This is a genomic window from Olleya sediminilitoris (assembly GCF_016785945.1).
Taxonomy (GTDB): domain Bacteria; phylum Bacteroidota; class Bacteroidia; order Flavobacteriales; family Flavobacteriaceae; genus Olleya; species Olleya sediminilitoris.
The window spans coordinates 1-57,671 of sequence record NZ_JAEMEF010000010.1 but is presented as its reverse complement, the minus strand read 5'-3'; the positions used below and the strand labels follow the sequence as shown (position 1 = coordinate 57,671).

55 protein-coding genes (1 of these 55 running past the window's edge) are annotated in these 57,671 nt (G+C 30.7%); 37 read left to right on the top strand and 18 right to left on the bottom strand.

The features are described 5' to 3' along the window. The 4 genes in view from JAO71_RS11520 to JAO71_RS11505 are tightly spaced (at most 22 nt apart) and all read left to right on the top strand, a layout consistent with a single transcriptional unit that may run on beyond the window. Positions 1 to 1,171: the 3' portion of an MGH1-like glycoside hydrolase domain-containing protein gene (locus JAO71_RS11520; RefSeq protein ID WP_054851791.1), read on the top strand. 134 nt of this gene lie to the left of the window's left edge; 1,171 of the gene's 1,305 nt are visible here — the last part of the coding sequence; the start codon falls outside the window, past its left edge; the stop codon is at positions 1,169 to 1,171. A gap of 22 nt (positions 1,172 to 1,193) precedes the next feature. Continuing rightward, entirely contained in the window at positions 1,194 to 2,801 is a 1,608-nt protein-coding gene (locus JAO71_RS11515) for a sodium:solute symporter (RefSeq protein ID WP_203000927.1), read from the top strand. A gap of 8 nt (positions 2,802 to 2,809) precedes the next feature. Continuing rightward, entirely contained in the window at positions 2,810 to 3,943 is a 1,134-nt protein-coding gene (locus JAO71_RS11510) for a glycerate kinase (RefSeq protein WP_203000925.1), read from the top strand. Between the two features lies 1 nt (position 3,944). Then, positions 3,945 to 4,922 carry a type I phosphomannose isomerase catalytic subunit gene (locus JAO71_RS11505; protein ID WP_116824236.1) on the top strand — a complete coding sequence of 326 codons (978 nt, stop codon included), beginning with the start codon at positions 3,945 to 3,947 and terminating at the stop codon, positions 4,920 to 4,922. A gap of 44 nt (positions 4,923 to 4,966) precedes the next feature. Here the strand turns inward: JAO71_RS11505 and JAO71_RS11500 are convergent, their stop codons facing one another. The 4 genes from JAO71_RS11500 to JAO71_RS11485 all read right to left on the bottom strand — a co-directional run bounded on the left by JAO71_RS11500 (position 4,967) and on the right by JAO71_RS11485 (position 6,969). Next, positions 4,967 to 5,356, bottom strand: coding sequence for a rhodanese-like domain-containing protein (locus JAO71_RS11500; protein ID WP_054851792.1), 390 nt, complete (start codon positions 5,354 to 5,356; stop codon positions 4,967 to 4,969). Positions 5,357 to 5,367: 11 nt separating this feature from the next. After that, positions 5,368 to 5,676, bottom strand: a complete 309-nt coding sequence (locus JAO71_RS11495) for a rhodanese-like domain-containing protein (protein ID WP_028291462.1) — start codon at positions 5,674 to 5,676, stop codon at positions 5,368 to 5,370. Between the two features lie 111 nt (positions 5,677 to 5,787). Continuing rightward, positions 5,788 to 6,408 carry a thioredoxin family protein gene (locus JAO71_RS11490; RefSeq protein WP_203000923.1) on the bottom strand — a complete coding sequence of 207 codons (621 nt, stop codon included), beginning with the start codon at positions 6,406 to 6,408 and terminating at the stop codon, positions 5,788 to 5,790. Positions 6,409 to 6,417: 9 nt separating this feature from the next. Beyond that, positions 6,418 to 6,969 carry a TlpA disulfide reductase family protein gene (locus JAO71_RS11485; RefSeq protein WP_028291464.1) on the bottom strand — a complete coding sequence of 184 codons (552 nt, stop codon included), beginning with the start codon at positions 6,967 to 6,969 and terminating at the stop codon, positions 6,418 to 6,420. A 297-nt stretch (positions 6,970 to 7,266) separates the two neighbouring features. Here JAO71_RS11485 and JAO71_RS11480 point away from each other — a divergent pair, with 297 nt between their 5' ends. The 14 genes from JAO71_RS11480 to JAO71_RS11415 all read left to right on the top strand — a co-directional run bounded on the left by JAO71_RS11480 (position 7,267) and on the right by JAO71_RS11415 (position 18,585). Further along, the gene (locus tag JAO71_RS11480; RefSeq protein WP_028606765.1) at positions 7,267 to 8,661 is read left to right on the top strand and encodes an anthranilate synthase component I family protein; all 1,395 of its coding nucleotides are present in this window, start codon (positions 7,267 to 7,269) and stop codon (positions 8,659 to 8,661) included. 81 nt (positions 8,662 to 8,742) lie between these two features. After that, positions 8,743 to 9,306 (top strand): anthranilate synthase component II, encoded by a 564-nt coding sequence (locus JAO71_RS11475; RefSeq protein ID WP_203000921.1) that lies wholly within the window; start codon positions 8,743 to 8,745, stop codon positions 9,304 to 9,306. 1 nt (position 9,307) lies between these two features. After that, the gene (gene trpD, locus JAO71_RS11470; RefSeq protein WP_028606764.1) at positions 9,308 to 10,300 is read left to right on the top strand and encodes an anthranilate phosphoribosyltransferase; all 993 of its coding nucleotides are present in this window, start codon (positions 9,308 to 9,310) and stop codon (positions 10,298 to 10,300) included. Further along, positions 10,300 to 11,085: an indole-3-glycerol phosphate synthase TrpC gene (trpC, locus tag JAO71_RS11465; RefSeq protein ID WP_116824234.1), complete on the top strand. Its 786-nt coding sequence runs from the start codon at positions 10,300 to 10,302 to the stop codon at positions 11,083 to 11,085. Before trpD ends, trpC begins: the two co-directional genes overlap by 1 nt. 4 nt (positions 11,086 to 11,089) lie before the next feature. Next, positions 11,090 to 11,725, top strand: coding sequence for a phosphoribosylanthranilate isomerase (locus JAO71_RS11460; protein WP_028291469.1), 636 nt, complete (start codon positions 11,090 to 11,092; stop codon positions 11,723 to 11,725). Further along, the gene (gene trpB / locus JAO71_RS11455; RefSeq protein WP_116824233.1) at positions 11,715 to 12,896 is read left to right on the top strand and encodes a tryptophan synthase subunit beta; all 1,182 of its coding nucleotides are present in this window, start codon (positions 11,715 to 11,717) and stop codon (positions 12,894 to 12,896) included. Before JAO71_RS11460 ends, trpB begins: the two co-directional genes overlap by 11 nt. Before the next feature lie 380 nt (positions 12,897 to 13,276). Next, on the top strand, positions 13,277 to 13,555 hold the full coding sequence (locus JAO71_RS11450) for a GIY-YIG nuclease family protein (RefSeq protein ID WP_203000919.1): 279 nt from the start codon (positions 13,277 to 13,279) through the stop codon (positions 13,553 to 13,555). Between the two features lie 111 nt (positions 13,556 to 13,666). After that, positions 13,667 to 14,431 carry a tryptophan synthase subunit alpha gene (trpA, locus tag JAO71_RS11445; RefSeq protein ID WP_203000917.1) on the top strand — a complete coding sequence of 255 codons (765 nt, stop codon included), beginning with the start codon at positions 13,667 to 13,669 and terminating at the stop codon, positions 14,429 to 14,431. 9 nt (positions 14,432 to 14,440) lie between these two features. After that, the gene (locus JAO71_RS11440) at positions 14,441 to 14,902 is read left to right on the top strand and encodes a GNAT family N-acetyltransferase (RefSeq protein ID WP_203000915.1); all 462 of its coding nucleotides are present in this window, start codon (positions 14,441 to 14,443) and stop codon (positions 14,900 to 14,902) included. A gap of 104 nt (positions 14,903 to 15,006) precedes the next feature. Further along, complete coding sequence (locus tag JAO71_RS11435; protein WP_198017325.1) at positions 15,007 to 15,156, top strand: hypothetical protein; 150 nt, start codon at positions 15,007 to 15,009, stop codon at positions 15,154 to 15,156. A 58-nt stretch (positions 15,157 to 15,214) separates the two neighbouring features. After that, positions 15,215 to 15,430, top strand: a complete 216-nt coding sequence (locus tag JAO71_RS11430) for a hypothetical protein (protein WP_116824230.1) — start codon at positions 15,215 to 15,217, stop codon at positions 15,428 to 15,430. A gap of 2 nt (positions 15,431 to 15,432) precedes the next feature. After that, positions 15,433 to 15,882, top strand: coding sequence for a tRNA (cytidine(34)-2'-O)-methyltransferase (locus JAO71_RS11425; protein WP_116824229.1), 450 nt, complete (start codon positions 15,433 to 15,435; stop codon positions 15,880 to 15,882). 59 nt (positions 15,883 to 15,941) lie between these two features. Continuing rightward, entirely contained in the window at positions 15,942 to 16,895 is a 954-nt protein-coding gene (locus JAO71_RS11420) for a hypothetical protein (RefSeq protein WP_203000913.1), read from the top strand. 517 nt (positions 16,896 to 17,412) lie between these two features. Then, positions 17,413 to 18,585 (top strand): hypothetical protein, encoded by a 1,173-nt coding sequence (locus JAO71_RS11415; RefSeq protein ID WP_203000911.1) that lies wholly within the window; start codon positions 17,413 to 17,415, stop codon positions 18,583 to 18,585. Between the two features lie 120 nt (positions 18,586 to 18,705). Here the strand turns inward: JAO71_RS11415 and JAO71_RS11410 are convergent, their stop codons facing one another. The 3 genes from JAO71_RS11410 to JAO71_RS11400 are packed head-to-tail and all read right to left on the bottom strand — an operon-like array spanning position 18,706 to position 20,461. Further along, a complete protein-coding gene (locus JAO71_RS11410; RefSeq protein ID WP_203000909.1) occupies positions 18,706 to 18,933 on the bottom strand; it encodes a VF530 family protein in 228 nt (75 codons plus the stop codon). Continuing rightward, positions 18,934 to 19,149, bottom strand: a complete 216-nt coding sequence (locus tag JAO71_RS11405; RefSeq protein ID WP_028606760.1) for a DUF6500 family protein — start codon at positions 19,147 to 19,149, stop codon at positions 18,934 to 18,936. A gap of 7 nt (positions 19,150 to 19,156) precedes the next feature. Beyond that, positions 19,157 to 20,461, bottom strand: coding sequence for a DEAD/DEAH box helicase (locus JAO71_RS11400; RefSeq protein ID WP_203000907.1), 1,305 nt, complete (start codon positions 20,459 to 20,461; stop codon positions 19,157 to 19,159). A gap of 170 nt (positions 20,462 to 20,631) precedes the next feature. Between JAO71_RS11400 and tssD the strand changes: the two genes are divergently transcribed. The 4 genes from tssD to JAO71_RS11380 are packed head-to-tail and all read left to right on the top strand — an operon-like array spanning position 20,632 to position 24,108. Beyond that, positions 20,632 to 21,318: a type VI secretion system tube protein TssD gene (gene tssD, locus JAO71_RS11395; protein ID WP_051419308.1), complete on the top strand. Its 687-nt coding sequence runs from the start codon at positions 20,632 to 20,634 to the stop codon at positions 21,316 to 21,318. 1 nt (position 21,319) lies between these two features. After that, positions 21,320 to 23,185, top strand: coding sequence for a hypothetical protein (locus tag JAO71_RS11390; protein WP_203000905.1), 1,866 nt, complete (start codon positions 21,320 to 21,322; stop codon positions 23,183 to 23,185). A 2-nt stretch (positions 23,186 to 23,187) separates the two neighbouring features. Then, positions 23,188 to 23,487, top strand: coding sequence for a hypothetical protein (locus JAO71_RS11385; protein WP_116824224.1), 300 nt, complete (start codon positions 23,188 to 23,190; stop codon positions 23,485 to 23,487). Between the two features lie 33 nt (positions 23,488 to 23,520). Next, a complete protein-coding gene (locus JAO71_RS11380; RefSeq protein ID WP_116824223.1) occupies positions 23,521 to 24,108 on the top strand; it encodes a hypothetical protein in 588 nt (195 codons plus the stop codon). Between the two features lie 16 nt (positions 24,109 to 24,124). On the opposite strand, the gene JAO71_RS11375 is transcribed toward JAO71_RS11380, so the two are convergent. Further along, positions 24,125 to 25,480: a UDP-N-acetylmuramate--L-alanine ligase gene (locus tag JAO71_RS11375; protein WP_028606756.1), complete on the bottom strand. Its 1,356-nt coding sequence runs from the start codon at positions 25,478 to 25,480 to the stop codon at positions 24,125 to 24,127. Between the two features lie 68 nt (positions 25,481 to 25,548). Further along, the gene (locus JAO71_RS11370; protein WP_028291489.1) at positions 25,549 to 26,493 is read right to left on the bottom strand and encodes a tetratricopeptide repeat protein; all 945 of its coding nucleotides are present in this window, start codon (positions 26,491 to 26,493) and stop codon (positions 25,549 to 25,551) included. A gap of 174 nt (positions 26,494 to 26,667) precedes the next feature. On the opposite strand from JAO71_RS11370, the gene JAO71_RS11365 reads away from it, so the two are divergent. Both JAO71_RS11365 and JAO71_RS11360 read left to right on the top strand, forming a co-directional pair. Then, a complete protein-coding gene (locus JAO71_RS11365; RefSeq protein WP_203000903.1) occupies positions 26,668 to 33,237 on the top strand; it encodes an alpha-2-macroglobulin family protein in 6,570 nt (2,189 codons plus the stop codon). A gap of 23 nt (positions 33,238 to 33,260) precedes the next feature. Then, positions 33,261 to 34,367: an alpha/beta hydrolase family protein gene (locus JAO71_RS11360; RefSeq protein ID WP_116824220.1), complete on the top strand. Its 1,107-nt coding sequence runs from the start codon at positions 33,261 to 33,263 to the stop codon at positions 34,365 to 34,367. A 116-nt stretch (positions 34,368 to 34,483) separates the two neighbouring features. On the opposite strand, the gene obgE is transcribed toward JAO71_RS11360, so the two are convergent. Together obgE and JAO71_RS11350 are read right to left on the bottom strand one after the other, a co-directional pair. Continuing rightward, positions 34,484 to 35,479: a GTPase ObgE gene (gene obgE, locus JAO71_RS11355; RefSeq protein ID WP_116824219.1), complete on the bottom strand. Its 996-nt coding sequence runs from the start codon at positions 35,477 to 35,479 to the stop codon at positions 34,484 to 34,486. A gap of 78 nt (positions 35,480 to 35,557) precedes the next feature. Then, on the bottom strand, positions 35,558 to 36,673 hold the full coding sequence (locus tag JAO71_RS11350) for an adenylate kinase (protein WP_084561316.1): 1,116 nt from the start codon (positions 36,671 to 36,673) through the stop codon (positions 35,558 to 35,560). A gap of 120 nt (positions 36,674 to 36,793) precedes the next feature. On the opposite strand from JAO71_RS11350, the gene JAO71_RS11345 reads away from it, so the two are divergent. Beyond that, positions 36,794 to 37,948, top strand: a complete 1,155-nt coding sequence (locus JAO71_RS11345; RefSeq protein WP_203000901.1) for a 5-(carboxyamino)imidazole ribonucleotide synthase — start codon at positions 36,794 to 36,796, stop codon at positions 37,946 to 37,948. Here JAO71_RS11345 and JAO71_RS11340 read toward each other — a convergent pair. The 4 genes from JAO71_RS11340 to JAO71_RS11325 all read right to left on the bottom strand — a co-directional run bounded on the left by JAO71_RS11340 (position 37,945) and on the right by JAO71_RS11325 (position 43,316). Next, positions 37,945 to 39,369 (bottom strand): LytR/AlgR family response regulator transcription factor, encoded by a 1,425-nt coding sequence (locus JAO71_RS11340; protein WP_203000899.1) that lies wholly within the window; start codon positions 39,367 to 39,369, stop codon positions 37,945 to 37,947. The two genes, JAO71_RS11345 and JAO71_RS11340, sit on opposite strands and share 4 nt — an antisense overlap. Further along, the gene (locus JAO71_RS11335) at positions 39,370 to 39,717 is read right to left on the bottom strand and encodes a hypothetical protein (RefSeq protein WP_203000897.1); all 348 of its coding nucleotides are present in this window, start codon (positions 39,715 to 39,717) and stop codon (positions 39,370 to 39,372) included. 201 nt (positions 39,718 to 39,918) lie between these two features. Next, positions 39,919 to 41,442 carry a hypothetical protein gene (locus tag JAO71_RS11330; RefSeq protein WP_203000895.1) on the bottom strand — a complete coding sequence of 508 codons (1,524 nt, stop codon included), beginning with the start codon at positions 41,440 to 41,442 and terminating at the stop codon, positions 39,919 to 39,921. Positions 41,443 to 41,633: 191 nt separating this feature from the next. Continuing rightward, positions 41,634 to 43,316 carry a hypothetical protein gene (locus JAO71_RS11325; RefSeq protein ID WP_203000893.1) on the bottom strand — a complete coding sequence of 561 codons (1,683 nt, stop codon included), beginning with the start codon at positions 43,314 to 43,316 and terminating at the stop codon, positions 41,634 to 41,636. 242 nt (positions 43,317 to 43,558) lie between these two features. Between JAO71_RS11325 and purE the strand changes: the two genes are divergently transcribed. From purE to JAO71_RS11285, 8 genes are all read left to right on the top strand, one after another. Then, complete coding sequence (gene purE, locus JAO71_RS11320) at positions 43,559 to 44,041, top strand: 5-(carboxyamino)imidazole ribonucleotide mutase (protein WP_028291498.1); 483 nt, start codon at positions 43,559 to 43,561, stop codon at positions 44,039 to 44,041. A gap of 551 nt (positions 44,042 to 44,592) precedes the next feature. After that, on the top strand, positions 44,593 to 46,623 hold the full coding sequence (locus JAO71_RS11315; RefSeq protein ID WP_203000892.1) for a M3 family metallopeptidase: 2,031 nt from the start codon (positions 44,593 to 44,595) through the stop codon (positions 46,621 to 46,623). Positions 46,624 to 46,721: 98 nt separating this feature from the next. After that, positions 46,722 to 47,225, top strand: coding sequence for a GbsR/MarR family transcriptional regulator (locus JAO71_RS11310; RefSeq protein ID WP_028606746.1), 504 nt, complete (start codon positions 46,722 to 46,724; stop codon positions 47,223 to 47,225). A gap of 55 nt (positions 47,226 to 47,280) precedes the next feature. Next, entirely contained in the window at positions 47,281 to 47,613 is a 333-nt protein-coding gene (locus JAO71_RS11305) for a hypothetical protein (RefSeq protein ID WP_028291501.1), read from the top strand. After that, positions 47,610 to 48,428, top strand: a complete 819-nt coding sequence (locus JAO71_RS11300) for a thiol-disulfide oxidoreductase DCC family protein (protein WP_116824212.1) — start codon at positions 47,610 to 47,612, stop codon at positions 48,426 to 48,428. The genes JAO71_RS11305 and JAO71_RS11300 overlap by 4 nt, the downstream gene beginning before the upstream one ends. A gap of 4 nt (positions 48,429 to 48,432) precedes the next feature. Beyond that, on the top strand, positions 48,433 to 49,326 hold the full coding sequence (locus JAO71_RS11295; protein ID WP_116824211.1) for a TIGR01777 family oxidoreductase: 894 nt from the start codon (positions 48,433 to 48,435) through the stop codon (positions 49,324 to 49,326). Positions 49,327 to 49,473: 147 nt separating this feature from the next. Beyond that, entirely contained in the window at positions 49,474 to 50,028 is a 555-nt protein-coding gene (locus JAO71_RS11290; protein ID WP_028606743.1) for a sigma-70 family RNA polymerase sigma factor, read from the top strand. A gap of 3 nt (positions 50,029 to 50,031) precedes the next feature. Next, on the top strand, positions 50,032 to 50,286 hold the full coding sequence (locus JAO71_RS11285; protein WP_028291505.1) for a hypothetical protein: 255 nt from the start codon (positions 50,032 to 50,034) through the stop codon (positions 50,284 to 50,286). On the opposite strand, the gene JAO71_RS11280 is transcribed toward JAO71_RS11285, so the two are convergent. Then, positions 50,269 to 51,096: a UbiA prenyltransferase family protein gene (locus JAO71_RS11280; RefSeq protein ID WP_116824210.1), complete on the bottom strand. Its 828-nt coding sequence runs from the start codon at positions 51,094 to 51,096 to the stop codon at positions 50,269 to 50,271. The genes JAO71_RS11285 and JAO71_RS11280 overlap by 18 nt on opposite strands. Positions 51,097 to 51,261: 165 nt before the next feature. Here JAO71_RS11280 and gcvP point away from each other — a divergent pair, with 165 nt between their 5' ends. The 4 genes from gcvP (at position 51,262) to JAO71_RS11260 (ending at position 56,707) form a co-directional block, all read left to right on the top strand. Beyond that, positions 51,262 to 54,114, top strand: coding sequence for an aminomethyl-transferring glycine dehydrogenase (gene gcvP / locus JAO71_RS11275; protein WP_203000890.1), 2,853 nt, complete (start codon positions 51,262 to 51,264; stop codon positions 54,112 to 54,114). 93 nt (positions 54,115 to 54,207) lie between these two features. Beyond that, a complete protein-coding gene (locus JAO71_RS11270) occupies positions 54,208 to 55,266 on the top strand; it encodes a 3-oxoacyl-ACP synthase III family protein (RefSeq protein ID WP_028606740.1) in 1,059 nt (352 codons plus the stop codon). Positions 55,267 to 55,322: 56 nt separating this feature from the next. Further along, positions 55,323 to 55,850: a class I SAM-dependent methyltransferase gene (locus JAO71_RS11265; RefSeq protein ID WP_116824208.1), complete on the top strand. Its 528-nt coding sequence runs from the start codon at positions 55,323 to 55,325 to the stop codon at positions 55,848 to 55,850. 5 nt (positions 55,851 to 55,855) lie between these two features. Continuing rightward, positions 55,856 to 56,707 (top strand): glycosyltransferase family 2 protein, encoded by an 852-nt coding sequence (locus tag JAO71_RS11260; protein WP_203000888.1) that lies wholly within the window; start codon positions 55,856 to 55,858, stop codon positions 56,705 to 56,707. Positions 56,708 to 56,715: 8 nt separating this feature from the next. On the opposite strand, the gene JAO71_RS11255 is transcribed toward JAO71_RS11260, so the two are convergent. Next, positions 56,716 to 57,522, bottom strand: a complete 807-nt coding sequence (locus tag JAO71_RS11255) for a DNA/RNA non-specific endonuclease (protein WP_203000886.1) — start codon at positions 57,520 to 57,522, stop codon at positions 56,716 to 56,718. Next, complete coding sequence (locus JAO71_RS15980) at positions 57,523 to 57,663, bottom strand: T9SS type A sorting domain-containing protein (protein WP_394370865.1); 141 nt, start codon at positions 57,661 to 57,663, stop codon at positions 57,523 to 57,525. Positions 57,664 to 57,671 lie beyond the last annotated feature (8 nt).

Below are 57,671 nucleotides of genomic sequence, written 5' to 3'. Positions count from 1 at the left end.
TTTTGATATGCCTAAAGCAGAAAAAGAAATAGAGACATTATTAGACGCTCAATGGAGTAATGGGTTTATACCACATATTATTTTTCATACAGAAAGTGATTCTTATTTTCCTGGACCAGATTTTCATCGTTCAGATTTACATCCTCAATCCTCAGAAAAATATAAATCTACAGGTATGACTCAACCACCTGTAACAGGATTTGTGCTTCAGGATTTATACCGTATTAGTAAAAACAAAAAAGCAACGTTAAGTTTTATTGAAAGTACAATTGATAAAGTGTATAAAAACCACGAATACTTTTACAACCAACGTGATCCTCAAAATGAAGGTCTAGTTTATATCTACCATAATTGGGAATCAGGTACTGACAACTCCCCTATATGGGACGATATTTGGGACACCATGAATCCTCCTGAATATACTTTTGAAAGACGAGACACAACCCATGTAGATGCTACACAAAGACCCTCTAAAAGAGAATACGATCACTATTTACATATTATCGAAATAGCAAAACAAAATAATTATAACGATCAAAAAATAGCCCAACTTTCTCCGTTTTTAATTCAAGACCCATTGTTTAATGCAGTCTTACTTAAATCTAATCAAAGTCTTATTGATTTATACGGTATCATTGGTAACAATGAAGACAAAATTGAACAACTTCAAAAATGGCAGAAAAAAGGAACAGAATCTATTAATAGCAAACTTTACGATTCAGAATTGGGTGTATACGTGCATTATGATTTAAGAAACGAAAAATTATTAAGGCACATATCATCTTCATCTTTTACACCACTTTTTGCCAACTTACCTAGTAAAGAAAGAGCTAAAAAAATGGTTGACATTATGATGGCTAAATTTGGGGATTCAGACCAATACCTTTGTGCTTCTTTTGATCCTACAAGCGACAGATTTAATCCTAAAAAATACTGGAGAGGACCTGTATGGGTTAATCTAAACTGGATGTTATACTATGGTTTAAAACAAAATGGTTTTGATGATGTTGCAAAACGAATAAAAGAAGATACCATTGAAATTATTAAAAATAATGGCTTTTATGAATATTTTGACCCAAGAAAAGAAGCTCATAAAGATGGTAAAGCAGGTTATGGAGGACATAATTTTTCATGGAGTGCTGCATTATTTTTAGATTTAATAAACCAATAAACAATCAACTAATTAAAACCAGATGAATTATATAGACTACATCATAATTGTATTATACTTAATAGGATTTTTAGGGATTGGTTATTTTTTTAAAGAAAACAAAAACTCTAAAGATTACTTTTTAGGTGGTCAATCTATGGGTTGGTTTCCGTTAAGTTTATCAACTATGGCTACCCAATTGTCTGCCATAAGTTTTATTTCGGCTCCAGCCTTTGTAGGTCTAAAAGATGGTGGAGGATTACAATGGTTAACTTACGAGTTTGGCGTACCATTAGCAATGGCATTTTTATTAATTGCTATTATACCTACATTATATAAGTCAGGCATTGTAAGTGTTTACGAGTTTTTAGAACGTCGTTTTGATGCTTCATCTAGATTATTAATAAGTTTTGTTTTTCAAATAAGTCGCTCTGTAGCAACAGGTGTAATGGTTTACACTATGGCTCTAATATTACAGGCCACTATTGGAATAGAGTTTTGGATTTCAATATTAATTATTGGAGTTATAACCATGATTTATTCATTTCAAGGTGGTATGAAAGCTGTAATTTGGGGAGATGTTATACAAATGTGTATTCTATTTTTCGGAATAATAATTTGCCTTTTTTATGGTTTAAGCGAATTAGGTGGTTATGATAATTTTATAACTCTAGTTGATAAAGACCGATTAACAGCTGTTGATTTTTCTAAATGGGGATTTAATAATGCCGATAAAAATGATGAGTTTGGTTTTTGGCCTATGATAATTGGAGGTTTCTTTTTATATGCGTCCTATTACGGAACTGATCAAACACAATCGCAACGTTTATTATCTGCAAAAGGACTACCAACTATTAAAAGGTTATTATTAGCTAATGGTCTATTTAGGTTTCCTATAACTTTAACTTACTGTATAATGGGACTAGTCTTAGGTACTTTAATCCTTCAGGATGCTAGTTTTCAAGAACTTTTAAACTCTATTTATCAAAGTAACATTACAAGTTTAGAAGGTAAAAAAGCCGATTTAATGGTACCTGTTTTTATAATTAAATACTTACCTAATGGTGTAATAGGTATTTTAATTGTAGCAATAATGTCTGCAGCAATGTCGTCTTTAAGTTCTACAGTTAATTCTTTATCAGCAGTCACTTTAGAAGATTTTATTAAACGATTTAAACCTGACATGCCAGATAATAAATATGTCCAATATTCTAGATTTCTATCCGTTTTTTGGGGATTGGTTTGTTTGTTTTTTGCCTTTTTTGCTGGAAGTATTGAAGGTACAGTTATAGAGGTTATTAATAAAATTAGCTCTGTGTTTTATGGTCCTATTTTAGCAGCATTCATTTTAGCTATTTTAACTAAAAAAACACATGCATTAGGTGCTAATTTAGGAATTGTAGCTGGTGTATTATTTAATATTTATTTATGGTTATATGTACCAAGCATCTTTTGGTTTTGGTGGAATGCCATTGGGTGTATAATCACTATAATTATTGCATTAATTGTAAGTAAAATTATTAAAAAAGAAACCAAACCAGGTTTAGACATAACGGTTTATAAAGCAGGTAAAAAAGAAGTTATAATTTTACTATCTTACTTTATTTTTATTGTCTTTTTTGCCACGTATATTGGTAGACTTTTAAGCTAAAAAACAATATGAAAATAGTAATTGCTCCTGATAAATTTAAAAACTCTTTAACAAGTTTAGAATTTTGTGATATTGTAGAAAAACAGATCAAAAAAGAAATCCCAAATGCAAATATTATTAAACTTCCATTAGCAGATGGTGGTGATGGCACGATAGATATTGTTAAGTATTATCTAAACGGAAAAACCATTAAAACCACTGTTAGCAATCCTTTATTTTCTGCAATTGAAGCCAGTTATATTTACGCTTCAAAAAATGAAACTGCTTTTATAGAAATGGCAGAAGCTTCTGGATTAAAATTGTTAAAACCCGAACAATTAGATTGTAAAATCACGACAACAATTGGTACTGGAGAACTTATTTTGGATGCTTTAAATAAAGGTGCAAAAAAAATCATACTTGGTATTGGCGGAAGTGCTACCAACGACTGTGGCATTGGTATGGCAACTGCATTAGGTTACCGATTTTTAGATAAAAAATTTAAAACCGTTAACCCGATTGGCAAAAATTTATCCTCTATCAAATCCATAGATATCTCTCAAGTTAACCCCAAAATTTTTCAAACAGAATTTCAAATTGCATGTGATGTTACCAATCCTTTATACGGAAAAAAAGGAGCTTCATATGTTTACGCAGCTCAAAAAGGTGCTAACAAACAAGACATATTACTATTAGATAAAGGTCTTAAGGATTTTTCTAGATTAATTAGTCTTATATTTAAAATAGACCCTCAAACAATACCAGGTTCTGGTGCTGCAGGAGGAATGGGAATTGCTTCTAAAATATTTTTAAACGGAAATCTTGAAAGTGGTAATAAATTAATCAAAAAATTATCTAATTTTGACAATCAAATTTTAAATGCTGATTGGATAATAACTGGTGAAGGTAAATTAGATAATCAGACCTTAGCAGGTAAAACTATTCAAGGTGTGTTAGATGTATCAACACAAAATAATATTAAGGTCGCAGTTTTTTGTGGTGCAATTGATATTAATGATAAACAATTAAACACCATGGGTATTAATTATGCCTCACAAATTATAACTGAATCAAAAAATTTGGATGATGCTATGCAAAACACTCGCATTCATCTTAAAGCTATTACTAAAAAATTTATTAGCCATATCAAACAACTAGCTTAATATGAAATTATATCCCTTAACTTTTAATCCTGTCTATAGTTATCGAATTTGGGGAGGAGATAAACTAAAAACAGTTTTAAATAAATCCTACACACAAGATAGTATTGGTGAATCTTGGGAAATATCAGACGTTAAAGACAATCAAACGGTTGTAAACAGTGGTAACTTAGAAGGTAAAACTTTAAAAGATTTAATTAAAACTTATAAAGCTGATTTTGTTGGACAAAAGGTTTACGATGCTTTTGGTAACGATTTTCCTTTATTAATAAAGTTTATAGATGCCAAGACACCATTATCCATTCAGGTACATCCAAGTAATGAGCTAGCTAAAGAAAGACATAACTCATTTGGAAAAAATGAAATGTGGTATGTCATGCAAGCTGAAAAAAATGCTGAATTAATTGTTGGTTTTAATCAAGATGTAGAAAAAGATCAATACATCAATAATCTTGAAAACAATACTTTAAATAAGATTTTAAATATTGAAACCGTAACTTCTGGAGACACCTTTTATATTCCTACGGGACGTGTACATGCTATTGGAGCTGGTGTTTTATTAGCAGAAATTCAACAAACTTCTAATATTACCTATCGTATTTATGACTATGATAGAGTTGATAAAAAAACAGGAAAAAAAAGAGAATTGCATACAGACTTAGCATTAGATGCTATAGATTATAATGTATACGACACTTATAAAACTAATTATAATATTACAACTAATGCACCAAGTCCTTTAGTTAAATCTCCATATTTTGAAACCAATATTATTGAGCTTAATAAAACTATAACTAGAGACCTAACAACTTTGGACTCGTTTGTTATTTATATGTGTGTTGAAGGTGAGGTTATAATTAGAGCCAAAAATGACACAATGGATTACAGTCTTAAAATGGGACAAACTATTATTATTCCTGCTTGTATTAACCATATCACTATACAAGCAAAAGCAGCTAAACTAATAGAAGTCTATTTATAGCATCACTAAAAAAAATCCCAATCTAAATTAGATTGGGATTTTTTTTATTTTTTATATGGCAAACCTTCATGTTGCCATTTGGAAAATCCTCCTTGCATATCATATATTTTTTTAAAACCTAAGTCAATCATTTTTTTTGCGCATTTAGCACTTCTACCACCTTTTTCACAATATAATAACACAGGTTTTTCTTTATCCAATATCATGATATCGCTTTCAAAAGTTGGAGACATAAAGTCTATATTTTGGGCTTCAGCTATATATCCTTCTTTAAACTCGGCATCAGTTCTGACATCTACTAATTGGACCGTATCCAATTGTAATAAAGTTTGCATCTCTTCTGGAGACACCATTTTTATTTCGCCTTCAATCTCTTCTTTACAACTAAAAACTAATAAAACCATTAGGCTTAATAATAGTGATACTTTTTTCATAATTAAAAAATTTATTCGACGTCTCCTGTCCACTCATTAAACCCTCCTAAAAGGTTATAAGTTTTCTCAAAACCTAATTGATTCATAATATTGCATGCCTGTGCACTTCTACCTCCTGATCTACAATATACATAAAAGCTTTTGGACTTATCCAAAGCATCTACCTCATATACAAATCCTTGACCTTTATAAATATCTATATGTAGCGTGTTTGGTATTTTACCTTCGGCTACTTCTGCTGCTGTTCTAACATCTAGAATTACTGCATTTTCATCTTCTTTTAATTGGTTTACCCAATCCGATTGTGTTAAATCTGCCATTTCAATATACGGTTAATTTGTTGTCAAAATTAAGGTTTCTTTAATAGATAGACGTAAAAAAATCCGAAATGTTACATTTCGGATTTCATTTAAATATCAATCTCTATTATATTATACCTTAATAGAGCATCCAATAGCCTTAGTTTCTTTAACTTTAATTTCTCTACCTGTTAAAAGTGTATCAACAGCATCTTCTACATATTTGCTTTTTACCTGACTTGCATCTTGGTAATTGTCATCAATAGCTCCAATATATTTAACAATATTACCTGTTTTAGTTTTTTCTAAGATATATATATGTGGTGTTTTTGTTGCACCATATTGTGGATAAATATCTTGTCCTGCATCTAATAAATAAGGAAATGTAAATCCCTTTTGATCTGCTCTTTTTTGCATAGCCTCTATATTATCTCCAGGTTTTACATCTGTATTATTAGGCATTATGGCTATTACAGGATAACCTTTTGAAGCATATTTTTTATTTAACGCCTCTATTCTATCTTCATAAGCCACAGCATATGGACAAGTATTGCATGTAAAAGTAACTATAAACCCTTTAGCGTCTTCAAAATCTGACAAAGACACCATTTTTCCGTCTATATTTTCTAGCTTAAAATCGGTTGCTACATCTCCAATTTTGTAACCTGATTTTTCTTTTTCTGTTTTGTTAGTAAATGCGCTAACAACTACTAATAATAGTAATGCTGTTGTAATTTGGATTACTTTTTTCATTGTAAGAAATTATTTTAAGAATGTTTTTAATGTATTTTCTAAATCATTGTAATCAAAAGATTGTTCGTAAAACTCAGATTTTTCACTATTGTAAATTAAGGTTGCAGGTATTGCTCCTGACCAATCTTTATTTACTTTTGGTATCCATGTGTTAGCATCAACATCATTTAATAAAACAACTTCACTTTGTAGTTTATTGTCTTTTAAAAATGGTTTTAACCTAGTATCAATTTGTTTAGGAAAATCTAGACTAACTAGAATGACTTCTACATTTTCTGAAGCATAGTCAGTATTGATTTTCTCAAAATAAGGTAACTCTTTTACACATGGAGCACACCAGGTCGCCCAAAAATTAATGACATAAGTTTTGCTTTTATCTTTAGTTTTTAGATAATCTTCAAACTGTTTGTAATTAAAAATTTTAAACTGCTTACTAATAGACTTATTCTCAATTGGCTCAACACTAATATATTCTCCTTTAGTTGATTGAGTAATTTTCACAGATTGTGCTTTACTAACAAAAGACAACGTAGCTAATAAAATTATAATAAAATATCTCATACAGTAAATTTAATAAATAATTAAATACAAAAAACATTTGAAAACTAAAATTTGATTTATATCTTTGAACTTTACAATAATTATGAACACAATTTTAAATCATACTTGGTGGTGGAACTCTCGAAACTCAACATTCGTGAACTAACGCTATTCGTATTATTTAAATAACTATACAAAAAAAGCTTGTCAGTCACGACAAGCTTTTTTTTTGTTATATTCTGAACATAATAAAAATATATCAACCAACAATTAACGTCTCTATAAAGTGACAATAAAGGAATAAATAAGACCTGAAAAATGAAAACATTTAGTCTATACACACATTACAAAAAAATATTAGCCGATACCATTACACCAGTAAGTATCTACCTTAAGATTCGGGATAAATTTCCTAACAGTATATTGCTTGAGAGTAGTGATTATCATGCTAACGATAACAGTTTTTCATACATCTGTTTTAATCCAATAGCTTCAATTAAGGTTGATGACACCTCAATTACTCAAAAATTCCCTGATGGAAGCGAAATGAAAAATAAAGTCCGTAATGTGACTGAAATGATTCATAAATTCACAAAAAGATTTAAAGTTAAATCTGAAAAAGAATTTAAATTTATTAATAACGGAATCTTTGGTTATACAGCTTATGATGCGGTTAAACATTTTGAAGATGTCGAAATCACAAAAAAACCTGATTCGTTAGACATACCTGATGTATATTATGCAGTATATCAGAATATTATTGCTATAAATCATTTTAAAAACGAAGCTTATATTTTTGCGCATTGTTTTGAAACAGAAAATAATATTGACGAAATATTACAACTTATAAAGTCTAAAAACTTTGCGTCTTATAATTTTAAAACAGACTCTGATATTACCTCTAATTTGACAGATGACGAATATAAGTCACATGTTGAATTAGCAAAAAAACACTGTGCAAGAGGAGATGTCTTTCAATTAGTATTATCTAAAAAATTCTCGCAAGGTTTTAAAGGTGACGAATTTAACGTGTATCGTGCTTTACGTAGTATTAATCCATCTCCTTACTTATTTTATTTTGACTACGGTAATTTTAAAATCTTTGGAAGTAGCCCAGAAGCACAATTAGTAGTTAATAAAGGCCAAGCCGAAATACATCCCATTGCAGGAACTTTTAGAAGGACTGGTAATGATGAAGAGGATCAAATTTTAGCTAAAAAACTTGCTGAAGATGTTAAAGAAAATGCAGAGCATGTTATGTTAGTTGACTTAGCGCGTAACGACTTAAGTAGACATGGTAGTCAAGTTAAAGTAGTTACATATCGTGAAGCTCAGTTTTTCTCTCATGTTATACATTTAGTTAGTAAAGTTACTGGTAAAGTGCATAAAAACACACCAACAATGCAAGTAGTTGCAGATACATTTCCTGCAGGAACGCTAAGTGGTGCACCAAAGCACAAAGCCATGCAACTTATTGAAAAATACGAAAAAACAAGTCGTACCTTTTATGGAGGAGCTATAGGATTTATGGATTTTGATGGTAATTATAATCATGCGATAATGATTAGGACATTTATGAGTAAAAACCACCAACTACATTGGCAAGCTGGTGCAGGATTAGTATCTAAATCTGTTCCAGAAAACGAGCTTCAAGAAGTGTACAATAAACTTGGAGCTTTAACCAATGCTATACAATTAGCCGAACAGATTTAGGTTTCCACAACATAAATTGACAAAAAAATAAATCGTAAAAAACCCTAAGTTTCCGTTAAACGGAAATTAAAAAAAAGAAAAATGAAAGTATTAGTAATAGACAACTACGATAGCTTTACATACAATTTAGTTCATTATCTTGAAGATTTAAATTGCGAAGTTACTGTCAAACGTAATGACAAACTAACTTTAGATGAAGTGGATGCTTTTCAAAAAATAGTATTATCACCTGGTCCTGGTATACCTGATGAAGCAGGTTTACTAAAACAAATAATAAAAACCTATGCTCCTACTAAAAGTATTTTAGGGGTTTGTTTAGGTCAACAAGCAATTGGTGAAGTATTTGGAGGTTCGCTTATAAACCTACAGCACGTTTATCATGGTATTGCAACAGACGTTAACATAACTGTAGATGATGAAGTGTTATTTAAAAACATGGACAAAACCATTGAGGTTGGTCGTTATCATTCTTGGGTTGTAGATGCCAATTTACCAGACCAATTAGAAGCAACTTCCTTTGACAGTAACGGTCAAGTCATGTCGTTAAGACATAAAGTTTATGATGTTAGAGGTGTACAATACCATCCTGAAAGTGTACTAACACCTAACGGAAAGCAAATTTTAAAAAACTGGATTAATAGTTAATATGAAACAAATACTAAATAGATTAATAAATCAAGAAAGCATCTCTACAGAAGAAGCTAAGTTATTATTAGTTAATATTTCTGAAGGTGCTTACAACCAAAGTCAAATTGCATCCTTTTTAACTGTTTACATGATGCGAAGCATTACCATTGAAGAACTTCAAGGGTTTAGAGACGCCTTATTAGAACTTTGTATATCAGTAAATTTATCAGAATTTAATGCTATTGATTTATGTGGTACAGGAGGTGATGGTAAAGACACATTTAACATTTCTACATTATCTTCATTTATTACTGCAGGAGCTGGTGTTAAAGTAGCTAAACATGGTAACTACGGAGTTTCATCTGCATCAGGATCTTCAAATGTTATGGAAGAGCTAGGAGTTAATTTTACTAATAACATAGACACGTTAAAACAAAGCATAGACCAAGCAGGTATTTGTGTAATGCATGCGCCTTTATTTCATCCAGCTATGAAAAACGTAGCTCCTATCCGAAGAGAACTTGGCGTCAAAACCTTTTTTAACATGCTAGGACCAATGGTAAATCCTGCATTTCCAAAAAATCAAATGGTAGGTGTTTTTAACTTAGAACTACAACGTATTTATGGGTATTTATACCAAAACACAGATCGTAACTATAGTATTGTACATGCGTTGGATGGTTATGATGAAATTTCATTAACCGGAAAAACAAAAATCATTACTAATAATTCAGAAACTATGTTAAGTCCTTCAGATCTTGGCATAGAACAAATAGAACAATCTGAAATTTTTGGAGGCTCAACGGTTAACGAAGCTGCTAAAATTTTCAAAAAAATAATCACAGGTAAAGGTACTGAAGCACAAAACAATGTAGTTTGCGCAAATGCTGGTTTAGCAATTGCAACAGTAAATAAAATTTCGCATCAAGAAGGATTTCAACTAGCAAAACAAAGCTTAGAAAGCGGAAAAGCAAAAGCAAGTTTACAAAAACTGATAGATTTAAGTAAATAATGGATATACTATCCCAAATAGTTAACGACAAACGTATTGAGGTTAACTTGCGTAAGCAACTAATACCAATCAAACAATTAGAACAATCAATATTGTTTGAACGAGAAACAGTTTCACTTGCAAAAAAATTAAAAAACAGTACCTCAGGTATCATTGCAGAACACAAAAGGCGTTCACCTTCAAAACAAGTCATAAATCACGATTTAAACGTTTTTGATGTCGCCAAAGGTTATCAAGATGCTGGCGTTTGTGGTATGTCTGTGCTTACCGATGGAAAATATTTTGGAGGAAGCCTAGACGATTTACTAACTGCAAGAGCTAGTAGTAATTTACCTTTATTAAGAAAGGAGTTTATCATAGATATCTACCAAATTATTGAAGCTAAAGCTTATGGAGCTGACGTTATTTTACTGATTGCAGCTATTTTAACTAAAGAAGAAATAAAGACATTTTCAGAACTAGCAAAAAGTCTAAATATGGATGTGCTTTTAGAAGTCCACAACCAAACGGAATTACATAAATCAATAATGCCAAGTCTTGATATGCTTGGTGTTAATAATCGTAATCTAAAAACCTTTGAGGTTAGTTTAGAGACCAGTAAGCAATTAAGCGATTTAATACCTAACGATTTTGTTAAAGTATCAGAAAGCGGAATTAGCAGCATTCAAGCCATAAAAACATTACAACCTTTTGGTTACAAAGGCTTTTTAATTGGCGAAAATTTTATGAAAACCAACAATGCTGGTGAAAGTGCCAAACAATTTATCCAAACATTAAACAACTAAGACTATGAAATTAAAAATATGCGGAATGAAAAATGAGAACAACATCTTGGATGTTGCAGATCTTAATCCAAATTATATGGGTTTCATTTTTTACGAAAAATCATCACGTTATTTTAATGGTATTATTCCAGAATTACCAGAAAGCATAAAAAAAATTGGAGTCTTTGTTAATGCGACTTTTGACTATATAAAAGGAAAGGTAGATAAACATGATTTACAAGGTGTACAACTTCATGGACAGGAATCACCAGAACTATGTCAACGTTTAAAAGATTTAGACATCACTGTAATAAAGGTGTTTTCTATTAAAAACCAATTTGATTTTTCGGTTTTAGAACCTTATGAAGAGGTTTGTGACCATTATTTATTTGACACCAAAGGAAAAGAACCAGGTGGTAATGGTTACACCTTTAATTGGAATGTATTAAAAAACTACCCATCTTCTAAACCCTATTTTTTAAGTGGCGGAATTGGTTTAAAAGAAATGGATGCTATACTGTTATTTTTAAAAAGACCAGAATCTTACTTATGTTTTGGATTTGATGTTAACAGTAAATTCGAAACTGCAGCAGGATTAAAAGACACTACAAAATTAAACGACTTTAAACAAAAATTGATAGCACACAATTATGAGTTTTAATATTAACGACAAAGGATATTACGGAGACTTTGGAGGTGCATACATCCCAGAAATGCTATATCCAAACGTAGAAGAGCTACGTCAAAATTATTTAAAAATAATGGCAGAGCCTTCTTTTAAAGAAGAATTTGACCAATTATTAAAAGATTACGTAGGACGTCCTTCTCCACTCTATTTTGCAAAACGCTTAAGCGAAAAATATAATACTAAAATCTATCTTAAACGCGAAGATTTAAACCATACAGGTGCACATAAAGTAAACAATACCATTGGTCAGATTTTAATGGCACAACGTTTAGGTAAAACACGTATTATTGCCGAAACTGGAGCAGGACAACATGGTGTAGCAACAGCAACTGTATGTGCTTTAATGGGAATGGAATGTATCGTGTATATGGGAGAAATTGACATAGCACGTCAAGCACCAAATGTTGCCAGAATGAAAATGCTAGGTGCAGAAGTCCGTCCAGCATTATCTGGAAGTCGCACCTTAAAAGATGCAACAAATGAAGCCATTAGAGATTGGATTAATAATCCTGTAGACACACATTACATTATTGGTAGTGTGGTTGGACCACATCCTTATCCAGATATGGTGGCACGTTTTCAAGCAGTCGTATCAGAAGAAATCAAATGGCAATTAAAAGATAAAGAAGGTCGTGAAAAACCAGACCATGTTATAGCCTGTGTTGGAGGTGGTAGTAATGCAGCAGGAGCTTTTTATCACTATTTAGACGATACAGATGTTAACCTTATAGCTGTTGAAGCAGCAGGAAAAGGGATTCATTCCGGAGAAAGTGCTGCAACTTCCGTCCTTGGTAAAGAAGGTATCATTCACGGAAGTAAAACCCTATTAATGCAAACTCACGATGGACAAATCACAGAACCATATTCCATTTCAGCAGGATTAGATTATCCAGGTGTTGGACCAATGCATGCACATTTATATAAAACTGGTCGTGCAGAGTTTATATCTATCACAGATGATCAAGCCATGACAGCAGGATTAGAATTAAGTCAATTAGAAGGTATAATTCCAGCAATAGAAAGCTCGCATGCATTTGCAGTATTTGATCACAAAAAGTTTAATCCAGACGACGTAGTTGTTATTAATTTATCAGGACGTGGTGATAAAGATTTACAAAATTATATAGATTATTTTAAACTGTAATATTTGGGCGTTACCACAAGGGGCAGGCTTTCAAGGCTCGCTCTCTGCGAGGAGCTCAGACAGACCTTTCAATCCTTAACGCGAAACAATTAGCAAAACTAATGTGAATCTGAAACAAGTTCAGATTGACGTAACTTAATAACACAGTAAATCACAAACACAACGTCATACTGAACTCGTTTCAGTATCTCACAAGAAAATAAAAACAACACAATAAACACTGCAATTGCAACACTAAAATAATGTAAATCTGAAACAAGTTCAGATTGACGTAACTTAATAACAAAGCAAATCACAAACACAACGTCATACTGAACTTGTTTCAGTATCTCACTAGAAGAGTCAAAAAATAACAAAACTAGTTCCTGTATCTCATAACAATGAAAACAAGCTACACTTACATAATCACCAATAAGTACAGAACAACATTTTATGTAGGCCTAACAACAGATTTAAACAAGAGAATTACTGAACATCAAAACGGAATTGGTTCGGTGTTTACAAAAAAATATAATTTAAAAGATTTGATTTACTACGAAATATTCACCGATATTAATCAAGCTATATTGAGAGAAAAACAAATTAAAAATTGGAAAAAGGAATGGAAACTAAATTTAATTAAAGAACAAAATCCAACCCTAAAAACACTAACAATGTAAATCTGAACCAAGTTCAGATTGACGTAACTTAATAACAAAGCAAATTACAAACAAAACGTCATACTGAACTCGTTTCAGCATCTCACAGGAAACAAAAAAATTCATTTAAAAATGAACAGAATAAATCAAAAACTAAAAGAAGACAAAAAGCTATTAAGCATATACTTCTCAGCTGGATATCCAACACTAAACGACACTGTTTCGATTATAGAAGACCTTGAAAAAAACGGAGTAGACATGATAGAAATTGGACTTCCGTTTAGCGATCCATTGGCAGATGGGCCAACAATACAAGCTAGCTCTACACAAGCTTTAAAAAACGGAATGACAACAGACACGTTATTCAATCAACTTAAAGACATCAGAAAAACGGTCTCTATTCCTTTAATAATAATGGGCTATTTCAACCCTATGTTACAATATGGTGTTGAAGCTTTTTGTAAAAAATGTCAAGCCATCGGTATTGATGGTTTAATCATTCCGGATTTACCTGTAGATGTTTATAATGAACAATACAAAACTATTTTTGAAAAATATGGTTTAATAAATGTCTTTTTAATCACTCCACAAACTAGCGTAGAGCGTATTAACTTTATTGATTCGATCTCTAACGGTTTTATTTATATGGTAAGTAGCGCAAGCGTTACGGGAAGTAGCTCTGGTTTTGGAACAGAACAGACCGACTACTTCAAACGTATTGCAGACATGAAACTAAAAAATCCACAAATAGTAGGTTTTGGTATCTCTGACAATAAAACATTTACTCAAGCTACAACATACGCTAAAGGAGCAATTATTGGTAGTGCATTTATAAAACACTTAACAAAACATGGCAATACCAATATTGACAATTTTACAGATTCTATTTTAAAATAAAATTCAAGTATGGCTGCAATTACGTTTAGAGAAGCAACTTTGGAAGATAAACCAAAATTATTACAATTTGAACAACAATTAATTGCCTATGAACGTCCATTTGATTCCGTTTTAAAAGAAAATTGTACTTACTATGACTTAGATTATTTAATACAGTCTAATGACACTAAATTAATTGTTGCGACAACAAACAACCATTTAATAGCCTGTGGATATGCAAAAGTTGTTAAAGCTAAACCGTATCATAACATTGACACATATACTTATATGGGTTTTATGTATGTAGATCCAAAATTTAGAGGTCAAGGTATAATTCAAGATATAATCGAGCAACTAAAACAATGGTCTATTAGTTTAAATATTTTTGAAACTAGACTTGAAGTTTATAGTGATAACGAGTCTGCAATAAAAGCGTATCAAAAAAAAGGGTTTAAAAACAGGATGATTGAAATGAAAATGATACTTAAGTAACCTTTTAAGAGAGTTTAACACTTAGGCTAAAGACTTTAACTAAGCCTTGTGAGACAATAGCTTAAGTAAACAGTATCTTTATTACGAACCAAAAAAAATAAATTATGGGAATGATAAAAGATAGAAAGAAATTTAAAACTACTGTTGAACAAACTAATCCAACAAATCCAACAGCGAACACAAAAATGGATACAAACGATTTTGATATTGATAAAGCAACTATCAAAAAACAACAAAATAAAACGATTAGCTAATTTAAAAATAGCTTTATATTTAATGCCTATTCAGTATATTTGAATAGGCATTTTTTTTATGAAACTACTTAACGATTTTAGACTAATAATACTATTGTGTTTAACTCTTGGATTAGCTCCTTTTTTTCCGGAACCACACATTTGGGGCAAAATTAAATGGATTGCTGGAGGAGCCAATGGTATGCAACTAAAAGATTGGTTTGACGTGGTCTTACATGGACTTCCTTGGGTGTTGTTAGTTAGATTAATAATTGTCACATTAACTAAAAAATAAATATGTTAAACATTGTTTTAATAGAACCAGAAATACCAAACAATACAGGAAACATAGGCAGACTAGCCTTAGCGTCTGGAAGCACATTACACTTAGTTAAACCTTTTGGTTTTGAATTAAGTGACAAACGTTTAAAACGCGCTGGATTAGATTACTGGAAACATTTAAATGTTGTAATGTATGAATCAAAAGAAGATTTTTTTGAAACTAATAAAAACGAAAAATTTGCTTTCTTCTCTAGTCACGGAACAAAATCTCATTGGGAAATTCCATTTGAAGACAATCAGTTTTTAGTTTTCGGAAAAGAATCTGTTGGATTAGATAAAAATATCATTAAAACACATTCTGATTCTCTTTATAAAATACCACTTTACAGCAAACATATTAGAAGTTTAAACCTAGCCAATGCTGTAAGCATAGTTATTTATGAAGGTTTGAGACAGTTACAATAATTTATTACTTTCTCAGAATTTTATACTAACTTCGTTTAACGTCAGATATAAGTCTATTAATGAGGGTTGTAGAAGTATTAAAACTACATCAAATCTGTGAAATATTACTTGATATTAAAAAAGATTCTAATGCAAATATGAAAAAAGACAAACCTTCTTCCTCAATTAGCAAGCATTCGAATTGGCTAAAAGAACATCTAAATATAATAGTATTAGTACCTACTTTGATAGGAGGAATTTGGCAAATATGGGAGCTATTAATAATTTCTCCTTCATATATTCGCTTTTTTTCCGTAACTCAAGTTATTGCAGACGGACTACTTTCTCTTTTTGTTTTAACGATGATTTATTTTGCGATTAGACTCGGGTTAATGAGGTTTGTAAGCGGTAAATTGGAAAAACCAGGTAATTTAAACACAAAACGGATTATTGGTAAGATTGTTTATTTATTTGTAATATCTGGTGTTATTTGGTACATAATTTACATTATTTTGATACCACAACAAAAATCAATAGTTGAGGAAAATTCACTTTTTATTCTATTATTAACCATTATTATCGCCATAGTTGTAATTGGATTATTAATCAATCTTATTTTTGGAATCATTAACATTCTCAGATTCATCCCTTTAATTAATAAACTCGTGAATAAATTGGAACAAAGCCTTACAAACGAGAAAAAAAGCGATTCAAATTCATCTAAAACCACAGAATTCAATGAATCTCCAAAAAAAATAATTATTGGAACGATAGTCTTTATATTAAGTTTTAAATTCTTACTAATACCTATATTAGGCATTATTGGTCAATTTAGAAATGAATTTATTCTCCCGAAAAACTTTAAAAACCTGGAATTTATCGAATGTAGGATTAATAGTATTTATAGTAAAAATACTGACTTTAAGATAAGATACTTGAATGACACTTACATTTTTGTTTCAGTATCACAAGATGAAAATCAAGAAATTGTTGTTTTAAAGTTTGAAGATTTACTGACAAATAATTGTAAGTAACACAGTAAAAAAATAATTATGCCTTATTGCTTAATCAAAAGACTGCTATATGTTTTAACGTCTGTTCTTCTTTGGAAAACTCTTTACACAAAGACGGATAAAACCACGAACAACTAAAAGCTACTCCTCCAAAAACTACTTACTATTTTCTTCAAGTAATTTAAATACATGTGTTCTACTTTAGTTCTAGCCCAAGGTGTACACGCAAAAATTTAATAGTAAAATTAGAGTCATTACAATCCAAGCTTATAAAATGTTTTTTCTATTCAGATCTATAAACGATAACAATAAAGGATAAAACCCAAGTAAACTCTTCTAAAGACATTTATTAATATTTCAATTTTGCAACTGACTTTTAATTAAAAAAAGAAACTCAAATAGACACTAATTCATAACATTAAATTAAACAAAAGTCTAAGTTAACAATGTAGATTTGACTATGTTTAAACTTAAAAAAAAAGATTCTTTAACCATTTAATATTCTAATTAAAACCCTAACAATTGTCACAAATCAATTATGAGAAAAACATCAATAACTTTAATTCTTACATTAATCACTATAATTTTTACAAATTGTAGTAGCGATGAATCACCCCAAGAACAAGCCCCTCAACAAACCCCTGAACAAAGTCAAGATGTAATAAACATTGAAGATGCTAGATTATTAGACTTCCCTTTACTAGGAATAACACCTGTTTCAATTAATATTACACAACCTACAATTGTAAATAATCAGGAAACAAATTATGGTGAGATTAATATTATAATTTCAAATACAATTTCTCTAAATGGAATTGCTTCTGCTATCACATCAAACGAGTTAAATTTAAGTAAATTCAATATTTTACCAGGACAAAACACCAATCTAAATTATGAAACACAAAGCCAAATTCATACTATAGTAAATGTTTTAGATGAAACAGAAGAACTATTACACTACACAGTAACGATTGAACACGAAGCAACATCAACACTTTCGACATTAACTGTAACAGATTTCAGATTTGAGGGTATTAAAAACTCACAACTAACAGATGATGTTATCATAGAACGAAGAGTAACTAATGTTGACAAAGAAGATATATATTTATTTGTTCCAGCTGGAACTGATTTTTCAGACCTAACACCAACAGTTACATTTGATGCTGAGGAAGTATTTTACACTCAAGATTCGTCTATTTCTATTATAAACGTTGATACACCATATCCGACTGGTGAAATTAGTTTTAATTTTTCCTACCCAAAAAGATTTATTATTGTAATGAGAGATGATGCAAACAATAGAATAAAATGGACTAATGTATTTGTTGACGTCAAAAACCCAGTAGAAATTGAAAATCCTGATCTTACTACTCCTGATATAATCACATCAAATTCATCAGAATATTTTACTGGTATTACAAGATGGAAAAATATAGGGAATCATAAAATCGAATATCAATCAGCAACTATGTATGAAAATAAAGTTCCTGATATCAACACAAATTTAATTACTGCAACAAGAGTCTTAATTGGAGGTGGTTTAGCACCTGGAGAAAGTGCTAATGTAAATGTACAAATAATTGGTAATTTACCTGTAGGTACATATAAAACAACAGCAGTCTTCTTCACTAGATTTACTGGGCACAATATTGTAGATGACTTAATTGAATCTTCAAATTTGAATATTATGTCAAATATCATAAACTAAAAAAAAAACAGACCTTTTATCTTAAAAGGTCTGTTTTTTTTTTATATTAAATAGTTAATTAAAAATCCAAAATTATATGTTAGCTAATTTGAAACACAAAATAATTTACCATTCAAAAAACTACTTAGTATTTTTCTTCAAGTAATTTAAATACATGTTTTCTACTTTAGTTCTAGCCCAAGGTGTACGACGCAAAAATTTAAGACTAGATTTTACAGACGGATTATCATTAAAACATTTTATATTAATAACGTGTCCCATATATTCCCAACCGTAATGTACTTGTAAGTCAGTTACAATTTGTTCTAACTTAACACCATGTAAAGGGTTGTTTTTTTGAGTTTCCATTTAACTGTTTTCTATTAAACGTTTAATCTTGACTGCTTTTTCAAAATGATCTAATTGGTGTGTTTGTATCCACCAAGTTGCAGCCTCCATTAACAACTCTGGGTTGTCGTTTTTATTTTTAAAAAACGCATAAAAGGAGACACCAACAGTATCTCCTTTTTGAGCTATTTTTTTATCACAAACTTCAATAATTTTATTTTTTAAATTTTGTGTCATCTTTTATTTAGCTATTAGATCGTCTATCGTTACTTCTATTTCTATTTCGGCTTCTGTTGCGACCACCAGAATTTGAAGTAGTATTAGATTTAGATTTATTTTTTTCGCCTTTAGGCTTATTATTTCTTGATTGATTACGTCTGTTTTGTCCTGGTTTAATAGGTGCAGTTGACGCATTTGGATCTGGTTCAAACCCTTCTAAAATCTCAACAGGTAATTTCATACCTATTAACTTTTGGATATCACGTAAAAAAGTAGTTTCGTCTGCACTAACTAAACTTATAGCTTCACCATTGGCTCCTGCACGACCTGTACGACCAATTCTATGAACGTAGTCTTCTGATATATTAGGAATTTCGTAATTAATAACATGAGGTAATAACGGAATATCCAAACCACGTGCAGCAATATCAGTTGCTACTAAAACACTAATGCTTCCACTTTTAAAACCAGCCAAAGCTTTAGTACGTGCACCTTGACTTTTATTTCCATGGATTGCTGCTGCTTTAATACCATCACTAATCATTTTTTTGACTAGTTTATTGGCTCCATGTTTTGTACGTGTAAAAACTAAAACTTGCTTCCAATTACCATCTGTTATTAGCTTGATAATTAGATCTGTTTTTTTAGCTTTTGCTACACGGTAAATTTTTTGCTTAATTGCATCAACTGTTGAGTTTTCTGGAGTGGCTTCAACTTGAACAGGACGATTTAAAATACCTTGTGCTAATTTTTTAATGTCTTTAGAGAATGTTGCCGAAAACATTAAGTTTTGACGTTTGTCTGGCATTAGCTTCATGACACGTTCAATATCACGTAAAAATCCCATATCTAACATACGGTCTGCTTCATCTAAAACAAAAATCTCGACACGTTTTAACGATAGTAAACCTTGACTTTCTAAATCAATTAAACGACCAGGTGTTGCTACTAAAACATCCACACCTTGGCGTATTGTTGCTGCTTGCGGTTTTTGATTAACACCTCCAAAAATCACAGCACTACGCAAGTTTAAAAACTCGCTATACTCTTTTACATTAGCATAGACTTGTGCTGCTAACTCACGTGTTGGCGTTAATATTAACGCACGAATTGGTCTAAACTTTTGTTTAGGGTTTTCTGATAATATATGTAATAATGGTAATGTAAAACCTGCTGTTTTACCAGTTCCGGTTTGTGCAGACGCTAAAACATCATGACCTTCTAAAACTGGAGGTATTGCTTTTGCTTGAATTGGACTTGGTGTAGTGTATCCTTTTTTACTAATTGCTTTTAGTAAGGCTTCAGATAGGCCTAAAGATTGAAATGACATAAATACTGTTTATTGAGATAAACACTATGTATTAGGTTACCTCTTTTATTTAATGCAAAGGTAGCGCTAATTAATGGTATTATTATTTTAATTGACTATTGTTTAATTATTAACCGAATGATATTCGATATAACACTCTTTTTTTGTACATTTATTTAAAAGTTTTAAATATGAGTTTTCTTGCCAAACTATTTATAGATAATCAAGTTAGGAATATACTTAACGTAAACCAAGTATATAGTAAGCTAGCAGATATTAATGGACGTCCTGTATCCAGAAGTATTGGTCATAAACTTGAATTTGCTATTGAATCTACATCAGATGACACTTTTTTTTATGAAAGCATGTTTTCTCCTACAAGTAAATGTCAAGGCGAAATTGTCTTTTACAAACGTGATGGTGTAAGCACCATGTTTAAAATGGAATTTGCAAACGCACAAATATTAGACTTACAAGAGTCCTTTAATGCTGTAAACAACCTACCATTGCACATGAATATTTCTATTGGCTGGGGAATAATGAAAATGAGAGGTGTTATACACGAAGAACCTTGGAATCCTGATAATCCTTTTGTAGAAATTGAAACAACAACTAGACAAGAGGAAGAAAAAGAAGTAACACGTTATTTTGTTACTGATGTTGAAGGTAATGAACTTGATGAATACAAAACAGGAGAAAAAATCATTTTAAATATTGAAACAAAAAACCGAATTGGAGACAGTATTACCATTCATTTAAATGATAAATCTCACGATTTTAAATATGGTGGACAAATACTTGATAATGATAAATTAAGTAATTACGTTATCAATAATGATTTAGAACAAATAGAATTAGACGTTATCAACATACAATAAAATGGCAGTAAATACTTTTAAATTAGAATTTGAAGATGGCGTAACTAAAACTTTAGACGTTGTAGTTGTTAGCCCTACAGATATTATCATGTTTGTAGCAGGAACACAAGATCCAGTTAATATTTCGGCTTTAAACCATCAAGCAAACCATAATTATTGGAAAGCTAGTAAAGACAATCTTTGGGGAAAAGTTTTAGAACTAAAACCACAATTTCATGACTTAAATATTGAAGCCAATTTTTTTAGTTGGAGTGGAGATAATAGTCAAGATGAAAGAAATAAAGCTGCCGAAAGGTTGCTAGATTTAATGACAAGAGAGTATCCTAAATTTAAAAACAAAGAAACACATTTGCATTTAATTGGACATTCTCATGGAGGAAATGTTATCAATCAATTTACCGAATTAATAACGACCGACAGTCGTTTTCCTAAACTATGGGAAGTAAAAAGCATAACCTATTTATCAACTCCGTTTTTTAAAGAAAAACACCAGCTTAACCATGCCAAATTACATGAAGATTGCCAAATTATTAATGTTCATAACGATTACGACATCACACAAAGGTTTGTAGCAGATTTCTCTTTAAATAATTTAGAAAAATTAATACATGGCTTTAATGCTTACGAGTTTTATAAATCCAAACAAAGAATAGACTTAATTATGTCTTCTGGTGTTTTTGCTCCTTTAACTTCAATATCTATTGTTAGCGATTCTAAACATGGTGTATTAATATGGCAAAGAGTATCATTGTTACTAGATAGCGTAAATGATATTTTAGATCTAATCATTACAATGATTAATAATCCTGAATTAAAAAATTTAAGTACAGAAAAAGCTGAAATAACCAAACTTCTAACAGACTTAAAATCTTGGATTCCAACAGCAAAAACAAGACTAAACAATAGAGTTACTCAATACCAACAAAAAATAGAAAACATTAATAGTAGTAGTGAAGAGGAAGGTTTTTGGGGACAACTTAAAGATAACTTAGGAAAAGCTGCTGACAGCATAAGTAATAGTTTTAGTGACACGTTTGAGACTACAGATTTGATAACTGATTTAAACATGGAAAGGCCTTTAAAGGTGATCAATAAAATACTTTTTATTGACAAAGGTCTTGAAGATGCTTATTTATTAGGGTTATTAGAAAGAATATTTACAGAACAAGCAGGAGTTACAGACACTATTGATAATACGTCTTGGGATCCAAAAGACCAAATTAACGGAAAGTTTGATGTCATTGACGTACCTATAACTGAAGAGGATGTATATCACTCAAGAGGATTAAAATCTAAGTTTGAAAAATTTGTATCAAGTGCCGAAAAAAGTATTGAAGACGGAAACCTTAAAGAGTTTTTAATCATATTAGTCAGTCAAATAATATCTAGCGAATCTATTGAAGATAAAGGTACTGCACTATGGTGGGCAGATTTATTATTTAAAGATGAAGCTGACGACGAATTTAAAAAATTGAGAAGAGATTATCTTCCTAACTATACCAAATTAATAAAAAAATATGAAGCACATTTAATAGCTCCACAAGATAAGCCTAAAGAAGAAAAATCTAAAAAAGATAAAAATAAGACTCCAGATGCATTTACTGAAGCTGCTAAACTAAAATTTAACTCTGATCTAATTGCTATAAACAACATCTCTAAACAACAATGGGAAACCATAGTCAAAGAAGAGAAAGAAAAAAACAGAGAAGATGAAGAAAAAAACCCACCATTACCACCAGTAATAGGAAGTTTAGCTCACTTTGCAACAGTCTCTCATGGTTTAAGTCATACAAGATTATGGGACAAAGTAGAAGAAGGATTAAAAAGTAGTTTTAGTTCTGGTAAAAATCCAGGCTATAAAGGATAAGCATGAAAAAAGCACTCAAGTACCTATTGTTTATTCTTTTATCAGTAGCATTTTCTATTTTTATATTCTATTTGTATGTCGAAGATAATACTGTAGAGGTTTTTGGATTATATTACATTGCGCCTCCTACTGGTTTATTAACTGGAATTATTTTTTTGCTGATCAATCATTTCTTCCTTAAAAAACAGACTAATAAAACAACTTATTACCTAACAAGAGCGTTACTATATGTGTTACTTTATGTAATAATTTGCTCTATCTTATTATTTGGAGGAGATATTATTTATGAGCTTTCCAATTAATTTAAATGTAATAAGACTTAAAACAATAACTTTATGAAACAGTTTTTTACCATAATAGCATTATTAATTGTTTCATTAGTTAATGCACAATCTACAAGAAAAATCATCAAGGATTTTGATGGAGATAAATGGATTGACACAGTATTTATAGATTCTGAAGCCAAAAAATTATTTAGTGTACTGTCATCAAATAACTACCAAAGGGTATCAAGCTTTAAAATTAGAAGCTTAAATTTTGGAAACACACTAGTAGACACTAAAGATGGTTTTGAGTTTTGGAATGATTATGATCGTTCTGGTTGGATAAACACATTTACCTACAATCCTAAAGAAAAGAAAATGCAACTAATAAAAATAAGTCGCACTGACTACGATTTAAGTAGTACAACTTATGGCGAAGCTGTGCGTGATGGTAGCGGAAAATCAAGTATTAATCTACTTACCAACACATACATTGGTGATTTTTATTATTTCAAAAATGATAAACTAAACAAACTGCCTACTATAAAAGCTACTATGGTTTTTACGGACACATACCTTTACTGTTTTAGTGATCAAATTAATTTTGATTTTGAAAAACAATGTGTTGAACTGTATGAAAAAGCTAAAAAAGAACAGTAATTATCATTCAGTAAAATTACTGTATCAAGTCTTTTACCTCATCAAAATTTAAACCTCCATAATTACCACTACTCATTAATAATAATGATTTATTATTAAAATTTTGAGAGAATAAATAGTCTTTAAAATCGTCTGGATTAGTATATATAATTAAATCGTCACGCTTAAAGGCGTCTGCTATTTGTGTTTCTGTGACGTGGTCTAATTTTTTAATTTCTACAGCATGAGGACTGTAAAATACAACTGCAACATCTGCAGCATCTAAAGCGCCTTTATATTCGTTTAAAAACTCTGCATTTAAACTACTATAAGTATGTAGCTCTAGACAAGCAACCAAAGTTCTGTTATTATACTGTTCTTTAACAGCGTTAGTTGTTGCTTTTACTTTACTTGGCGAGTGTGCAAAATCTTTGTATGCAACACTAGTATTACTTTCTGCTATTTTCTCTAAACGTTTACTGGCTCCTTTAAAAGTTGAAATCGCTTCATAAAAATCATCTTCGTCAATTCCCATATGTTGACAAATCCATTTTGCTCCTGCTAAATTATTTAAATTATGCTGTCCAAAAATTTCAATTGGCATTGGTCCTTCAGGAGTTTCCAGCAAAGTTTCGCCATTTTCAACAGTATACTCAGGTGTGTGATAAGCAATTTTACGTATAGGATTTTCTGAAGCTTCAACAACACGTTTTACTTCAGCGTCTTCTTCGTTATAATTAATACTTCCTCCTTTTACAATGCTATCTACAAAAATACTGAATTGCTCAACATAATTATCGTACGTAGGAAACACATTAATGTGGTCCCAAGCAATTCCGCTTAACAATGCAATGTTAGGTTTATATAAATGAAACTTTGGACGTCTATCAATTGGGCTACTTAAATACTCATCACCTTCTAAAACAATAAAATCGTTATCCTCTGTTAACTTTACCATCACATCAAACCCTTCTAGTTGTGCACCAACCATATAATCTACATCACGATCATGGTAATGCATCACGTGTAAAATCATTGAAGTGATAGTGGTTTTACCATGACTACCACCAATTACAACTCTTGTTTTATGTTTAGATTGCTCATACAAAAACTCAGGATAACTGTATATTTTTAAACCTAAATCTTGTGCTTTTAAAAGCTCAGGATTATCAGCTTTAGCATGCATACCAAGTACAATCGCATCTAAATTAGCAGTTACTTTTTCTGGGAACCATCCAAAGGCTTCAGGCAATAATCCTTTAGCGTCTAATCTAGATTTAGAAGGTTCAAAAATAGTATCATCACTTCCTGTAACTTGGTAACCTTTATTGTGTAATGCTAGTGCTAAATTGTGCATCGCACTTCCACCAATAGCTATAAAATGTACATTCATTATCCTTGTTTTGTAGAGTATTCAAAGATAATAATTACTTGAACAAGTAAAACCTTTTTTGTGATATACTATAAATCTTCTTTAAAATCCTGAAATACTTCTATTTTAGGTAATTCGGCAATAGCCAAATTAATGTATTTTAAAGCATTTGTAGTATCGCTTTTATGTTTATAAATCTGTGCCAATCTGTAATTAGCCCAAGCTTTAGGAACACCATCTTTTGCAGAGTGGTTTTGTAAATACACCACTAAACATTGTTTACCTTTATCTAATTGCACATTGTAATCTGCACACACTTTTCCTATTTGATAATGTAAACTATTACGTTGATGTTTAATTTGTGAAGCTTCAATATTGGTTATTGCTTTTTCTGGTTGTTTTTCTTTTTCATATAAAGCAGTTAATTTTTCATAACAGGTTAAAGAGCCTCCAACTTTAATAGCTTTTAAATAATATTTTTCGGCTAATTCTGGCTCATCATCATATTCATAAATATAACCTTTTGCTAAATAACCATCTACTTTTGACAAAGCCTCTAATTGGTTAGCGTATTTTAAAGATTTACTTTTGCTTCCTCCTATTATTCCTGGTAATTGCATATACAATTCCACTAAAGCCCAACGCGTTTCAATATGATTTGAATCTAATTCGGCTGCTTTTAAAAAAGACGATTTAACATCTCCTATAATACCCAAAGCAGAAACTTTGCTAACAGATAAAGCTTTCATCCCTAAGGCACCTCCATATTTATAATGGTAATTAGCAGTTTTTGGCTTGGCTTTGATTAACTTTTTATATTCTGCAGCAGCTTCGTCCCATTTTTTTTGATGTCCATATGCATCGCCTAGCAACTCAATTGCTTTTAAATTATCAGAATTAGACTTTACAAAAGCGTTTAAAACCTTTTCAGCTTTACTAAATTGTTTTTTATTGATGTAGCCTTCTCCTAAATCTACTGTACTTTGAGCAAAAATAGCAATAGGTAATAATAAGGCAAATAATAGTGATTTCATATTGAATATTAAAGGTTTACAAAAATAGTATTCTATTGGTATTGTTTTTGATTTAATTGAAAAAATATTAACTAACTTTAAATCCGTAACACGTTACTCATTCAAACGTACACTTTACGCAATTGTACTTTAACAACATCAAATACTAAAGTATATTGCTTAAAAATTAACAAAATGAAGCATATATCCACACTTTTAATGATTTTACTTTTTGCTACGTCACATGCTCAAAACAACAACTATTCCAATTTATGGCATCAGGTAGAAACGCATGAAATTAATGGTTTACCAAAAAGTGCTATTAAAATAGTTGATAATATATATAATAAGGCTGTTGCCGAAAACAATACAGACCAACGCATTAAAGTACTGCTTTTTAAAAGCAAATTTGCTTTATTACTTGAAGAAGATGCGCAACTTAGTGTTGTTAATAATTTTAAAACCGAAATAAATAACAGTCAAGCACCAACAAAAAATGTACTTCAAAACATGTTGGCTACATTATACTGGCAGTATTTTAACCAAAATAGATATAAATTTTACAGGCGTACAAAAACTGAAGAAAAAGCAGACCAAATTGATTTTAGAACATGGGATTTAAACACTTTATTTTTTGAAATAAAAACGTTGTATGACCAATCTTTACAAAACGGATTAATATTACAACAAACACCAACATCCAAATTTGATGCTATTATTACAAAAGGAAAAGATAGTCAAGTATACAGACCAACCCTTTTTGATTTTTTAAGTCATAATGCGTTAACCTTTTATGGCACTTCAGAGACTCAAATCACTCAGCCTGCTTATAAATTTTCAATTGATAATCCAGAATTATTGGGCAATGCTAATGCTTTCACCAAATTTAAAATAACCTCTAAAGACACTACATCTTTACAAATACAAGGTCTAAAAGTCTACCAAAACTTGATTAAATTTCATTTAAAAGACAAGACTCCTCTTGCCTTAACCGAAGTTAATATAAGCCGACTAGATTACGTTTACAATAATGCTGTTTTAGACAATAAAGACGACCTATACCTACAAGCCCTTAAAACCGAAGCCAACCAATACAAAACACACCAAGTCTCTGCTTTATACAATTTTAAAATAGCTTCATTATTTGCTCAGCAAGGTTTTGCTTATAATAAAGACAGTAATCCTGAAGTTAGATTTAAAATTAAAGAGGCTATTAATTTATGTCAACAAGTAATAAACGACTTTCCTGATAGTAAAGGAGCCCAATTATGCAAAACACTAAAAACGCAATTACTTTATCCTTCTTTAAATATTACAGCAGAACAATTTGTACCAAACAACACACATTCTAGATTTTTAGTAAATTATAAAAACGTTGAGAATATAACGTTTGATGCTTATAAATTAACAAGAAAACAACGAGATGAATTTTCGGATATATATAAAGAAGATGAAAAGAAAGCCTTTATAAAAAAGCTTAAAATTGAAACCACTTGGAATTCTAATTTAAAAAACGAAAACGATTACCAACAACACACTACCGAAGTTTTAGTACCAAAATTAAATAACGGTCTTTATCTAATTGTTGGACAATCTACAGACTTAGAAAATAACTTTTTTGCAACTACATTAACACAAGCTACCAACATAGCTATTGTAAATTATGAGGATCAAAATCAAGAATTTTACCAAGTAATCAATCGCAATAACGGGAAGCCTTTAGCTAATGCAAAAGTTAGTATTGATTATAAATATCGTGATGAATTTTTAAAAACAATCCAAACCACAACTAACTCTAAAGGAATTATCTTTATTAATAAAACTACTGAATATAATAGAAATCAAATAGCTCTTACAGTAGACACAAAATCAGATACTGGATGTTTTGGCGATTATTATCTAAACAGATATTACAAAAAAGACAAAAACAACGACACTAATTATCGTGCTTTTATTTTTACAGATCGCAGTATTTATAGACCTTCACAAACCGTTTATTTTAAAGCGATAGCTTTAAAAAACAAAAACGATAAAACTGAGGTAATGACTAACAAAAAAGTGGACGTTACTTTATATAATACTAATGGCGAAAAAGTAAGCACATTAAATTTAACAACCAATGATTTTGGGTCTGTTTCTGGCGAGTTTATTTTACCTAACGATGGTTTAACTGGTAATTTTAGTATTCAAGTTAGTAATAATAACGTGTATGGAAACACATCTATTGCTGTAGAAGAATATAAACGTCCAAAATTTGAGACTAACTTTAAACCCATTACCGAAACTATAAAAGTCAACGATAGTGTTACTGTAACTGGTGAAGCTATTGCATTTGCAGGCTCAAAAATTACTAATTCAAAAGTAATATATCGTGTGGTTAGGAATGTACAATATCCTACTTGGCACAGATGGTCTAGACCTAATTATACAACTAGTGAGTCACAAGAAATCACTCATGGTGAAACTACTACAGACGCAAATGGGAATTATAATATTGTATTTAAAGCCATACCTGACTTAAAATCTGACAAAGCAAATTTACCAATTTTCAGCTATCAAGTTTTTGCAGATGTTACAGATATTAATGGTGAAACTAGAAGTACAGAAACGACAGTTAGAGTTGGTTACCATGCACTAACAGCAAACATTATTGTTAATTCAAGTATTGATAAATCAAAAAAAGACAATCAAATTACCATTACAACACAAAACTTAAATGGTCAGTTTGTTGCAGCAAAAGGAACCTTGAAAATTTATAAATTAGAGGCTCCTAACAACGTACTAAGAGACAGACCTTGGACTGCACCAGATTATCCTGGATTTACAAAACAGACTTTTAAAGATTATTTTCCACATGATGCATTTAGCAATGAAGATCAACCAGAAAATTGGAAAAAAGGAAATCTAGTTTTTGAGACTGACTTTAACACAGAAAAATCAACAACTATTGATTTAAAAAACACTAAAAAATGGTTATCTGGAGCTTATATTATAGAGCTTGAAACTAAAGACAAGTTTGGACAAGTTGTTAAAAATAAAGCTAAAACTACATTATTTTCAGACAAAGATAAAGCACTAGCAGATCAACAATTAATTACTGTAACTACTGATAAAAACAGTTATAAAGTTGGTGACAATGTCACGTTAACTTTAGCTACTGCAGCTAAAAACATAACGGTTACTGTAAGCATTGAACGTGATTATCAAATAAAAGAAAACCATATTATAAACCTAAATCAAAACAAAAAAAGCATTACAATACCTGTTAACAAAAACGATTTAGGTGGATTTGGCATCCATTATAGTTTAGCTGCTTTTAATAGTTACAAAGCAAGAAGCATGACTATTAATGTACCTTATCCAAAAACCGATTTAGAAATAGAAACTTTGACCTTTAGAGACAAATTACAACCAGGAGCAGACGAGACTTGGAGTTTTAAAATTAAAGGTGCAAAAGGCGAAAAAGTAGCATCTGAGTTTTTAGCAAGTATGTACGATGCCTCTTTAGACGAGTTTAAATCTCACTATTGGAATTATTCCAACTTTACACCAAGTAGTTATTACACGTCTTATAATCGTAATAATGGTAATAGTTTTGGCAACACCTATTTTAGAGTTGACAGACAATATAATTACCCACAATTTAATAATACTAAAAACTTTGATCAGTATAATTGGTTTGGGTTTACCATGAATAATAATAGCTGGGCTTACAGACAATATATAAATAGATTAAGAATAAACAGAATTAAAACCTCTTTTGATAATACAGTAAAAAAGGGATTTGTTACTGGAACTATTACTGATGAAAATGGATTACCTCTTCCAGGTGCAAATGTAATAGTTAAAGGAACCTCTATTGGAACTACTACAGATTTTGATGGTGATTATATTATTAAAGCTATAACAGGAGATATATTAGTTTTTAATTATGTTGGCTATCAAACTATTGAAAAAACAGTTGGAGCAGATAATGTTATTAATATTAGTATGAATACCGATGACAATACTTTAGATGAAGTCATTGTTGCTGCTTATGGTTCTAATAAAAGAATGAAGTCTTCCAGAAAAATGGCTGCTCCTGCTGCAGAAATGGATATACTTGAAGAACGAGCTTCTGGAATACAAGTTGAAGATTCAGAAATGAGTTCAGGTTACCTAAATGGTAATGAAATTAATATTAGAGGAGCTGAATCAATAAATGATTTATCCAACCCTTTAGTTATTGTTGATGGTGTAATTTATAATGGAGATTTAGCCTCATTAAACACTAAAGACATATTAGAAATATCAGTCTTAAAAGGTGATGAAGCTACTGCATTATATGGTAGTAAAGGTGCTAACGGAGTTGTCATAATTACTACAAAAAACGAAGACAAAGAAGACTTTTCTAACGTTAAAGCTAGAACCAACTTACAGGAAACTGCTTTTTTCTTTCCGCAATTAGCAACCGATAAAGATGGAAATGTCTCTTTTAATTTTACAACTCCAGAAGCTTTAACCAAATGGAATCTTAATTTATTTGCTCATGACAAACAAGGTAATTATGCTAAAAGCACATTACAAACAGTGACGCAAAAGGATTTAATGGTAATACCAAATGTGCCACGTTTTTTACGTCAGGGTGATCAAATACAAATTAGCACAAAAATTTCTAATCTTAGTAAAAAGGATGTGTTAGGTACTGCTGTGCTTCAATTGTTTGATGCTTTGACTGGCAAATCTATAGATGCTGACTTATCAAACTCTGTAAATCAGCAATCGTTTTCCGCAAAAGCGAAAGGAAATACACAAGTCACGTGGACATTAAACATTCCTGATAACATTAGTGCAATTCAATATAAAATATTAGCTAAAGCAGGTAATTTTAGTGATGGCGAACAAAATGCACTTCCTGTTTTAACCAACAGAATGCTAGTCACAGAAACGCTTCCTATGTGGATTAAAAGTAACGAGAGTAAAACTTTTACATTGGACAAGTTAAAGACCTCAACTTCTTCAACTTTAAAACACCACAAATTAACCTTAGAAATGACCAGTAATCCTGCTTGGTATGCTGTACAAGCTTTACCATACTTAATGGAATATCCATACGAATGTAATGAGCAAACCTTTAGCCGATTTTATGCTAATGCATTAGCTAGTCACATTGTTAATAGCAACCCAAGAATTAAAGCGGTATTTAACCAATGGAAAAACACGGATGCTTTACTTAGTAATTTAGAAAAAAATCAAGAGTTAAAGTCCATTTTAATTCAAGAAACACCTTGGCTACGTGATGCACAAAGTGAAACGGAACAGAAAAAACGAATGGCTTTATTATTTGATTTAAATAAAATGACCAATGAGTTAAATCGTGCTAGAAAAAAACTACAAAACAACCAAATGGATAATGGTGGCTGGTCTTGGTTTGGAAACTATCATGCTAATCGCTTCATTACACAACACATTATAACTGGTTTTGGTCACCTTAAAAAACTTAATGTGGTTAGTGATAAAGAGGAAGATATTACTGATATGGTAAAAAAAGCATTAGACTTTTTAGATAATAAATTTGAAAAAGAATATAATGATTTAACAAAATTCACCAATGATGTAGATTATACCAAAGACCATTTAAGCTATACGCAATTACATTATTTATATATGCGAAGTTTTTTTCCTGAGTATAAATTATCAAAAAAGCATCAAGATATACACAAGTATTATTTATCACAAATTAGAAACTATTGGTTAAAACGTCCTTTATATGCTAAGGGAATGATGGCGTTGATTATGAATAGACATGAAGATCAAGAGACAGCAAAATCAATTTTAAAATCTTTAAAAGAAAATAGTATTACCTCTGAAGAATTAGGAATGTATTGGAAAGAAAACACCAATTCTTACTACTGGTACCAAGCCTCTATCGAGACACAAGCCTTAATGATTGAAGCTTTTACCGAAGCTGGTCCAACACTACAAAGTGAAGTAAAAAACCTTGAAGACATCAATAATCTTAAAATATGGTTACTTAAAAACAAACAAACCAATAAGTGGAAAACAACAAAAGCAACTACTGAAGCAGTCTATGCATTACTACTTCAAGGAAATGATTGGTTAAGCGTCACAGAAATGGTTGATGTAGTTTTAGGTGGCGAAAAAATAACACCAGAAACCTTAGAAAACGTTAAGATTGAAGCTGGAACTGGTTATTACAAAACCTCTTGGTCAGGAAAAGACATTACTCCTAAAATGGCTGAAGTTAAGCTGACTAAAAAAGGTAACGGTATTGCTTGGGGAAGTTTATACTGGCAATATTTTGAAGACTTAGATAAAATAACTTCTGCTGAAACACCATTAAAAATCAAGAAACAATTGTATTTAAAAACCAATACAAATACAGGTGAAATTATTACTGCCATAACAAATAATACTAAACTAAAAGTTGGGGATTTAGTAAGAGTTAGAATCGAACTACGAAGTGATCGTGCAATGGAATTTGTACACATGAAAGATATGCGAGCTGCAGGTTTAGAACCTATCAATGTGCTTAGTAAATACAAGTACCAAGATGGATTGGGCTATTATGAAGCCACTAAAGATGCGTCAACCAACTTCTTTTTTGATTATTTACCAAAAGGAATTTATGTGTTTGAATATGATTTACGCGTCAACAATGCAGGAAATATGAGTAATGGAATAACAACCATACAGAGTATGTATGCTCCAGAATTTAGTAGTCACAGTGAAGGTGTGCGTATTGAGGTGAACAAAATAGATTAAGTATAGAAAAAAAATTATTAATCATGAAAATTTTCACAACAACAAACCTAGTACTAATAATTATATGCTCAAACATATCTTTTTCTCAAACCCAAAAACCACAAACACCACAACCACCTTTTAATTATATAATTGAAGAGGTCACATTTATAAATAAAGAAGCAGATAGCATAACATTAGCAGGTACATTGACACTGCCAAAAAATATTAAAAATCCTGCAACAGCCATTTTAATAAATGGCTCTGGTGGACATGACAGAGACTGTACAATGATGAATCATAAGTCTTTTTGGGTTATAGCAGATTACCTAACTAATAACGGTATTGCTGTATTACGTTTTGACGAACGTGGTATTGCTAAATCTGAAGGTGATTTTATTAAAGCAACCACTTTTGACTTAGCAAATGATATAGAATCTGGTATAAAATACTTAAAATCTAGAACAGATATTGATACATCAAAAATTGGATTAATTGGTCATAGTGAAGGAGGATTAATTGCACCAATTGTAGCCTCAACTAATACAGATGTTGCTTTTATAATCATGCTTGCAGGACCAGGTGCAAAGGGTCAACATATATTACAGTCTCAAAGTGAAAAAATAGCAAAACTACAAGGTGCAACAGATGAAGGTATTGCATTTAATAACACTTTAACCTCTATTGCATATAAAGCAATGTTCTCTGAAACAGAAGTTGAAAAACAAAAGACTGCTATTGAAACTGCTTTACAAAATTTTAAAAATAAATTAGACACTGAAGATAGTCCTTTTAAAGTCTATATAAATGAGTACACTATCAAACAATTAAAAACACAGCTATCTAACCCTTGGTTACAAGCTTTTATTAAAACAGACCCAAAACCGTATCTTGAAAAAACGACTTGTCCAATTTTAGTTTTAAACGGATCAAAAGATGTACAAGTTTTACCAGAAATTAATTTACCTGAAATTGAAAACCATCTTAAAACAGCTAAAAATAAAGATGTAACAATTAAATTATTAGAAGGCTATAACCATTTATTTCAAACTGCTAAAACTGGTCTTATGGATGAATATTTTACAAACAAAGAGACCTTTTCTCCTATTGTTTTAAAAATAATGACTGATTGGATTAATGCTAGGTTTTAGAGTAATTCTTGATATTATATAAAATAGGTTATGTGTTACAAAGCTGAAACAAAAACCATATACATAAAAAAAAGCTTCCATATGGAAGCTTTTTTTTATGTAATATAGTTCAATCTCTAGTTAAGCATTTTCCAAAGTGTATCCTTCAATTCGGTTAATCCTTGTTGTGCTACACTTGAAATAAACTGGTAAGGTATTGGTAATGCTTTATCTAATTCTGCTTTCATTTCTGCTTTAAGTTCATCATCCAACATATCTGATTTTGAAATTGCAATCATGCGATCTTTATCTAACATTTCTGGATTATAACGTCTAAGCTCGTCTAACAAAATTTCGTATTGTGCATTAATATCTGGTGCATCTGCAGGTATTAAAAACAGTAATATCGAGTTACGCTCTATATGACGTAAAAAGTAATATCCTAATCCTTTACCCTCTGCTGCTCCTTCTATAATACCTGGTATATCAGCCATTACAAAGGTTTGATAGTCACGATATTTTACAATACCTAAATTAGGTTTTAATGTTGTAAACTCATAATCAGCAATTTTTGGTTTTGCAGAAGTTACTACAGATAATAATGTTGATTTTCCTGCATTTGGAAAACCTACCAATCCTACATCTGCTAAAACTTTTAACTCTAAGGTTATAAAGTTTTCTTCAAGTGGCATACCTGGTTGTGCATATCGTGGTGTTTGATTGGTTGGTGTTTTAAAGTGCCAGTTTCCTAATCCTCCTTTTCCTCCTTCTGCAACAATACGCTCTTCTCCTTCTTCTGTAATTTCAAAAAGAATTTGATCCGTTTCAGTATCTCTAACAACTGTACCTAATGGTACATCCATATAGATATCTTCTCCATCTGCTCCAGAGCTTCGGCTTTTACTACCATGTCCACCATGTCCAGCTCTGACGTGACGTTTAAATTTTAAGTGTAATAGTGTCCAAAGGTTTGGATTACCTCTTAATATAACGTGTCCACCACGTCCACCATCTCCTCCATCTGGTCCTCCTTTTGTAATAAATTTTTCGCGATGTAAATGCACAGATCCTTTTCCTCCGTTTCCAGAAGTGACATGCATTTTTACGTAGTCTACAAAATTTCCTTCAGTCATAATTTAGTTAAAAAGTTAAAAACGTTAACAGCTAAAAGTTTTCACTAATACTTATTAACTCAAACAAAATTGTTTGTATTACAGTTTGTCTATTACTGTGTTTAGACGTACTGTTATGTCTTCAATACTACCTATTCCGTTAACACCAAAATATTTATTTTGTGCTGCGTAATAGTCTTTTAATATTGCAGTTTCGTTGTAATATACTTTAATACGATTACGGATGATAGCCTCATCAGAGTCGTCTTTTCTTCCACTAGTTTTACCACGCTCTAATAAGCGTTGTACTAAAACCTCATCTTCAACTTCTAAAGCTACCATTGCGCTAACTTCAGAATCTTTTTCTTCCATGATTTGATCTAAGGCTTTGGCCTGAGCTTCATTTCTAGGAAAACCATCGAATATAAACCCTTTAGCATCTGCGTTACGCTCTACTTCTGCTTTAAGCATATCAATAGTTACTTGATCAGGCACTAAGTGCCCTTTATCCATGTATGATTTTGCTAAAGTCCCTAAAGCTGTTTCGTTTTTAATATTATACCTAAACACATCTCCTGTAGATATGTGTATTAAATCATATTTTTCTTTTAAAAAATTAGCTTGTGTTCCCTTTCCTGCTCCTGGAGGTCCAAATAGCACTAAATTAGTCATGTGTTGTGTTGTTTTTAATTGGTATACTGCTGGTAAATCACGTCCTAATCCATCATAATCTAATCCATAGCCTACAATAAATTTATTTGGTATTTCTAGTCCAACATAGTGCAACTTAAAATCTTTTTTATAGGCTTCTGGCTTATAAAATAAGGTTGCTATTAATAATTGTTTTACGTTTTCGTTTTTAAATATACGATGTACTTCATGAAGGGTATTACCTGTGTCAATAATATCTTCTAAAATCACAACTGTACGACCTGTTAGATCTTGAGTCAAGCCTATTAAGCGCTGGATGTCTTCTGTTGATTTTACACCTTCATAGGATGCTAACTTAATAAAAGTCACCTCACATGGCTTTGGATATTTTTTTACAAAATCACTTACTAACATAAATGACCCATTTAAAATACCAATAAAAACAGGCACTTCGTCACCTAAATCTTCTGCTACTTGAGCTGCCATTTTTGTGACTACATCATTTATTTCTTGTTCAGAAATAAATGGTTTAAACTGTTTGTCGTGAAGTGTTATTGTTTGCATTTTATAAATTTAAACCGCAAATATACGTAATTGTGACTGCTTTACAGATATTTGAATTCGATTTTTAGGTGGTGTTTTGGTTTTAAAATGTATTTTTGTTGCTAACACGATTTAGCACCAATGAATTATTTTTCTTCAGACTTTAAATTAGGTATTTTAGGAGGTGGCCAATTAGGTAAAATGCTACTTTATAATACCCGAAAATTTGATATTCAAACTTACGTTTTAGATCCAAGTAACGAGGCACCAAGTCGTATGGCTTGTAATACTTTTGTCCAAGGTGACTTAATGGATTATGATACAGTTTACAATTTTGGAAAACAGGTTGATGTTTTAACTATTGAAATTGAAAATGTTAATGTTAATGCTTTAGAAACTTTAGAAGAGGAAGGTATAAAAGTCTTTCCGTCTGCTAAAACATTAAAGCAAATACAAAATAAAGCGACTCAAAAATTATTTTATCAGGATCATAATTTACCGACTGCTCCTTTTAGCAGATATGCTTATTTATCTGAAATTGAAGACGCTATTAGTAATGACGCATTAAGCTTTCCGTTTGTATGGAAAGCTGCACAATTTGGTTATGATGGTAATGGTGTAAAAATTGTACGTCAACTTTCTGATTTAAATGATTTGCCTAAAGGCGAATGTATTGCCGAACAATTAGTCCCTTTTAAAAATGAATTGGCTGTTATTGTTGCTAGAAGCTCAAATGGAGAAACTAAAACATACCCTGTTGTAGAAATGGAGTTTCATCCAGAAGCTAATCAAGTGGAATACGTTATTTGTCCTGCTAGAGTCAGTCCAGAAGTTGCCCAAAAGGCACAAGATGTTGCGTTAAAAACCTCTAAAGCTTATAATCATGTTGGTTTATTAGCTGTAGAATTATTTTTAACCGAAGATGACACGATTTTAATTAATGAAGTTGCACCTAGACCTCATAATTCTGGTCACCAAACCATTGAAGCTAGCTACACCTCTCAATTTGAACAACATATTAGAGCCATTCTAGGGTTACCATTAGGCTCAACAGATAATACTGTTGCTGGAGTTATGGTTAATTTAGTTGGAGCTGAAGGACATACTGGACAAGTCAAATACCAAAACATTGAAACCATAATGGCTATGAATGGTGTTACACCACATATTTATGGTAAACAACAAACACGTCCTTTTAGAAAAATGGGACATGTTACAATAACCAATAAAGACTTGAATACAGCGCGTCAAATTGCTGAAGAAGTAAAAAGCAGTATTAAAGTTATCAGCATTTAAAATTTAAATCCACGAGATAACGGAATATGCTGACCGTTAGTCATGACAACCTCTAAACTATTATATTGCTTAATGTAATTTTTATTAATAATATTTGAGCGATGGCACTTAACAAAGTTTGGAGGTAATTGCTTTTCGATTTCCGATATTTTGCCTCTTACAAACTCTTTTCCTGATGTGGTAAACAGATTAAGATAATGTCCATCAGACTTTACACAAATTAATGCTTCTAAATACACTTTAGATTTGTTTTTAAGTACAATGTGATCGTTTATAACTAATGCCTTTACTGTTTCTAACTCGGTTTTAGTTTTTTGATTTTCAATATTTAAAGACTGATTTTCTTTATCCAACTGAGACTTTATTCTGTCTGTTTTTTTCCATCGCACAAAAGAGTATAACGCTAATAAGAAAACTAAAAACAATAAAACACTGTATACGATCTTATTATTATTAAATGTCTTTTTGAATGAAGATAATTCTTCTATTTTTTTATCTTTTTCTTTTGTTTGATGCACAACATCAATTTCATAAAAATTGCTGTTTTTACGAAAGTCGTCAACTAAGCTGTCATATTTAGCTAAGTATAGCTTTTGGATTTCAGAATTTTTAAAATCTGCAAGACTATCGTAAGCTCGTTTTTTTAGACTGTGAACAATTCTATTTATTTTAATTAAATACTTTTGATTGGGTATTTTAGAAGCTTCATCAAGGTGATTTATGGCTAAAAAATAATTGTTTTTGTATATTTCATTGACACCTAGATTAATTTTAGCGTAAGATTGGTTTAGATAATCATTATTTTGTTTTGCAATAAAATAAGATTCGTTTAAAAATCTAGAAGCTTCTTTATAATTATTTAATTGAATATTAAAACTACCTAAATTTAACAACACACCTGTTTTAAAGTTTTGATTTTCCTTATAATAACTAGACTTTTGAAGCCTTAACATTTTACTGTAACCCAAATTATATTTCATAGAATCTATAAAATTTACAGTGGCTAATTCTTTATTTACAATGGATGACCATTTGTCGTTTTTATCTTGATTTGATAATTCTTGCAGTTCATTTAAAAAACGGTTAGTTTCCTTAAAATAATTATGCTTATTTGTTTCAGTTTTATGAACTTGTAATAAAAGCTCTTTAAACTCATCTTCATTTAGTGTTCTAGAAGTTTTTTCTTGCTCATATATTTTATAATATCTTGAATATGCAGAATCTTCACAATTAATTCTTTGGTAAATTTCAGCTATTTCAAATTGTGCTTTAGAGCTAAAAGGTTTGTCTTTTTGTAGTTGTTTTAAAGACACAATTTGTTGTAGCTCTTTCTCATAAAAATATTCATAAGAGATAGAGTCTAATGGAATTTGCTGAGCAACAACAAATTGTGTAAATAATATAAAGATTATTTTTTTCAATTAACCACCACAAGTTATTAATCCTACAACTCCACCTGTTCCGGTTTGTTTAGGTGTTACGACTTCTTCAAGAGATGGGTCGTCATTAATAAAAAAAGCATACAAACCTTCTATATCAGAATCTTTAAAACTGGTGTAAATGACAGCTTCTTCTTTACCTTCTAAAACAGCACCTCCTTTACCATCAGATATTTGAAAAATAACATGATCTGGATTAGAGTGTACTTTAACATTATTTACTTTAAATTGTCTAGAATTAACATCTTTAGAATCTACGTTAAAAAAAGTTATTTTTATTCTATTTGCTACATCACTACAAATTTCTACTTTGGCATTAAATGGTTTCATTTTTTTTGATTTTTAATTGGTTAAGTGTTAGTTTTTTAAAAAATTGAATCAAATATATTAAGTTATATTCTAAATTATTATAGACCTGGATATTATTGTTAGATTAATCTTAATAATTATCAATTCAATAATATATTAATTACAGGATAAATTTGAGTCAAAATCTAAGCGACTTATTGTAATTATTGTTAAACTTTGCTGCTATTTACTTTTTGATTTTGAATATATTTTAAAAGGAATACCAACACGTAATCTAGCAGTAAAGTCCTTATTTATTTTTGTATTGTAAATAGAATTATCAAAACCAATATCAATACCAAGTACAACACCTTTGTCTTCTTTTCCTGTTGCTTTAAAAATTGGACCAATTAAAGCAGTGAAATTGTTTTTATAAAACACTTCGTCAGGCTTTTGTATTAAATAATTATGTCTGAGATTTAAGTTTACCCCAAATTTTTGAGTTTTACCAAAAAACAATGCTCCATAAGCACTAAAACTACCATAACTCATAGTGTTGTCTATAGTATTAAAATTTCCTTTTAATGCATTATCTTCAATATTACTTTCGTCAATTATATTTTGGTTTTCATCTATTTTTGGTGTTCCATTTAGCAAATTAGAACTTAAAAATGATCCATTATGAAATGCTATACCTGCTTTAAAAAACAATAATCTTTTATTATTTTTAGTAGTGTAATTATAATTAATCTGAGCTGTGATTTTTAGTTTGTTTTTAGATTTATCAAACTTTAAACTATCGTTTAAAGACACATATAATACATTATCTATATTAGCTTCTTCAAACTTGTAGCTTTCATTAGTTATTGAGAAATCTCCATCAAACCAATGTAAAGAATACCCATAAGTGATGTCGTTTTTTTTATCGAAGCTTGTTAATTCTTCCACAATGTAATTTATAGCTTTAACAAACTCTTCACCTCCAGATTTTTCTAACTCGTTTAAAGACCTACCATTTTTCAACACAAAAACTGTATCAGGTAAAAGATTGGAATTATAAAGTAACTTATTATGATAATTAGTTAATGTTAGATTTGGATTTACATTTTTGAAAATAGAATTAAATGTCTCTATCTCTTTTTTTATAGTAACTAAACTATCTTTTTTATGATAATAAGTTGCTTTGCTTGTATCCAGTTTACTTAATAAAGTATTTATTGTTTTTAATTTTTTGGCATAAGAAAGTTTAATCTTCATTAACGAATCAACAAATTTTAATCGTTTCATGCTTAGTTTTTCAGCTTCGTTATCGTTGTAAGAAGTTGAAGAATTATTAGGTTTATAGATATAACCCAATGTCGCGCCAACACCACTACTCCAAGTATTGTTATTATACAAATTAAATGGAGATGAGGATCCTTTGGCGTGAATACCAATTTTAAAAAAATGGCTGTATGACGAACTTAGTTTAGTAACACTATTAACAGATACAGTTTCTTTAGAGTCATTTTTTTGATAACCAATAGAAGATCCATTTGAAGCTAAATCCGAGTTAGCAAATACAACAGTATTAAATATTTTATTAATATTATCGTCTAATAATTGAGGCTGTATAACAATACCATTGGAATTTTCGCCAAAATCATATTCTGAAACCTTGTATAATAACAGTTTTTCATAGGTAGACACAACTGTATCATTTGCTAAAACCTTATATAACTTTTTGCTGTCGATGTGATCATATTTATTGCCCTGTGCTAAACTCAAAACACTATGTAAGAGAATGAAGGATATGATACTTATTTTTTTTTGCGTTTTCATTTTATCTTTAAATTTAACATTATCAAAGGTTATATCTCTATTAGCATTTAAGCAATCACCTGTTTATATCATTCTAGACTTATGACTGATTGTTTCTATTATAGAAAAAGCATCAATCCAATTAAAATTATTATTTTCTATTTGTTTCCAAAAAAGCCTTCTATTGATCTAGAAAATCCAACCTGTAAAAACATACTTCCGTCATTAGAAACACCTCCAATGTCTCCTGTAGAAGGATAGTTAGAAAACACTTCTAAATACAATCTATGGGTATGATCTCTTTTCCACTCGAAGAAAAAACCTGATGCAACATAATTTGGTATATTACCATTTAGATTAATAAGTGGCTCTCCTGGTTCTTCTCTAAAAGAAAACACTTCTGCTGAGTTCTCATCAAAATAGTTTTCCATTATACCTAAGATTATGTGATCTCTTTTTGCAGTTCTTGTATTACGGTAATACGAAAATTTTAAACCTGCTCTCAATTGTGTGTAAGATGTAGAAGACTTCCCACCTTCACCAATTTCTTCAGGATCAATCCAGTTGTTTGAAGAAAAACTATGAGTTCCCATTTCATATCTACCATATAGTTTAATATTTTTATGACCACCAAATATTTCTGCTCCATAGCCATGACTAGTGTTAAAATCAGTGAAAATAGGTGAAAAACCTGGTTCAAATCTTCCGTATATATTACCTCCTCCATTTTCTACTTCATATCCAACTTTAAAAGCTAATCTTAAATCAACTGTTATTGCAGAAACAGTAGTCTCTTCTTCTGTAGTTTGCTCATCTCCATTATAATCGACAGCGGTTCTAACACTATTATAGGATAGTGGAAAAGCTGAAACACCGTAACCAAAATCAAAATTTATATGAAAATTATTACCTGTATATAAGTCTTTACCAGGTAATCCCATTTTGTTATAAATAACACCTCCTAGTAGATATAAAAAACTAGCCGAAGATGCAGCAGAAGCAGCTGCTATTGCATTATTTTCTTTTTTCTGGTTAGCAATTCTATTGTTATAGGCGTTAATTTTTTCTTGTCTAATTCGTTCTTGCTCTTCTGTTCGTTTTCTTTCTGCTTCAGCTGCTGCTGCTTTTTCTCTTTCTTCTTCTTTAGCACGTTCTAAATCTTCTTCCTCTTGTTTTTTATTTTCTGCTATAAGTTTTTCGGCTTCTTCCTCCTCTTTTAACTGTTGTTCTTGATCCGCTTTTTCTTGTTCTTCTTTCTCCTTTTCTTCTGCTTTCTTTTTATCTTCAATTTCTTTTGCTTTATCGCTTTCTATTTTGTTTAAATAGCTTTGTAAAGCACTAAAACCTGTAAACTTGACATTGTAAAGCTTAGCATTTTTTATTGTATAACCTTCCTTCCATATTTTTTTTACATTGTCCTCGCTTACTCCTGGCCATAATTGGTCCCAATCTGGACTTCCAGGTATAAAAGACACAGAAATTTCGTTTTCAAGTTTTACAGTTGCAATTTTTCTAGAGCCTTGATAAATGTCAAACGAGACATTAATTAATCCTACCTCTACCTGATTAAATATTTTGTCTCCAATATCTTTTCTATAGTATTTTTGGTTATTGTATACAATAAAATCTCCTTCAGATATTTTTTTTGTTCTTGAGCTAAAAAGTGGTTCACCAAGAAAGGCATCATACTTACAAGCAAAATTTAAGTTTAAATCTTTCCCGTTGTTGTTATTGGTTTTATAATTAATATTTTGTTGGTATGACTTTTCGTATTTCTGAGCAAATAAAAAGGAAAACATTAGCTGAAATATGCTAACAATTAAAATAGACTGTAACTTCATTGGATAGTATTTTAGTATTTTGGATATTTTACATTATGCTGATCAACACTTCAAAACTCTAACAAAATCAAGGGTTATAAAAATAAATGTCGTGAAATGCAGTAGATATATCACGAAATGCAATCCAACTTTCAGAAAAAATCAAGACAAAAAAATTATGATAAGACAGAAATTAATTAAACGTTATAAAAACGTATTTTTGAAATAATTTTAAAATCAAACACAACTAACAAACACACAAGATGAATAAAGTAGCTGTAATTATGGGAAGCAATAGTGACATGCCAGTCATGCAAGATGCTATTGATATTTTAAATCATTTTAATATTGAGATTGAAGTAGATATAGTATCTGCACATCGTACTCCCGAAAAATTATTTGACTTTAGTAAAAACGCACATAAAAATGGTATTAAAGTCATTATTGCTGGTGCTGGAGGTGCAGCACATTTACCAGGTATGGTTGCTTCGCTTAGTCCATTACCTATTATAGGTGTACCAGTTAAGAGTAGCAACTCCATTGATGGATGGGACTCTGTATTATCAATATTACAAATGCCAGGTGGTGTACCTGTTGCAACTGTAGCTTTAAACGGAGCAAAAAACGCTGGTATTTTAGCAGCTCAAATAATTGGAGCTTCAGATCCTTCTGTATTAGAAAAAATAATAGACTATAAAGAAGCCTTAAAAGCAAAAGTAGAGCAAGCTGCAAAAGACATAAAATAGTAAAAACAGAAAACCCCAACACTTAGTTGGGGTTTTCAATCGCTATTAATCTTTTCTAAATGAGGAAATTTATACTCACATCAAAAAAACTATTTACAAAGTTGCTTCATATCCTTGTATTTAAATAATTGTTAAGTAGAGAAATAAGCGAATTCGATTAAACACAAATAAAACTGTTGAATTGCGATCTGAAATCCACAAAAAAAGCCCCAAACTAAGTTTGAGGCCTCCATCGCTATTATTTTCTATATTATGAGTAATAAACACTCACATTTAAAAAACAGTTGCAAAAACGTCACTTTTCATTTAAATCAAGAGAAATGTTAAAGTTTTTTCATATTATTAGTTAAAACGTAATATTTATACGTTTAAATACGTATTTAACAAAAAAAAGCCTCAGAAGTATCTGAGGCTTTTTATCGCTATTAATCAATAATTTTTAAGTGAGTAACCAACTCACGGGAAAAAATCTTTGCGAAAATACACATTTAAATCATTAGTAAGCAATAAAAAACTTAATTTTAACATCAAAAAATTTCTTTTTAAGAAAAATGAACATACTTATAGACCATTTTACAACAAATTATAACTCAGCACCTTTTGATTTAATTCAAAATAAAGATTTCAAACCAGCCATATTAAAACTTATAGAAGCCACAAAAAAAGAGATTGATGCAATCGTTACAAACACTGCACAACCAACTTTTGAAAATACTATTGAAGCACTAGAGTTTTCTGGACAGCAATTAGATCGCGTTACTAGTATCTTTTTTAATTTAAATTCGGCTGAAACTAATGATGAAATTCAAAAAATAGCTCAAGACATCTCTCCTATTTTATCAGAGTTTGGTAATGACATTACTTTAAACAACGACTTATTTAAAAAAGTTAAGCATGTTTTTGATAATAAAGACCAATTAAATCTTACTACAGAACAAAGTACTTTACTAGATAAAAAGTATAAAAGTTTTTCCAGAAATGGAGCTAATTTACCTGAAGACAAAAAACAAGAATTAAGAGCAATTGACAAGCAATTAGCAAGTTTAAAATTAAAGTTTGGCGAAAACATTCTTGCCGAAACAAATGCTTTTGAAATGTTAATTACAAATCAAGAGGACTTATCTGGTTTACCCGAAGGTGCTATTGAAGCTGCAAAACAATTAGCCGAAAGTAAAAACAAAGAGGGTTGGCTAATCACTTTAGATTACCCAAGTTACATACCTTTTATGACTTATGCTGATAATAGAGCATTACGTAAAAAACTATCTTTAGCTTTTGGTGCAAAAGGCTTTAATAATAACGATTATGACAATCAAAAACATGTTTTAAAAATTGCTAAGTTAAGACACCAACGCGCTAACCTGTTGGGATATAAAACACATGCAGATTTTGTACTTGAAGAGCGTATGGCACAAACACCAGAAAAAGTAACTTCTTTTTTAAATGAGTTATTAGAAAAAGCTAAACCTGCAGCTGAACGTGAGTTTACTAATCTTCAAAATTTTGCTAAAGAATTAGATGGTATTGACGTATTAGAGAAATGGGACTCAGCTTACTACTCTGAAAAATTGAAACAAAAATTATTCAATTTAGATGATGAACAATTAAAACCTTATTTCAAACTTGAAAATGTTATTGAAGGCGCTTTCCTTGTGGCAAATAAATTATTTGGACTTCAGTTTAAAAAAATTGAAACCATAGACAAATATCATGAAGATGTGATGACTTTTGAGGTTTTAGACGATAACAATAATCTTGTGTCATTATTTTATGCAGATTTTTTTCCAAGACCTGGAAAACGTAATGGAGCTTGGATGACTTCTTTTAAACCTCAATATATTAAAGATGGTGTCAACCAAAGACCACACATATCTAACGTATGTAATTTTACTAAACCAACAAAAAGTAAACCTTCTTTATTAACCTTTAATGAGGTAACAACATTGTTTCATGAGTTTGGTCATGGCTTACATGGTATGCTAGCCAATACGACTTATCCAAGTTTATCTGGTACAAGTGTCTATTGGGATTTTGTTGAATTACCTAGTCAAATTCTTGAAAATTGGTGTTATGAGAAAGAAGCTTTAGAGCTGTTTGCTAAACATTACCAAACTAACGAGGTCATACCAATGGATTTAGTTAATAAAATTAAAGAAAGCGCAACGTTTCATGAAGGTATGCAAACCTTACGTCAGATTAGTTTTGGATTATTAGATATGAGCTGGCATGGTACAGATCCATCATTAATTGAAGATGTTAAAGCCTATGAAACTAAAGCTTTTGAAAACACTAATTTATATCCTGAGGTAAAAAGCAATTGCATGAGTACTGCTTTTGCACATATTTTTCAAGGAGGCTACTCTTCTGGATACTATAGCTACAAATGGGCAGAAGTATTAGATGCTGATGCTTTTGAGTATTTTAAAGAAGAAGGGATTTTTAATAAAGAAGTGGCTGCTAAATTTAAAGATCACGTCCTATCTCAAGGAGGAACAGAAAACCCAATGACACTTTACAAACGTTTTAGAGGTCAAGAACCTAAACCTGAAGCACTTTTAAAGCGTGCTGGTTTAATAAAATAATAGATTAAAAAAGAAGGTTATTAACTTAGCCTTCTTTTTATTTTAAATAAACTTTCAATAATTATTGAAAGTTTAAAATTAATTGATATATTTGTGACATGGAATATTTAGAGGCAAAAAATAAATTTATTAGTACTTGGGGAAGTTTAGGTTCACTTTGGGGAATCAATAAAGCTATGGCTCAAATACAAGCGCTTTTATTTATTTCGACCAAACCATTATCTATGGAAGAGATTATGGAAGATCTTAAAATATCTAGAGGAAACACTAGCATGAATTTAAGACAATTAATGGATTGGGGAATTGTAACTAAAACATTAGTAGCAGGCGAGCGTAAAGAATTTTTTACAACCGAAAAAGATGTTCAAGAATTAGCTAGGATTGTTGCTGTTGAACGTAGTCGAAGAGAAATTAAACCTGTTGTTAAAGTTTTAGAAGAGGTGTCGACCATTAAAGATGATGGAACTGCTAAAACAAAAGAGCTTATTAAACAAACCAAAGCACTTCATGAACTAACCGAAACTATGGACATTATGATTAATAAATTAGTAAATCAAAAACAAAATTGGATTACAAAATCTTTATTAAAACTATTTAAATAAAAAAATTTAATACAAACTTTCAATATTTTTTGAAAGTTTAATAAATACAATAAATGTGAAAAAACTTTATTACTTCAACAAAATAATACTGATTACAACAGCCATTTTTTATTTAACAATAATATTAGGTTTATATGCTCAAATTGCATTAGGTATAATACAAATATTAAGTGCAATTGGTATTCTCGTTTTATGGAAAAACTATGATTATAATCAAAAAAAACATTTAAAGACATATTGGTTATTTGTAATAATATATGGCTTAAGATGGTTATTTTTTAAAGAAAGTGTTGATGATATATGGTTATTAGACATCATTATTTTACCAATGACACTAGCAGTATATTTTGTTTGGATACTACATAAATTAAAAGAAATTACATTATGAAAACATTACACAACCAAACATTAATTTACGATGTAGATTGTCCACTTTGTCAGGTTTACACTAAGGGTTTCATAAAAACCAAAATGCTAGATAACAATGGAAGAAAACCATTTAAACTTTTAAACGAAGATGAACAGAAATTTGTTGATATAAATCGTGCTAAGGATGAAATAGCTTTAATTGACAATAATAAGAAAATAGTAATTTATGGTATTGATAGTCTTTTAAAAATTATAGGTAATTCATTTCCTTTAATTGAAAGAATAGGAAATTTCAAACCAATAAATATATTTTTAAAAAAAATATACTCTTTTATTTCATACAACAGAAAAGTAATTATTCCAAGCAAAATATCCGAAAACAAAAACTCTGAATGTGTTCCAAGTTTTAACATAAAATACAGAGTAACTTATATCATATTTTCAATTTTATTTACAGGATTAATATTATTTAAATTTTCTGAATTGATACCTAAACTTCCAGAATCGACAATATTAAGAGAGTTAATTTTAGCTTTTGGTCAGATCATTTTTCAAATACTGTTTATAAGACATTTTAGTAAAAAAGAAATTTTAAATTATATAGGCAACTTAATGTCTGTATCCTTATTTGGTTCTTTAATAATTATACCTCTTCTGATAATTAACACCTTTATAAATTGTCCTGAAATTATTATTATATTATACTTTGCTTCAACAGTAATCATTATGTTTTATGAACATTATAGACGTATTAATTTACTAAAACTACCTTTATTCCTTTGCTATACTTGGATAATATACAGACTAATAGCATTGCTAATCATTTTGAATTAAAATCATGAAAACAATAGTCATAGCAGGTGGTTCTGGCTTTTTAGGTCAAACACTTAACAACTACTTTACAAAACAAAATTTTAAGGTTATAATTTTAAGCAGAGATCCAAAATCTAAAAATGAAATATTTTGGGATGGCACAACATTAGGTCCTTGGACTAAACATTTAGAAAACGCTGAAGCATTAATTAATTTGGCAGGTAAATCTGTTGATTGTCGCTACACAGATAAAAACAAAAAAGCAATCTACAATTCTAGAATAGACACAACAAATTTATTAGGATTAGCTGTAAACCTATGTAATAATCCTCCAAAATATTGGTTTAATTCTTCTACTGCAACAATCTACAAAGGGTCTTACAACAAACTAAATACAGAACAAAACGGAATTATTGGTGACGATTTCTCTATGAATATCGCAAAGTCTTGGGAAGCGACTTTTAATAACATAATCACACCAAAAACAAAAAAAGTAATATTACGCACTTCAATTGTTTTAGGCAAAAAAGGAGGTGCAATCATACCATTAAAACAATTGACAAAATTTGGTTTAGGTGGTAAACAAGCTTCAGGAAAACAAAAAGTAAGTTGGATACATGAAGACGATTTTACAAATGCAATTCAATTTTTAATGGACCAAAATTTAGAAGGTGTATTTAACCTTTGCGTACCAGAACCAACAGATAATAAAACATTAATGTATAGCTTAAGACAAATATTAAATATTCCATTTGGTGTATCTCATCCTATTTGGTTATTAAAACTAGGAGCATTTTTTTTAAGAACGGAAACTGAGCTTGTTACTAAAAGTAGAAACGTAATACCAGAAAAACTTCTTAAAAATGGTTATACTTTTAAATATAAAAACATACAAACGGCATTAAAAGATTTATTGTAGAATATGAATTAAAAAGAATAATTATATGCATTATTGTAGGTTTAACATTTAAACAACTATAGGTATTAAATTATTACCTGTAAAAAATAGTAATTATTTTGTTCTAATTTTACTACATTTAGCCTGAAAAAGAAAAACAAAAATGATATGCCTAACCATAAAATAGATCCTAATAAATGGATTGATTTATACAGTGACTATCTGTTTAATTACACTATAACACGTGTAAATGACCGAGTTATTGCTCAAGATTTAGTCTCTGAAACTTTTTTAGCAGGTCTAAAAAGTATGAAAAATTTTAAAGGAGAAGCAAGTGAACGCACTTGGTTAGTTTCAATTTTAAAAAGAAAAGTCATTGACTATTATCGTAAAATAAACTCAAACAAAGGTAAGGCTGAAGTTAGAATGTCATATAATAGTGATAATGAAACCGAAGGTGATTGGCTAGAAGAACGTGTTGCAGATCCATTTGACAAAACTGCAGAAGACCAAATAGAAAACACAGAACTAGCAGACGCTATTGACAGTTGTCTATCTAAACTTCCAAAAAAACAAGCTAAAATATTTGAAATGAAAACCATTTTAAATTATGAAACAGAAACAATTTGTAATGAATTGGAAATCACTTCGTCTAATCTATGGGTCATAATACACAGAGCACGAGTATCTATGGCAGATTGTTTACAAAATAATTGGTTTTAAAAAATGATGAAAAAATTTATGATTTCTTGTGAGGAATCCGGACACATTTGTGACAAATCACAATACCATGAAGCAACGTTATGGGAAAAAGTGAAATTTAAATTTCACACCCTATTTTGTGCAATGTGCAAACAACACTCTAAAAACAACACAAAACTTACAGCTTTAATTGATAAAGTAAAGGCTAAAAACTTAACCTCTTCAGAAAAAAACTCTATAAAATCTGCTTTCAATAAAGAATTAGACAAGCATCAATAACATCCAAATTATTGGTAAGGCTTCGACCCAGAATGAAGCATAATATTTATTTCTATTATTACCAGAAAAATAAATAAACATAGCTAACATCAGACTTATTACAAACGTAATAAGCAAATAGTTACTTTGGATGTTATCTTTAAAATATTCTAAAAAGTAAAATAGTAAGACCAATCCAAAACCTACAACTTTGGTACGTTTTATTCCTATTTTTTGTGGTATAGTAGCTAACTTAATACTATCATATCTTAAGTCTCTGATCTCAAAAGGCAACATTAAAGCCATCACAAAAACAAAATGTTGTGCAACTGTAATAATAACCGTTTCACTAAAAGCAACTTTATTATTTACTAAAGGTAATACAACTGTTACACCACTCCAGACTAAGGCAATTACGTAAACTTTTAAACCACTAATATCTCTTAAATTTTGTTGTGTATCTAAATACCAAGTTTTAGGTAAAAAAGGTATGGCATATAAAAAAGTTATTACAGCAAAAATAGCAATGGTAATTAATGTTTCTTCTTGTAATTTTAAAGTAAAAAAGCACATTAAAAGAAAACACAGCAAGCTAAAAACCTGTATCACTTTTAACCACTTAGCAAGACTTCTGTGATGCCATTTGGCTATACCAAAATACTTTACAAAATTATAACCTGTAATAGTAGCAAAAAAGTTAAAAAACAACACGTTAACATCATAAATAACACCAAATCTTTTTAAAGTCACTACACTTAAAGCGTACACTGCAAAAGCAACATGTATACTGCTGTTTAAGTAAAAATCTAAGAATTGTTTTAACCACTTCACAGCACAAAAATAATTAATCTGTTAATAAAGGTGTGGATTAGTTGAAAACTTTCAATTTTTAACAAAATTTTACTGTTAGTTTTCGTTAATTTTGCAAACATTAAAAAAGCAACTATAATTTTTTGTCAGTCCTATTAAATTAGGACATTAACAACACAACTCACAATGAATACAAACGCTTTCGCATTACGTCACATTGGACCTAGAGAAGAGGACCAAAAACTAATGCTTCAAACAGTAAACGCAGATTCAATTGAACAATTAATTTCTCAAACTGTACCTGCTCCAATTCGTCTTGAAAAAGATTTAGATTTAGACGAAGCAATGACAGAATACGAGTACACTAACCACATCAACAATCTGTCAAAACTTAACAAAACATACAAAACTTATATTGGTTTAGGGTATCATCCAACAATTTTACCTGCTGTTATACAACGTAACATTTTAGAAAATCCAGGTTGGTATACTGCCTACACACCTTATCAAGCAGAGATTGCTCAAGGTCGTCTAGAAGCATTACTAAACTTCCAAACCATGATTACGGACTTAACAGGAATGGAACTAGCAAATGCCTCTCTTTTAGATGAGAGTACTGCTGCTGCAGAAGCCATGAGTTTATTATTTTCGGTTAGAGCTCGTGACCAGAAAAAAGCAGGTATTAACAAGTTTTTTGTTAGTGATGCTATTTTACCACAAACTTTATCTTTATTACAAACACGTGCGACACCAATTGGTATTGAGCTTGTCATTGGTAGTGAAACTGACTTTGACTTCACATCAGACTTTTTTGGAGCCTTGTTACAATACCCAGGAAAAGATGGTCAAATTACTGATATCAAAAGTTTTATTGAAAACGCAAATGCCAATAATATAAAAGTAGCTGTTGCTGCAGATATTTTAAGTTTAGTTAAACTGGAAGCTCCTGGTAAATTTGGAGCTGATGTTGTCGTTGGTACTACACAACGCTTTGGTATTCCAATGGGTTATGGAGGACCACACGCAGCTTATTTTGCAACTAAAGAAGCTTACAAACGTGATATTCCTGGACGTATTATTGGTGTAACTAAAGATGCTAATGGTAACAGAGCCTTACGTATGGCTTTACAAACCAGAGAACAACACATTAAACGTGACAAAGCAACCTCTAACATTTGTACAGCGCAAGTATTATTAGCAGTTATGGCTGGTATGTATGCAGTTTATCATGGACCAAAAGGATTAACTTTTATTGCAAATCAAGTACATAATGCAACGTCAACATTAGCCAATGCCTTAACTAAAATGGGTGTTGAGCAATTAAACACTTCATTTTTTGATACGCTTCAGGTTACAGCTAATGCTTCAACTGTAAAAACAATTGCAGAAAAGCACGAGGTTAACTTCTATTATCCTAATGACAATACGGTTACAATCTCAATCAACGAGACAACTTCTGTAAAAGATATCAATCAAATTATAGCAATTTTCGCTGAAGCGGAAACAAAGCCGACTGTAACAATCGATAGTTTTACAGAGGCAAACAATATACAAGACAGCATACAACGTCAATCTGAGTTTTTAACTTTAGACGTATTCAATACGCATCATTCTGAAACCGAATTAATGCGTTACATAAAAGGTTTAGAACGTAAAGATTTAGCCTTAAACCACTCCATGATTTCTCTTGGATCTTGCACAATGAAGCTTAATGCTGCTTCAGAAATGTTACCTTTAAGTAACCCAAACTGGGGAAGTATTCATCCTTTTGTACCACAAGACCAAGCTACAGGTTACCAACAAATGCTTACAGCTTTAGAAGATCAATTAACAGAAATTACTGGTTTTGCAGGTACCTCTTTACAACCTAACTCTGGAGCTCAAGGTGAGTATGCAGGTTTAATGGTTATTAGAGCGTATCACGAATCTAGAAACGATCATCATAGAAACATCTGTTTAATACCTAGTTCTGCTCACGGAACCAATCCTGCAAGTGCAGTAATGGCTGGAATGAAAGTTGTGGTTACTAAAGCTGATGAAGACGGTAATATTGATGTAGATGATTTACGCGAAAAAGCCGAATTACATAAAGATAATCTAGCTGCTTTAATGGTTACATATCCATCCACTCATGGTGTTTATGAGTCTGGAATTAAAACTATCACACAATTAATACATGATAATGGTGGTCAAGTCTATATGGATGGAGCCAACATGAATGCTCAAGTTGGATTAACAAATCCTGGAAATATTGGCGCAGACGTTTGTCACTTAAACTTACACAAAACATTCGCTATACCTCATGGTGGTGGTGGACCAGGTGTTGGACCAATTTGTGTTGCAAAACAATTAGTGCCATTTTTACCTGGAAATCCAGTTGTAAAAACTGGTGGAAACCAAGCTATAACAGCTATTTCTGCAGCTCCTTTTGGATCTGCTTTAGCATGCTTAATATCTTATGGTTATATAAAGATGTTAGGTACTGAAGGATTAAAAAAATCAACCGAAATAGCTATACTAAACGCTAATTATATCAAGCACAGATTACAAGGTGCTTATGAAACCTTATATTCTGGAGAACAAGGTCGTGCTGCGCATGAGATGATAATCGATTGTCGTCCATTTAAAGAGCATGGTATTGAGGTTGTTGATATTGCAAAACGTTTAATGGACTATGGTTTTCATGCTCCAACTGTATCTTTTCCTGTTGCAGGAACCATGATGATTGAACCAACAGAAAGCGAAAGTAAAGCTGAAATGGATCGTTTTTGCGATGCAATGATTTCTATTAGAAGAGAAATTGATGCAGCAACTAAGGATGACAATAATAATCCGTTAAAAAATGCACCACACACTTTAGCTATGTTAACTAACGATGAATGGCTATTACCATACTCGCGTCAAACCGCAGCTTACCCACTTGATTACGTGATAGACAGTAAGTTCTGGCCTTCAGTACGTCGTGTGGATGATGCTTATGGTGACCGTAACCTATTTTGCACATGTGCTCCAATAGAAGAATATGCAGACGCTAATTAAGCGTTGGACATCGTAAAAAAATAACCAATTAAAATTGCCTTTAATTATTACTGCTTATCTTAGCAGTTAAATTATTAAAGGCAATTTCTTTTTATGAATATTAAGATTACAGGTACTGGAAGTTTTATTCCAAGTACCATAGAAAAAAATGAAGATTTTTACAATCACGAATTTTTAAATGCAGATGGTTCAAAAATAAATAGCCCTAACGAAGTTATTGTCAAAAAATTTAAAGCAATAACAGGTATTGAAGAAAGACGCTATATTAAACCAGAATTACTAAATTCTGATATCGCTTTTTATGCTGCTGAAAAAGCAATTACTAATGCTAAAATAGATAAAGAAAGTATTGACTATATTATTGTAGCACATAATTATGGAGATGTAAAACATGACTCTGACCAAAGTGACACAGTGCCTAGTTTAGCCTCTCGTGTTAAGCATTTACTTCAAATTAAAAATCCAAAATGTGTAGGTTACGACCTACTTTTTGGTTGTCCTGGTTGGATTGAAGGCGTTATTCAAGCCAATGCTTTTATTAAGTCTGGTATAGCCAAACGCTGTTTAGTTATTGGTACAGAAACACTATCTAGAGTTATAGACAAACACGATCGTGACTCTATGATTTATAGTGATGGTGCAGGAGCTGTCATTGTAGAACAATCTGATGAAGAAGGAGGAATTATTGCACATGAGTCAGCAACATTTGCATTAGACGAAGCCCATTTCATATATTTTGGAGAAACCAATAAACCAGAATCTACAAGTCAACGTCGATACATAAAAATGTATGGTCGTAAAATATACGAGTTTGCTCTAACAAACGTCCCTTTAGCCATAAAATCATGCTTAGAAAACAGTGGCTATGGCATCAAAGATGTAAAAAAGATATTGATACATCAAGCTAACGAAAAAATGGACGAAGCTATTGTTAAACGTTTTTACAAATTACATGACATGGACATGCCAGAAGGTATTATGCCAATGAGTATTAACACACTTGGTAACTCTAGCGTTGCAACAGTCCCAACCTTATATGATTTAATTTTAAAAGGAAAACTAGACAATCAAAACATTAATAAAGGTGATATTATTATTTTTGCAAGTGTAGGTGCTGGTATGAATATTAATGCTATCGTTTACAAATATTAATGATCACTAATTTCAATAGGTTTTCGCTGTAGCGGAAATTAAAATGAAACATATTAATGTACGAACAAACTTTTCCGCATAAGCGTTATAAATTAACGTATCAATTTTTAGAAAAACATATATCAAAATCTGAATCACTTTTAGATTTAGGTGTCAAAAATCCGTTTACTAAAATATTAAAAGCCAATAATTACAATGTCGAAAACACTAAAGGTGAAGATTTAGATTTTGATGTTTCGAGCATCAAGAATTCTGAAGCCACAGTCGTTACTGCTTTTGAAATTTTTGAACACTTACTTAATCCCTTTACTGTTTTACAAAATATTAAGGCAAATAAATTAGTCATAAGTGTACCTCTTAGATTATGGTTTGCTTCTGCTTATAGAAGTAAAACAGACCAATGGGACAGACATTACCATGAGTTTGAAGATTGGCAATTAGACTGGTTACTAGAAAAAACGGGATGGAAAATTATTGATAGAAAACAATGGACTAATCCAACTAAAAAACTTGGAATTAGACCAATTCTAAGATGGTTTACACCAAGATATTATATTATTTATGCCGAAAGAATTTCTAAATAAATAATATGAAGTTTTCAATTATCATTCCTGCACACAACGAAGAAACATCTATTGGATTAACACTTCAATCATTGGTTGATCAAACATTAGCTCCACATGAAATTGTGGTCGTTAATGACAATTCAACTGACAAAACCAGGAGTATTGTTGAAGAATTTCAAATGCGTTTCAATTTTATAAAATTGGTAAATGTCACCTCGTCAAACAAACATTTACCAGGTACAAAAATCATTAATGCGTTTTACAAAGGCTTCGCTAAAGCCAATAAAGTCTATGATGTTATTTGTAAGTTTGATGCCGACTTGATATTTCCTTTAAATTATCTTGAAACTTTAGCATTTCATTTTAATAAAGATAAAACTATCGGTATGGTTGCTGGCTATTGCTACATTAGAAAAAATGATGATTGGATTTTAGAATCTATTACAAGCAAAGACCACATTAGAGGTGCTTTAAAAGCATACAAAAAAGAATGTTTTGAAGACATAGGACAGCTTAAAACCGCAATGGGTTGGGATACCATAGATGAGCTTTTAGCAAAATACAACAACTGGAATATCGTTTTAGATGACTCTTTACATGTTAAGCACTTAAAACCCACAGGAGCTAGCTATAATAAAAGCGCTAAATACCTTCAAGGTGAAGCAATGTACAAAATGCGTTACGGATTTTTATTAACTTTAATTACAGCTTTAAAAATGGGTTTTAAAAAGAAAAGTTTCCGATATTTTAAAGATTATATTATTGGGTATTTAAAAGCTAAAATTAATAAACCTGATTATTTAGTAACTAAAACCGAAGGAGAATACATTAGAAAATTACGCTGGAATGGAGTAAAACAAAAGCTTAAAGCTTAGTATAAAATTTAAAAGCTCCAACCTTTATAACTACTAGAAGCTTCTAATTTATCTTCTTTAACGTCATCTAATTCCGCAAAGAAATCAATACCTGTCAGTTGCTCTATCTCATCAACAGAAGTAACAAATTTATACAATGGTAAATCAGACTCTTGATGATCCATTAAAAAAGCAATAACTTTAGTTTGACCTGAATTATTATCTATCAATACTTTATAAAACTGATTAGGAACAGCAACTTTTTCTGTACCAATAGTTTTCATTTTCCCTTTTAAAATCCCTCCAGTAACTACAAAAACACCATCATATTTTTTAGCCCAATATCTTGTTTTTTGCTCCAATCTATTCCAAACTCCAGCATTAAAATTATGTATTTGGGGCGAAATATTACTAGTCAAAAACGTTTCGTCATGTGCAGCTTTAGTATACTTCCTATCTCCTGCAGGACACAAATGACCACGATCATATCCTGATTTTTTATAATTACGCCAGTGTGCTGCTCCTGTTTTTACAGCATCATCAATTTCAAAATAAGGACGTTTAAAATCAGCATTACTTAAATGCGTTTTTTTAAGCTCATAAGCAACCCATTCAGCTTGTTCATGTGGCTCGCTATAGCTTAAACTGTAACCATCATGATGTACAATTTGACCAGTTGTACTAGTTGGTAAAAAATACTCATTAGTATCAGATTTAACTGCTTCTCCTTGTGAAACAACTTCTGCTTTGTCTTTAATATCAAGATATTCTTTAATACCATAAGTTGCAATGACAACTAAAGCAGTCAACAAAGAATATATAGTTTTGTTAGTCATTTATTGCTTCACAAATTTAAGCGTTGTTTTTACTCCTGAGGTTTCTATTATTTCTGCAATATAAATTCCAGATGTTAATGCAGACATAGACACTTCTTGAGTTGTAACAGAATCAAACGATTGTATAGCTTGTCCTAAAATGTTATATA

Bases quoted from the DNA above. Each gene is read 5' to 3' on its own strand.
- JAO71_RS11515 (WP_203000927.1), top strand. From the start codon at position 1,194: ATGAATTATATAGACTACATCATAATTGTATTATACTTAATAGGATTT.
- JAO71_RS11510 (WP_203000925.1), top strand. From the start codon at position 2,810: ATGAAAATAGTAATTGCTCCTGATAAATTTAAAAACTCTTTAACAAGT.
- JAO71_RS11505 (WP_116824236.1), top strand. From the start codon at position 3,945: ATGAAATTATATCCCTTAACTTTTAATCCTGTCTATAGTTATCGAATT.
- JAO71_RS11500 (WP_054851792.1), bottom strand. From the start codon at position 5,356: ATGAAAAAAGTATCACTATTATTAAGCCTAATGGTTTTATTAGTTTTT.
- JAO71_RS11495 (WP_028291462.1), bottom strand. From the start codon at position 5,676: ATGGCAGATTTAACACAATCGGATTGGGTAAACCAATTAAAAGAAGAT.
- JAO71_RS11490 (WP_203000923.1), bottom strand. From the start codon at position 6,408: ATGAAAAAAGTAATCCAAATTACAACAGCATTACTATTATTAGTAGTT.
- JAO71_RS11485 (WP_028291464.1), bottom strand. From the start codon at position 6,969: ATGAGATATTTTATTATAATTTTATTAGCTACGTTGTCTTTTGTTAGT.
- JAO71_RS11480 (WP_028606765.1), top strand. From the start codon at position 7,267: ATGAAAACATTTAGTCTATACACACATTACAAAAAAATATTAGCCGAT.
- JAO71_RS11475 (WP_203000921.1), top strand. From the start codon at position 8,743: ATGAAAGTATTAGTAATAGACAACTACGATAGCTTTACATACAATTTA.
- trpD (WP_028606764.1), top strand. From the start codon at position 9,308: ATGAAACAAATACTAAATAGATTAATAAATCAAGAAAGCATCTCTACA.
- trpC (WP_116824234.1), top strand. From the start codon at position 10,300: ATGGATATACTATCCCAAATAGTTAACGACAAACGTATTGAGGTTAAC.
- JAO71_RS11460 (WP_028291469.1), top strand. From the start codon at position 11,090: ATGAAATTAAAAATATGCGGAATGAAAAATGAGAACAACATCTTGGAT.
- trpB (WP_116824233.1), top strand. From the start codon at position 11,715: ATGAGTTTTAATATTAACGACAAAGGATATTACGGAGACTTTGGAGGT.
- JAO71_RS11450 (WP_203000919.1), top strand. From the start codon at position 13,277: ATGAAAACAAGCTACACTTACATAATCACCAATAAGTACAGAACAACA.
- trpA (WP_203000917.1), top strand. From the start codon at position 13,667: ATGAACAGAATAAATCAAAAACTAAAAGAAGACAAAAAGCTATTAAGC.
- JAO71_RS11440 (WP_203000915.1), top strand. From the start codon at position 14,441: ATGGCTGCAATTACGTTTAGAGAAGCAACTTTGGAAGATAAACCAAAA.
- JAO71_RS11435 (WP_198017325.1), top strand. From the start codon at position 15,007: ATGGGAATGATAAAAGATAGAAAGAAATTTAAAACTACTGTTGAACAA.
- JAO71_RS11430 (WP_116824230.1), top strand. From the start codon at position 15,215: ATGAAACTACTTAACGATTTTAGACTAATAATACTATTGTGTTTAACT.
- JAO71_RS11425 (WP_116824229.1), top strand. From the start codon at position 15,433: ATGTTAAACATTGTTTTAATAGAACCAGAAATACCAAACAATACAGGA.
- JAO71_RS11420 (WP_203000913.1), top strand. From the start codon at position 15,942: ATGAGGGTTGTAGAAGTATTAAAACTACATCAAATCTGTGAAATATTA.
- JAO71_RS11415 (WP_203000911.1), top strand. From the start codon at position 17,413: ATGAGAAAAACATCAATAACTTTAATTCTTACATTAATCACTATAATT.
- JAO71_RS11410 (WP_203000909.1), bottom strand. From the start codon at position 18,933: ATGGAAACTCAAAAAAACAACCCTTTACATGGTGTTAAGTTAGAACAA.
- JAO71_RS11405 (WP_028606760.1), bottom strand. From the start codon at position 19,149: ATGACACAAAATTTAAAAAATAAAATTATTGAAGTTTGTGATAAAAAA.
- JAO71_RS11400 (WP_203000907.1), bottom strand. From the start codon at position 20,461: ATGTCATTTCAATCTTTAGGCCTATCTGAAGCCTTACTAAAAGCAATT.
- tssD (WP_051419308.1), top strand. From the start codon at position 20,632: ATGAGTTTTCTTGCCAAACTATTTATAGATAATCAAGTTAGGAATATA.
- JAO71_RS11390 (WP_203000905.1), top strand. From the start codon at position 21,320: ATGGCAGTAAATACTTTTAAATTAGAATTTGAAGATGGCGTAACTAAA.
- JAO71_RS11385 (WP_116824224.1), top strand. From the start codon at position 23,188: ATGAAAAAAGCACTCAAGTACCTATTGTTTATTCTTTTATCAGTAGCA.
- JAO71_RS11380 (WP_116824223.1), top strand. From the start codon at position 23,521: ATGAAACAGTTTTTTACCATAATAGCATTATTAATTGTTTCATTAGTT.
- JAO71_RS11375 (WP_028606756.1), bottom strand. From the start codon at position 25,480: ATGAATGTACATTTTATAGCTATTGGTGGAAGTGCGATGCACAATTTA.
- JAO71_RS11370 (WP_028291489.1), bottom strand. From the start codon at position 26,493: ATGAAATCACTATTATTTGCCTTATTATTACCTATTGCTATTTTTGCT.
- JAO71_RS11365 (WP_203000903.1), top strand. From the start codon at position 26,668: ATGAAGCATATATCCACACTTTTAATGATTTTACTTTTTGCTACGTCA.
- JAO71_RS11360 (WP_116824220.1), top strand. From the start codon at position 33,261: ATGAAAATTTTCACAACAACAAACCTAGTACTAATAATTATATGCTCA.
- obgE (WP_116824219.1), bottom strand. From the start codon at position 35,479: ATGACTGAAGGAAATTTTGTAGACTACGTAAAAATGCATGTCACTTCT.
- JAO71_RS11350 (WP_084561316.1), bottom strand. From the start codon at position 36,673: ATGCAAACAATAACACTTCACGACAAACAGTTTAAACCATTTATTTCT.
- JAO71_RS11345 (WP_203000901.1), top strand. From the start codon at position 36,794: ATGAATTATTTTTCTTCAGACTTTAAATTAGGTATTTTAGGAGGTGGC.
- JAO71_RS11335 (WP_203000897.1), bottom strand. From the start codon at position 39,717: ATGAAACCATTTAATGCCAAAGTAGAAATTTGTAGTGATGTAGCAAAT.
- JAO71_RS11325 (WP_203000893.1), bottom strand. From the start codon at position 43,316: ATGAAGTTACAGTCTATTTTAATTGTTAGCATATTTCAGCTAATGTTT.
- purE (WP_028291498.1), top strand. From the start codon at position 43,559: ATGAATAAAGTAGCTGTAATTATGGGAAGCAATAGTGACATGCCAGTC.
- JAO71_RS11315 (WP_203000892.1), top strand. From the start codon at position 44,593: ATGAACATACTTATAGACCATTTTACAACAAATTATAACTCAGCACCT.
- JAO71_RS11310 (WP_028606746.1), top strand. From the start codon at position 46,722: ATGGAATATTTAGAGGCAAAAAATAAATTTATTAGTACTTGGGGAAGT.
- JAO71_RS11300 (WP_116824212.1), top strand. From the start codon at position 47,610: ATGAAAACATTACACAACCAAACATTAATTTACGATGTAGATTGTCCA.
- JAO71_RS11295 (WP_116824211.1), top strand. From the start codon at position 48,433: ATGAAAACAATAGTCATAGCAGGTGGTTCTGGCTTTTTAGGTCAAACA.
- JAO71_RS11290 (WP_028606743.1), top strand. From the start codon at position 49,474: ATGCCTAACCATAAAATAGATCCTAATAAATGGATTGATTTATACAGT.
- JAO71_RS11285 (WP_028291505.1), top strand. From the start codon at position 50,032: ATGATGAAAAAATTTATGATTTCTTGTGAGGAATCCGGACACATTTGT.
- gcvP (WP_203000890.1), top strand. From the start codon at position 51,262: ATGAATACAAACGCTTTCGCATTACGTCACATTGGACCTAGAGAAGAG.
- JAO71_RS11270 (WP_028606740.1), top strand. From the start codon at position 54,208: ATGAATATTAAGATTACAGGTACTGGAAGTTTTATTCCAAGTACCATA.
- JAO71_RS11265 (WP_116824208.1), top strand. From the start codon at position 55,323: ATGTACGAACAAACTTTTCCGCATAAGCGTTATAAATTAACGTATCAA.
- JAO71_RS11260 (WP_203000888.1), top strand. From the start codon at position 55,856: ATGAAGTTTTCAATTATCATTCCTGCACACAACGAAGAAACATCTATT.
- JAO71_RS11255 (WP_203000886.1), bottom strand. From the start codon at position 57,522: ATGACTAACAAAACTATATATTCTTTGTTGACTGCTTTAGTTGTCATT.